41 protein-coding genes are annotated in these 53,173 nt (G+C 61.7%); 19 read left to right on the forward strand and 22 right to left on the reverse strand.

Going from position 1 to position 53,173, the window contains the following annotated elements:
• Positions 1–235 precede the first annotated feature (235 nt).
• From KGA89_RS18355 to KGA89_RS18380, 6 genes are all read right to left on the reverse strand, one after another.
• The gene (locus tag KGA89_RS18355; RefSeq protein ID WP_013693434.1) at positions 236–2,230 is read right to left on the reverse strand and encodes a methyl-accepting chemotaxis protein; all 1,995 of its coding nucleotides are present in this window, start codon (positions 2,228–2,230) and stop codon (positions 236–238) included.
• 109 nt (positions 2,231–2,339) lie between these two features.
• Positions 2,340–3,284, reverse strand: a complete 945-nt coding sequence (locus KGA89_RS18360) for a GNAT family N-acetyltransferase (protein ID WP_223472220.1) — start codon at positions 3,282–3,284, stop codon at positions 2,340–2,342.
• Positions 3,281–4,555, reverse strand: coding sequence for a phenylacetate--CoA ligase family protein (locus tag KGA89_RS18365; protein ID WP_223472221.1), 1,275 nt, complete (start codon positions 4,553–4,555; stop codon positions 3,281–3,283). Before KGA89_RS18365 ends, KGA89_RS18360 begins: the two co-directional genes overlap by 4 nt.
• Positions 4,556–4,603: 48 nt before the next feature.
• Positions 4,604–7,018, reverse strand: a complete 2,415-nt coding sequence (locus KGA89_RS18370; protein WP_223472222.1) for an acyl-CoA reductase — start codon at positions 7,016–7,018, stop codon at positions 4,604–4,606.
• Position 7,019: 1 nt separating this feature from the next.
• On the reverse strand, positions 7,020–8,147 hold the full coding sequence (locus KGA89_RS18375; RefSeq protein WP_043042917.1) for an acyl-protein synthase: 1,128 nt from the start codon (positions 8,145–8,147) through the stop codon (positions 7,020–7,022).
• A gap of 25 nt (positions 8,148–8,172) precedes the next feature.
• Positions 8,173–9,408 carry an MFS transporter gene (locus KGA89_RS18380; protein WP_013693429.1) on the reverse strand — a complete coding sequence of 412 codons (1,236 nt, stop codon included), beginning with the start codon at positions 9,406–9,408 and terminating at the stop codon, positions 8,173–8,175.
• A gap of 330 nt (positions 9,409–9,738) precedes the next feature.
• Here KGA89_RS18380 and KGA89_RS18385 point away from each other — a divergent pair, with 330 nt between their 5' ends.
• On the forward strand, positions 9,739–9,927 hold the full coding sequence (locus tag KGA89_RS18385; protein WP_223472223.1) for a hypothetical protein: 189 nt from the start codon (positions 9,739–9,741) through the stop codon (positions 9,925–9,927).
• 9 nt (positions 9,928–9,936) lie between these two features.
• Here the strand turns inward: KGA89_RS18385 and KGA89_RS18390 are convergent, their stop codons facing one another.
• Both KGA89_RS18390 and KGA89_RS18395 read right to left on the reverse strand, forming a co-directional pair.
• The gene (locus tag KGA89_RS18390; RefSeq protein WP_003202132.1) at positions 9,937–10,317 is read right to left on the reverse strand and encodes a hypothetical protein; all 381 of its coding nucleotides are present in this window, start codon (positions 10,315–10,317) and stop codon (positions 9,937–9,939) included.
• A gap of 114 nt (positions 10,318–10,431) precedes the next feature.
• Positions 10,432–10,596 carry a hypothetical protein gene (locus KGA89_RS18395; RefSeq protein ID WP_155252611.1) on the reverse strand — a complete coding sequence of 55 codons (165 nt, stop codon included), beginning with the start codon at positions 10,594–10,596 and terminating at the stop codon, positions 10,432–10,434.
• A gap of 17 nt (positions 10,597–10,613) precedes the next feature.
• Here KGA89_RS18395 and KGA89_RS18400 point away from each other — a divergent pair, with 17 nt between their 5' ends.
• On the forward strand, positions 10,614–12,962 hold the full coding sequence (locus KGA89_RS18400) for an acylase (protein ID WP_223472224.1): 2,349 nt from the start codon (positions 10,614–10,616) through the stop codon (positions 12,960–12,962).
• A gap of 362 nt (positions 12,963–13,324) precedes the next feature.
• On the opposite strand, the gene KGA89_RS18405 is transcribed toward KGA89_RS18400, so the two are convergent.
• Together KGA89_RS18405 and KGA89_RS18410 are read right to left on the reverse strand one after the other, a co-directional pair.
• A complete protein-coding gene (locus tag KGA89_RS18405; RefSeq protein WP_223472225.1) occupies positions 13,325–14,326 on the reverse strand; it encodes a FecR family protein in 1,002 nt (333 codons plus the stop codon).
• Between the two features lie 157 nt (positions 14,327–14,483).
• A complete protein-coding gene (locus KGA89_RS18410) occupies positions 14,484–19,316 on the reverse strand; it encodes a dermonecrotic toxin domain-containing protein (protein WP_223472226.1) in 4,833 nt (1,610 codons plus the stop codon).
• A 233-nt stretch (positions 19,317–19,549) separates the two neighbouring features.
• Here KGA89_RS18410 and KGA89_RS18415 point away from each other — a divergent pair, with 233 nt between their 5' ends.
• Together KGA89_RS18415 and KGA89_RS18420 are read left to right on the forward strand one after the other, a co-directional pair.
• Positions 19,550–20,581: an Ldh family oxidoreductase gene (locus KGA89_RS18415; RefSeq protein ID WP_003202125.1), complete on the forward strand. Its 1,032-nt coding sequence runs from the start codon at positions 19,550–19,552 to the stop codon at positions 20,579–20,581.
• Between the two features lie 100 nt (positions 20,582–20,681).
• A complete protein-coding gene (locus tag KGA89_RS18420; protein WP_003202123.1) occupies positions 20,682–21,395 on the forward strand; it encodes a GntR family transcriptional regulator in 714 nt (237 codons plus the stop codon).
• 150 nt (positions 21,396–21,545) lie between these two features.
• On the opposite strand, the gene KGA89_RS18425 is transcribed toward KGA89_RS18420, so the two are convergent.
• From KGA89_RS18425 to KGA89_RS18435, 3 genes are all read right to left on the reverse strand, one after another.
• Positions 21,546–22,496: a PDR/VanB family oxidoreductase gene (locus tag KGA89_RS18425; protein ID WP_223472227.1), complete on the reverse strand. Its 951-nt coding sequence runs from the start codon at positions 22,494–22,496 to the stop codon at positions 21,546–21,548.
• Positions 22,493–23,578, reverse strand: coding sequence for an aromatic ring-hydroxylating oxygenase subunit alpha (locus KGA89_RS18430; RefSeq protein WP_028236844.1), 1,086 nt, complete (start codon positions 23,576–23,578; stop codon positions 22,493–22,495). The genes KGA89_RS18425 and KGA89_RS18430 overlap by 4 nt, the downstream gene beginning before the upstream one ends.
• Positions 23,579–23,716: 138 nt before the next feature.
• Positions 23,717–24,622 carry a LysR substrate-binding domain-containing protein gene (locus KGA89_RS18435; protein WP_223472228.1) on the reverse strand — a complete coding sequence of 302 codons (906 nt, stop codon included), beginning with the start codon at positions 24,620–24,622 and terminating at the stop codon, positions 23,717–23,719.
• 157 nt (positions 24,623–24,779) lie between these two features.
• Here KGA89_RS18435 and KGA89_RS18440 point away from each other — a divergent pair, with 157 nt between their 5' ends.
• The 8 genes from KGA89_RS18440 (at position 24,780) to KGA89_RS18475 (ending at position 31,023) form a co-directional block, all read left to right on the forward strand.
• Positions 24,780–25,904, forward strand: a complete 1,125-nt coding sequence (locus KGA89_RS18440) for an NAD(P)/FAD-dependent oxidoreductase (RefSeq protein ID WP_013693424.1) — start codon at positions 24,780–24,782, stop codon at positions 25,902–25,904.
• Complete coding sequence (locus KGA89_RS18445; protein WP_003202113.1) at positions 25,894–26,223, forward strand: (2Fe-2S)-binding protein; 330 nt, start codon at positions 25,894–25,896, stop codon at positions 26,221–26,223. Before KGA89_RS18440 ends, KGA89_RS18445 begins: the two co-directional genes overlap by 11 nt.
• The gene (locus KGA89_RS18450; RefSeq protein ID WP_223472229.1) at positions 26,216–27,589 is read left to right on the forward strand and encodes an NAD(P)/FAD-dependent oxidoreductase; all 1,374 of its coding nucleotides are present in this window, start codon (positions 26,216–26,218) and stop codon (positions 27,587–27,589) included. The genes KGA89_RS18445 and KGA89_RS18450 overlap by 8 nt, the downstream gene beginning before the upstream one ends.
• Positions 27,586–27,936 carry a RidA family protein gene (locus KGA89_RS18455; protein ID WP_003202108.1) on the forward strand — a complete coding sequence of 117 codons (351 nt, stop codon included), beginning with the start codon at positions 27,586–27,588 and terminating at the stop codon, positions 27,934–27,936. Before KGA89_RS18450 ends, KGA89_RS18455 begins: the two co-directional genes overlap by 4 nt.
• A gap of 144 nt (positions 27,937–28,080) precedes the next feature.
• On the forward strand, positions 28,081–28,863 hold the full coding sequence (locus KGA89_RS18460; RefSeq protein WP_003202106.1) for an ABC transporter substrate-binding protein: 783 nt from the start codon (positions 28,081–28,083) through the stop codon (positions 28,861–28,863).
• A 57-nt stretch (positions 28,864–28,920) separates the two neighbouring features.
• Positions 28,921–29,346: a GlcG/HbpS family heme-binding protein gene (locus KGA89_RS18465; protein WP_003202104.1), complete on the forward strand. Its 426-nt coding sequence runs from the start codon at positions 28,921–28,923 to the stop codon at positions 29,344–29,346.
• A gap of 183 nt (positions 29,347–29,529) precedes the next feature.
• The gene (locus KGA89_RS18470) at positions 29,530–30,366 is read left to right on the forward strand and encodes an AraC family transcriptional regulator (protein ID WP_223472230.1); all 837 of its coding nucleotides are present in this window, start codon (positions 29,530–29,532) and stop codon (positions 30,364–30,366) included.
• Positions 30,367–30,420: 54 nt separating this feature from the next.
• On the forward strand, positions 30,421–31,023 hold the full coding sequence (locus KGA89_RS18475; RefSeq protein WP_003202101.1) for a LysE family translocator: 603 nt from the start codon (positions 30,421–30,423) through the stop codon (positions 31,021–31,023).
• Positions 31,024–31,081: 58 nt separating this feature from the next.
• On the opposite strand, the gene aldA is transcribed toward KGA89_RS18475, so the two are convergent.
• From aldA to KGA89_RS18495, 4 genes are read right to left on the reverse strand one after another with little or no spacing between them, the layout of a single operon-like run.
• A complete protein-coding gene (aldA, locus tag KGA89_RS18480) occupies positions 31,082–32,515 on the reverse strand; it encodes an aldehyde dehydrogenase (protein WP_013693422.1) in 1,434 nt (477 codons plus the stop codon).
• 11 nt (positions 32,516–32,526) lie between these two features.
• Positions 32,527–33,327, reverse strand: a complete 801-nt coding sequence (locus tag KGA89_RS18485) for an aldolase/citrate lyase family protein (RefSeq protein WP_223472231.1) — start codon at positions 33,325–33,327, stop codon at positions 32,527–32,529.
• Complete coding sequence (gene rhmD, locus KGA89_RS18490; RefSeq protein ID WP_003202093.1) at positions 33,324–34,523, reverse strand: L-rhamnonate dehydratase; 1,200 nt, start codon at positions 34,521–34,523, stop codon at positions 33,324–33,326. The genes KGA89_RS18485 and rhmD overlap by 4 nt, the downstream gene beginning before the upstream one ends.
• Before the next feature lie 17 nt (positions 34,524–34,540).
• Complete coding sequence (locus KGA89_RS18495; RefSeq protein WP_003202091.1) at positions 34,541–35,836, reverse strand: MFS transporter; 1,296 nt, start codon at positions 35,834–35,836, stop codon at positions 34,541–34,543.
• Between the two features lie 123 nt (positions 35,837–35,959).
• Here KGA89_RS18495 and KGA89_RS18500 point away from each other — a divergent pair, with 123 nt between their 5' ends.
• Both KGA89_RS18500 and KGA89_RS18505 read left to right on the forward strand, forming a co-directional pair.
• The gene (locus KGA89_RS18500; protein WP_223472232.1) at positions 35,960–36,910 is read left to right on the forward strand and encodes a LysR family transcriptional regulator; all 951 of its coding nucleotides are present in this window, start codon (positions 35,960–35,962) and stop codon (positions 36,908–36,910) included.
• Positions 36,911–37,042: 132 nt separating this feature from the next.
• Positions 37,043–42,145 carry a dermonecrotic toxin domain-containing protein gene (locus KGA89_RS18505; protein WP_223472233.1) on the forward strand — a complete coding sequence of 1,701 codons (5,103 nt, stop codon included), beginning with the start codon at positions 37,043–37,045 and terminating at the stop codon, positions 42,143–42,145.
• 134 nt (positions 42,146–42,279) lie between these two features.
• Here KGA89_RS18505 and KGA89_RS18510 read toward each other — a convergent pair whose 3' ends face one another.
• Together KGA89_RS18510 and KGA89_RS18515 are read right to left on the reverse strand one after the other, a co-directional pair.
• On the reverse strand, positions 42,280–43,227 hold the full coding sequence (locus tag KGA89_RS18510; RefSeq protein ID WP_223472234.1) for a class I SAM-dependent methyltransferase: 948 nt from the start codon (positions 43,225–43,227) through the stop codon (positions 42,280–42,282).
• 70 nt (positions 43,228–43,297) lie between these two features.
• On the reverse strand, positions 43,298–43,981 hold the full coding sequence (locus KGA89_RS18515; RefSeq protein ID WP_003202085.1) for a murein L,D-transpeptidase catalytic domain family protein: 684 nt from the start codon (positions 43,979–43,981) through the stop codon (positions 43,298–43,300).
• A 162-nt stretch (positions 43,982–44,143) separates the two neighbouring features.
• Between KGA89_RS18515 and KGA89_RS18520 the strand changes: the two genes are divergently transcribed.
• A complete protein-coding gene (locus tag KGA89_RS18520; RefSeq protein WP_223472235.1) occupies positions 44,144–45,706 on the forward strand; it encodes a murein L,D-transpeptidase in 1,563 nt (520 codons plus the stop codon).
• Between the two features lie 2 nt (positions 45,707–45,708).
• Here the strand turns inward: KGA89_RS18520 and KGA89_RS18525 are convergent, their stop codons facing one another.
• Positions 45,709–46,335 (reverse strand): NAD(P)H-dependent oxidoreductase, encoded by a 627-nt coding sequence (locus KGA89_RS18525; protein WP_013693418.1) that lies wholly within the window; start codon positions 46,333–46,335, stop codon positions 45,709–45,711.
• An 86-nt stretch (positions 46,336–46,421) separates the two neighbouring features.
• Here KGA89_RS18525 and KGA89_RS18530 point away from each other — a divergent pair, with 86 nt between their 5' ends.
• From KGA89_RS18530 to KGA89_RS18545, 4 genes are all read left to right on the forward strand, one after another.
• Complete coding sequence (locus tag KGA89_RS18530; protein WP_003202078.1) at positions 46,422–47,045, forward strand: TetR/AcrR family transcriptional regulator; 624 nt, start codon at positions 46,422–46,424, stop codon at positions 47,043–47,045.
• Between the two features lie 585 nt (positions 47,046–47,630).
• A complete protein-coding gene (nirB, locus tag KGA89_RS18535) occupies positions 47,631–50,192 on the forward strand; it encodes a nitrite reductase large subunit NirB (RefSeq protein ID WP_013693417.1) in 2,562 nt (853 codons plus the stop codon).
• A complete protein-coding gene (gene nirD, locus KGA89_RS18540; RefSeq protein WP_003202074.1) occupies positions 50,192–50,578 on the forward strand; it encodes a nitrite reductase small subunit NirD in 387 nt (128 codons plus the stop codon). Before nirB ends, nirD begins: the two co-directional genes overlap by 1 nt.
• A 73-nt stretch (positions 50,579–50,651) precedes the next feature.
• On the forward strand, positions 50,652–51,092 hold the full coding sequence (locus KGA89_RS18545) for a CBS domain-containing protein (protein WP_003202071.1): 441 nt from the start codon (positions 50,652–50,654) through the stop codon (positions 51,090–51,092).
• Positions 51,093–51,137: 45 nt separating this feature from the next.
• On the opposite strand, the gene KGA89_RS18550 is transcribed toward KGA89_RS18545, so the two are convergent.
• Both KGA89_RS18550 and KGA89_RS18555 read right to left on the reverse strand, forming a co-directional pair.
• Entirely contained in the window at positions 51,138–52,175 is a 1,038-nt protein-coding gene (locus KGA89_RS18550) for an AraC family transcriptional regulator (RefSeq protein ID WP_013693416.1), read from the reverse strand.
• Positions 52,172–53,086, reverse strand: coding sequence for a GGDEF domain-containing protein (locus tag KGA89_RS18555; protein WP_057450700.1), 915 nt, complete (start codon positions 53,084–53,086; stop codon positions 52,172–52,174). The genes KGA89_RS18550 and KGA89_RS18555 overlap by 4 nt, the downstream gene beginning before the upstream one ends.
• Positions 53,087–53,173 lie beyond the last annotated feature (87 nt).

A 53,173-nucleotide genomic window follows, 5' to 3' on the forward strand; every position in this document is an offset into this window, starting at 1 on the left:
GGATTACAGAATTGTCAGGTTGCAGGGGTGAATAAAGTCCTGTGGGCGCGAGCTTGCTCGCGAAGGCATCAGCCCATTCGACACCCATGGAGGCTGACCCACCGCCATCGCGAGCAAGCTTTGCTCCCACAGGTCCTGCTCAAACAGGTCTGATGGGGGTACGACCGCAAGAGCCAGGCCGGCTGTCAGGCCGCCATCGCGAGCAAGCCCGCTCCCACAGGAGAATGGAGACGCCTCAGCGCACCTTGAACCGCCCCATGATCGCATTCACACGCGTGTTGGCCTCCAGCAGTTGCCGGGTATTGGCCTCGCTGGCCAGGCCGCCCTCCACCAACTCCTCCACCATGTGACGGATTTGCACCATGCTGCGATTGATCTCCTCGGTCACCGCGCTCTGTTGCTCGGCGGCGGTGGCGATCTGGGTGCTCAGGCTGTTGATCTGACTGACGGAGCCGGCCATTTCGTCCAGGCCCGAGTTGACTCGAGAGGTGGCATCGGCGGCTGACTGGCAACTGGCCTGGGTATTTTCCATGGCTGCGACCGACGAACTCACGCCTTGGGTCAGGCGGGCCAGCATTTCGTTGATTTCCGATGTGCTGGCCTGGGTGCGGGCAGCGAGGGCGCGTACTTCGTCGGCCACCACGGCAAAACCACGGCCTTGCTCACCGGCCCGGGCGGCTTCAATGGCCGCGTTGAGGGCCAGCAGATTGGTCTGCCCGGCGATGGCGCCGATGACGCCGAGGATCTCGGTGATGCGCTGGGCATCCTGTTGCATGCTTTCGACCTTGCGGGTGGCGCTGGCCACTTCATCGATCAGAGCCACCACACTGTTGGACGCCTCACCAACCACCACGCGGGAGCGATCGGCATGCTCATTGGCGCGTTGGGTGAACGCCGCGGTCTCGGCCGCGTTTTGCGCGACGCTTTCAGCCGTGGAGCTCATCTGGGTAATGGCAGTCACGGTCTGGTCGGTTTCCGAGGCGTGGCGCATCAGGATTTCGCTGGTGTGGGCCGAGGTCCGCTGCAGATCGCCCAGGCTCGACGCCATGGCGCCCGTGGCCTGGGTGACTTCGCCGATCATGCTTTGCAGGTAAGCGATGAAGCGGTTGACCGAATGGCCGATCGCTCCCAGCTCGTCCTCGGCCCGGATGGTGATGCGTCGGGTCAGGTCGGCATCGCCAGTGGACAAGGCGTCGATGTTGCCTTTGAGGACCTTCATGCGGTGGGTCAACTGACGGATAGCGTAAAGCTGTATCAACACCAGCAGGATCACCATCGGGATCTGCAGCAGGCTAAGCGTGTTCAGTACATCGTCGCGCTGGGCCGTGATCAGGCGGGTTGGCAAGGCGGTCGCCAGGAACCACGGCGAACCTTCGATAGGGCGCATGAAGAACGTGCTGGCCTCGCCCTTGTTGTCGAACTCGACCCGTTGCAGGGGCTGGTCGCGCTTGGCCAGGCCCGCCTTGACCTGGGTGGCGAATGGCGAGGTGGTCGCCAGTTCGCTGATGTTCTTCAGTACGATCGGCCCACTGATGCGCGAACTGTTGCTGATGATTTTGCCGTCGCCCTCGACGATCAGCATCTCGGCGCCCAGGTCGGCTTCCTTGCGCGCTACCAGGTCATTGAAGAAGCCCAGGGTCACGTCAATGGTGGAAACACCGTAAGGCACGCCGTTTTTCTGGATGGCCATGGCGCAGTTGGTGCGTGGTTCGGCGCTGGCGTCATCTTTATAGGCCGCGGCCCAGGCACATTTGCCAGGAGGGGTGGCCATGCCGCCTTTGTGCCAGGGTTGTTCGTAATAGTTGGGCGCGGCGTCACTGTTCCAGAAGGTATTGACCGCCAGCTTGCCGGACGCGTCGCGGTGCCAGAACGTGCTGAATTTGTTGCGCCCCTCGGCCCGCTGGTTGGGCAACGGCCAGATCCCGCCGCCGAAGACTTTCAGCTCGCCATACTGATCCACCAGCCCCGGCAACACTTTGTCGATGGCATCGCTGTCGAGCAGCGGGATGGTCTGGGTGATGCTGCGTTGCTGGGCCTGGACTTTGTTCAGTTCGCCCTGGATCTGCTCGGCGACCTCGGCAATGCGGTTCAGCGCCACTTGCTCCTCGGTGTGACGCAATTTCGGTGCGACCAAGTAGCTGATGCCGACAACGGTCAGGATAGATAACACCAGGATGAACAGAACCAGGAACAGCGTGTAGCGGGCCTGAATGGTGCGCAGTGATGGCATGTTGGTGTGTTCCTTGCGCGAGGGCGACGTTCAGAAACAGTTGGGATGGGCGTACCAAGTTGTATCGGCGTCCATGCCGATAGCTTGAGCGAAGCGGGGGGACGTCGCGTCAGACGGCCGAGCTGGCTTGCGCGTCTTTCGAGGCTTGGGCGTGGACCTGCCATTCATCGTGGAGACGTTGCATGGAGGCGGACTCCAGATTGAGCTTGCGCGGCTGTGACACACGGTGGAACAACGCCTGCCAACCTTGCGCAGTGTCGCAGGGCATTATTCCTGTGAAGAAGAAGCCAGCGGAGCGCAGCAGGTGGTAGTCAGTGCAAAAGTGCCGACCGAGTCCGAGTCGGATTGAAAGCGGCCAATGGGCCGGCAGCTGTCGCAACTGCCCGACGAGGCCGACATCCATGCGTTCGGCAAAGATGTCGACTCGTCCGGGCAAATGATTTATCCGTAACGGTTGAATCCCCGGTGGCGTGTCGTCGTGGAGGGTCCCGAACTGCGAAGCCAGTGGAGTCATTAGCCATTGGCAGGGTGCGGGCCACTGGACACGCGGCAACGGTCGAAAGTCCCCGCCGATGGCCTGACAGCCGATCACGATGGTTTCGGCCTGGTCCGTGGCAAACGGCGAGGGCACGAAGTCGGGCAGCAGGCCGACATCATGAAAACCAAGCCGTTGGGACAGTCGTTGGCTGTAGGGATGGCTCGTAACCTGTTTGATCGACAGCCTGGCAATCCCGAGCGCCTGACAACGGTCCAGGAGTTGCTGCCCCAGCTGCGTGGCAATCTGTCCGCCCTGCGAGTCGGGATCCACCGCCACCAGCGCCAGCTCGGCATCTTGGGGCGCCAACAGTTGGCGGCACAGCGCAGCATGACCGACCACGCGGTCGTCGATCATGGCGACCAACGAGTGCCACCGCCCCTGCAGATTATGCTGGCAGATCATCTGCGGCATGTAGACGTCCGGCGAGACGTAGTGATCGCCATAGACTCGGCGGAACAGCTCGCAGGTGCCGGCACTGTCCGAGGGCCTGAACGGCCTGATGACCACGTGGCTCATCCGATGCTCCTTGCTGGCAGCGCACCGTAGACCCGACGATCAATGATCGACAGATGCTTGCCGGAGCGGGGATGACGTTCCAGGTCCTGCGCAGCACAAGCCTGGACACTCAGGTCGAGTTTATCGATGCCTGGGTATTGCTCGATCAAGGCGTCCTTCAGCGCTCGCGAGTGTGTTTGGTCAGCGTCAGCCTGTGCATCGGGCAGCCACTTGAGTAGCAGGCGATCATTATCCTGGACGTGCTCGATAATCAGCTGCCATTGAAGATTGCCGCCCACGCGCCGGACGATGCCGCTGATTTCTTCGGGGAATAGCGATAACACGCCAACCCGTACTCGACGGCTTTGTGCGCTGCGCCCTTGGAGGGCGAACTTGCGCTGTGGCGTACCGACAGGTTCGCACCAACTGGCCCGGTCTCCCACCGGGTACCTGACGATGGGCATCAGGGTCCGGGTGAAATTGGTCACCACCAGGTTTCCGGTTTGACCGCAGGCATCGATGACCTCACCGCTCAGGTCGTCGATAATCTCCACCCGTGTCTGTTCGTCGAACACGCGATGCTCGCCCAAGTCGCAATCGGTTGTGCTGGCGCCAACCAGGCCGGCATCCACGCTGGCGTATCCGATCGACGCAAAGCGTGCCCGCGGAAATGCCCGCTTCAAGGTCGGCATCTGGCTTTCGAACAGGTTCTCGCCGCCGAACAGGACGGTGGTGATCTGTGGCTGCGTTCGCCCCTGTCCATTGACATGGCTGGCGAATGCCAACAAGTGGGCAGGCACGCCGACCAGCACATTGATGCGGTGGTCGGCGATGGCCTCGGCCAAGGGATCAAGTTTTACCGACCCGGTGAAGGGGAACTCGGTGATAGGTACATTCAAGCTGCAAAGGGCGCCGTGAATAAACAGGAAACTGGCGTACAGGTCGCCGGAAAAAAACAGATTGGCGATTCGATCCCCTGCAACCAGTTGGGCTGACAGGCCGCGACCGAAGCAGTCGAGCATCATCTGCCATTCAGCGTGGGTATACACCGACATTTTGCCTTGGCTGGTCGTGCCGCCGGTTTTGAAAACCAGCGCATCCCTGACTTTATCGGTCAGTACTCGCCAGGTATCCAGGTCATGGCTGCCTTTCCAGTATTCATTTACATCGACAATCGGCCATTGTCCGAAGTCGCATCCCTGGACGGGCAAGTGGCTTAGCTGAGTGTTATAGAACGCTGAGTGCGTGCGGATATGGTTGAACCATTGCTCATAGGCTAATGAAGCGCTCATCAGGATTTTCTCAAGGCTTGAAGGTTTGCTTATCGAAAATGGGCGAGATCAACTGGCCAGGATTCGACGGTCAATCACCAGCGGGACTTTGCCGCTGTGTTTATTACGTTCGAAGTGCTCCACCGGACAGCAATGGACTTCCAGGACCAGCAGCGTGGCATCGACGGATAGGCGCAGCGGTGCTAGCTCCAGCACTTGGCGTCGAACCGTTTCGGCGTCGCCATCGGTGCGAATCAGCAAGCGTTCACAGCCGCCACTCCCATGGTCGAGCACGATTTGAATGGCGGCTTGCGCCCGTTCGGCCAGTTCCTGGGTGTTGATGAGCTCCGTGGCGATGCGTACCAGGCGACCGTGGCGCTCGCGTAACTCGAATCTCGGCGACTCCAGGCCACAAGCGCAGGGGCCGGGTAACCAGCGTCCCAGATCGCCGACTTCATATCGCAGGAGGGGGCGCGCCTGGCGTATGCGAGAGGTGAACAGCATGCGTCCGGTTTCCCCGGGAGCGACCGGCTTATCCTGTTCAAGATGGACGATTTCCAAGGACTGAATGCCGTCCATGAGGTGGAACACGCCATTGTCGCTGGCGATGCAGGCATGACCGAGGGGGCCTGCGTCGACGGTGCCGTAGATGGCTGAGCAAATGCGTGCGACGCCACACTGCTGCAATAACCTGTGGCTGTCTTGCCCAAGGTGCTCGCCACCCAGCATGACTTTGCGGACGCCGCCGTACGCTTGCAGCACCGGCTGCTGGCTGGAGAACAGGCGATGCAAGGTACTCGGCATGCCGACCACCGTGTTGATTCGCTGAGCGACAATCAGCTTCGCAATCTCGTCGAAGGTGTCATCCGATGGTGCGCTCATGGGGTAATGCACGACCTTCATCTGTTCCAGGATTTTCGTGAAACTGAGGAATCCGCCGTACAGGCTGCCGCCATAAAAAAGATTGATGACCCGATCCTGCGCAGGGTCCAGGCCCGCCGCGCGCAGTCCGTCGGCGGCGGCGCGCATGTGGTGTTCGAAATCCCGGTAACTGTAGGGGGACAGCACGGGGGCGCCGCTGCTGCCGCCGGAGCGGAAGAACAGTTGCGCTTGAGGGGCCGCAGGCAAGGCCATGAACGCGGTCTTGTCCAGGATCGGCGTCGAGGGGCAAAGCGATAACGCGCCAGGGGAAGCATCCAGCGTCACGCGGTGACTGGCAACTTCCGCTTCGAGGCCGACCGATACCCGGCGACTCAATCGTTGTAACGCATAGACGCCATCGTGGGGCTCACCGTCATAGCCCTGCTGGATCTGCGCGGTGGAGGTCACGCGAGTTACGCCGGCGGTTATCAGGCGGCGCGCCAGTGCGGGTACTCGTTCCGGTTCGCAGATGAGGGCACAGCTCTGCAGCACATTGCGCCATGGCAGTAAAGTTTCAGCGAGCATTCCTTCAGGCACTGGCCGTAGCAACAGCGTGCGAAACAGTGGTGAAGGTTGGAGTTCGCGGTGATGTTCCCAGAGGATGCGCCAGCCGTTACCTGCCCAGACCTGACCGGGTTGACCTGCGAAACTGTAATCCAGGCGGGCCAGTGCCGTTCGGGTGGTGATTTCACATGCTTCGGCCGCGGTGGTTTCCAGGGCGGGCCAGTGTCCGGCGCGCCGTTCGAAAGCGGCGGCCAGAGCGTCGCCCAATGCTTGTATCCGGGCAGGCTCGTCGTTGTCCACCAGCAGCCATTGCGGGCTGGAGCATGCCTGCTGATCGAGGCGGCAGATTTCGTCCACCAGGTTGTCCAGCGCCTGCGCGCTTGCCGCAAGAGGCGTGATATAGGCGAAGCTGATGCGATGTCCCCAATCAATCCAGCGACAGCCACTTGGAACCTGTTCGCGTAACGCTGTCAGGGCTGTTTCGCCGCCCCAGGCGCTCATGCCCTGTGCCAGAGCGAAAAGGCGACCGGTTTCGTGGGAGGGCACGGGCAATACAGCCAAGTAGTCGCGCAACCGGCCACTTGAGTCGCACCCCAGGAACGCAGCCAGCAGCCGCGCCGTGAGGTCGCCGTCACGAGTACTGGGGCGCAGCCAGTTCACGTTACCCGCCAACAGGCCTTCAAGCGCCGCGCAGAATCCCAACAAGGGTGAGTTGCCCGGCGTCACATGCACCACAAGCCCCAGGGGCTGCCAACTTTCGAACGGGCCATCGCCGTAATCGATCCGCCGCAACGAGCGTGGGGCCGAACCCAGTTCCCGCTCAAGCTTGAGGCCCAGGTGGGTGCGGCCACAGAAGGCAATCAGCGCCTGACGCTGTTCCTCGTCGAGCATTGGGTTTTGGTCGGACATCTGCAGCATTTGTACGAACGCGTCTGCGCAATCGAGCACCTCTTCGATGCGCGGCGGGCAGTCCAGGAGGGCGGGCAGTTGCGCCTGCAGGCGTTCAAGTGCTGCATCGAGCGTCAATTCGGCGCTCAGTTGACCGTTGATGAGATACATATCAGTTTTCCTTGATCAATTCGGCGGCGGCCATGGCGCAGCTTCGGCTGGCACTGGTGCCGGCGCGCCCGTGCAATTCGAACCACTCGGTTGGCAGGCCGCACTCGCAATCGGCCGGATGCAGCGTCGCCAGGTCGCTCATCACCACGGCGTGCGCCGGACTGGATGAGATGTAGGGCGAGACGAACGACAGCAACCCTGGCTCGCCCAGCGGCTGGACACTGAAGTCCTTGGGGTGGCGCACGAAGATTTTCGAGTAGACCGGTACGTGGAACCGATGCTGTTCACATTCGATGTAAGGCACCGCGTGCTCGACCGCGCCGTAGCCGTCGCGGCACCGATGGGCCTCGATGCCCAACTGCCGGGTGATGCGTGCGTAGACCTGATGGCGAGGGATTTCCTGGGCAGCCTGCTTCTTCCAACCGCCCCCCAGGAAGACGAGTGATCCTTGGGCAAGCTTCAGGTCCTGTACAGCGGTTTGCTGCATGCGTTCAAGTACGTGCCATAACAATGCCGGAAAACCGAAGATCCGCACCGGCAGGCCTTCTTCGGCGAAGGATTGCAGGGCGCTGATCACGCCGAACACATCGAATTCATGACCTTTTCCGGTGCGACGCAAGGCGTAGGCAACGCGATTGGCCGGCGCGAAGCGACACAGGAATTGATCGGTGTATGCCGTGCCGAGTTGGTTGGCCGCTTCGGGCTCGTGGCTGAAGAGAAGATAATTGCAGGGCGAATCAGGCGTGGACCAGCCGTAGTGTTCGAAGATTTTCGCCACCATGCCTTGGGCCGCCATCATGCTGCGCTCGTCATAGCGCATACGACTTTTCTGGCCGCTGGTGCCGGAGGAGGTGAGTTCGAGTGCGTTTTCAGCGGTAGGGCTGAGCAGCAATCTTTGCTTGAAATAGCTGGCGTAGATGGGCGGCAGTCGCGCCCAGTCAGTCAGATGCTCCAAGTCATTGACGCATAACCCGTTGGCGTTGAGCCAATGTTCATAACCGGGCGTGTGCTGACAATGAAACCGGCTGATTTCAGCCATGGCTTTATCGAACAGTCCCGGCGGCACCGAATCGTAGCCATAGGGCTGGGGCAATGCGCACAGCGCATCGGCATGGGGAAAGTGAGTCATCAGGTAGTCCTCAGGGCAGGCAAATTCAGACGTGAGCGGCGGGTTGTGCCGAAAACAGGCGCAATGCAATCAAGCAACCGAGGCCGGCGATGCCGACCATCAACGCGAAGGATTCCAGGCTCGCCCCGGCGCCCAGCAGCGCCAGCAGCGAGCTCGCCGCGCTCATCACCGCGATCGAAATCATTCCGACCATGGCCGAGACCAGCCCTTTACTGTCGTCGCTGGTGAACAGCGCCAGTCGGTAAAGCGCGGCGTTGCCCATGCCGAGCCCGATCGCGTACAGCGACAGGGCACTGACCAGTACGGCAAGCGATAGATCGAATTGACTGGCAACGACCAAAGCGATCAGGCCGGTACAGAAGGGCAGCAGGCTGTAGCCGACCACCCGACGCACGCCGACTCGCTCCACCAGGGCGTTGAGCAGCAGATTGCCGAGGATGACTGCCGAGAAAACCGGAATCTGCCAGATACCGTAGAGCAATGGAGAAAGGCCCTGGCCCTGGATCAACAGCAGCGGAGACAGGCCGATCCAGGCAATCAGCGGCAGGCTCATCAACCCTAGCGCGACGCTGGCCGACATGAACCCCACATGGCCCAGTAGCGCGCCGTATCGCCGGACCAGCGAACGCATGTCGAGTGGTTGGGTAGTCGGAGTGTTATCGGGGAGTCGAGCCGCGTCGCTATTTCTCGGCATGAACCACCACAAGGCTAGCCAGCTCAATATCCCGAGGCCGGTCAGCAACATGAACAGCTCACGCCAGGACAGCCATTGCAGCAGCATCCCCCCAGCCAACGGTCCCAAAAGGGGCGAGAGAAGGGCCAGGTTGCCCAACAACGCCATGACTTTCACCGCAGTAGACTCGCAAAAGACCTCTTGAATGGCCGGATAGCTGACCGCGATCACAAAACCCAACCCCATCCCCTGGATCAAGCGCAGCCCATTGAAACCTTGCATGCTGGTGACCTGGGTGATCGCCGCGCAAGCCAGCACGAATCCGGCGCACCCGACCAGCATGAATGGGCGCCGTCCATGGCGATCCGACAGTGGGCCGATCAGCCATGGCAACAGGATGCCGCCCAACAGGTACAAGTTGAATGCGTAGGGAATTTGATCGGCGGATGCATCCAGATCCCGGGTCACCATGAGCATGGCGGGCATGACCAGGTCGCTGGCCATATAGGTAAGGAGTTCAAAGACGGCGATTGCCAGGCAGAAGCCTGCCAGGCGAGTGGACGAAAAAATGATCGGCTGATTTTGCATGGGTTTCCAACGCTGGCTTTCGGAAAGAAGAAATCACTTCTTTTTCGAGATTACGTTGGTGACGTCCACGGTCGTAAGGCGACTTCCCCTGTATGAGCGAGGGAAAACGGAACTTTTTTTGTAGGATGAATCCTTCAGAAGGTATTTACGGCGGCTGCTTAATAATCCGGTGCCCGATGAAAGCAGGTCATCAATGCCTACGACTACAGTCGCGCGAAAATGCGCGAGGGCTGTACCATAGGGTCCTGCTTGCATCGCGCAACGAAAAAGGTGAAGCAGTGCCGAGATGCAAATGCGATGCAGAGGGGAATCACTTCAGGAAGCTGGCAAATGACTCATTCGCAACGTTTGAAATACTCGATTCTGATCGTCCTCGTCGTCCTGGCAATCATGCTTGGACTGTCGTGGATGCAGGGCAAGGGCATGATCAGCGAGCAGCTGTTTCAATACATCGCCATTGCCGTGGCGGTCATCGTGGTGGTGATCAACGGCATGATGCGGCGCAAGGTCAAGTCCTGAGCGACGGCTTCAATCCTCGGCCTGGAGCACGGCCATCGCACTGGGGTGCAGGCAGTAGCTTTTATCCGGATTGAGGGTGACGACGCCCTCGCTGCACAGGCGCTTCAACACCTCGCGCACGCTGAGAAAGGACAATGGAATGTCCAGCCCCAACAACTGGCTGTGCACCCCGCGCACGCCCAGGCTGCGGTTTTCGTGGGCGGCCTTGAGCAGCGCGTCGATGACTTTGAGACGAATCAGGCTGGTCCTGAGCCCGAAGCTCTTGAGCAAGCGCCTGATGTGGTCATTGCCGCCTCGTTCCGCCGGCCTGTCGAATACACGGTGGGGGGCGTTCAGCGAGACGCCGGTCGCCCTTGGCTTGCCCTCCATGGGCAGTTGCGCGTTACGCATGCAAAAACTCCTTACCAGCCTGATCAGAAAAGGTCACGGATACTCTCCTGTAATAGGACGAACGAGGACGCACAATCATGAGGGCCGTGATGTGAAAAAAATGCCCTTGCTGCGTCAAACCCTCGCTTTCAAAAGGCCGCCAGCCATTAATTTTTTTTCATCCGGTTCGTTTTCAAGGTAGGCACATTCCGGTTCAGCACGCGGCATGTGATTTCCCAGGCGGGCCGAGTGTTTGTCTTCTGTCGCACCGGTAGCCGTCCTGGTTTCTGAAGTTTTCATCAGGAGTGAACGTGAGAATGTCCGGGCAGTTATCGAGGGTTGGCCTCGCAGGCGCTTTTCTGGGGATCGCCCTCGGGCTCAGCCCCGTGGTCAATGCGCAGGACGATGGGCAGCAGGCCAGTGCCGAGATCCGTCGCACCCGTTTTGGCGTACCGCATATCCGGGCGCAGGATGAACGTGGGCTGGGTTATGGCATCGGCTACGCCTACGCCCAGGACAACCTGTGCCTGCTGGCCAATGAGATCGTCACGGTCAACGCCCAGCGCTCGCGCTATTTCGGGCCGGAGCAGGTCACGCTCGAGCAGCGGGAGAACCGCGTCAGCGATCTGTTCTTCAGTTGGCTCAACACGCCACAAGCGGTTTCCGGTTTCTGGCAGGCCCAGACGCCCCAGGTGCAACAACTGGTCGAAGGCTACGTGGCGGGTTACAACCGTGCGCTGGTCGAACGCAAGGCCAAAGGCCTGCCCGAACAATGTACCAGCGAATGGGTACGGCCGATCACGGCGCTGGACCTGGTCAAGTTGACCCGCCGGCTGTTGGTGGAAGGGGGCGTCGGCCAGTTCGCCGAGGCCCTGGCCGGCGCGCAACCGCCCCAGGCGACCGCACTCGCGGGCACCCCGGTCACCGGTTTCGCGGCCGCCGCAACCCGGCAGCAGCGTTTTGCCCTGGAGCGCGGCAGCAATGCGTTGGCCATCGGCAGCGAGCGCTCGTTCAATGGCCGTGGGATGTTGCTGGCGAACCCGCATTTTCCGTGGGTAGGCGGCATGCGTTTCTACCAGATGCACCTGACCATTCCCGGCAAGCTGGACGTCATGGGCGCGGCGCTGCCAGGTCTGCCGATGATCAACATCGGTTTCAGCCAGCACCTGGCCTGGACCCACACCGTCGACAGCTCAAAACACTTCACCCTGTACCGCCTGCAACTCGATCCGAAGGACCCGACCCGCTATCTGCTCGACGGCAAGTCTGTGCCGATGAGCCAGCAAACGGTCGTGGTAGACGTCAAGCAACCTGACGGCCAGGTGCAGACGGTCTCCCGAGTGGTCTATGGCTCACAGTTCGGCCCGATCGTGCAATGGCCTGGCCGGCTGGACTGGGATAACCGGTTCGCCTACAGCCTGCGGGACGCGAACCTGGAAAACGATCGCGTGCTGGCCCAGTGGTACGCCATGAACAAGGCGGTCACGCTCAAGGATCTGCAGGACGCCGTCCATAAGATCCAGGGCATTCCCTGGGTCAATACCCTGGCGGTGGACGACCAGGGGCAAAGCCTTTACATGAACGTGTCGGTGGTGCCGAACGTCGACGCCGACAAACTGGCCCGGTGCAGCGATCCCCGGGCCGGGTTGCGACTGATCGTGCTGGATGGCTCTCGCAGCGAGTGTGCCTGGGGCATCGATTCCAAAGCGGTGCAAAAAGGCACCTATGCCGCCGACAGGCTTCCGCAGTTGCTGCGCCGTGATTATGTGCAGAACTCCAACGATTCGGCCTGGATGGTCAACCCTGCGCAGCCGCTGTCCGGTTACTCCCCGTTGATCAGCCAGCAAGGTCAGCCGCTGGGACTGCGGGCGCGTTTTGCGCTGGACCGGATGGGCCAGTTGGCCAAGGACGGGCCGGTGAAGGTGGAGGATTTGCAGCGCATGGTCATGGACGACCAGGTTTACCTGGCTGACCAGGTGATGCCGGACCTGCTCGGCGTGTGCGCCGGTGACCTGGGGGCCGATGCTTCGGCATTGGTCGAGGCTTGTGCCAGCCTCAAGGCCTGGGATCGCAAGGCCGGCCTGAATAGCGGCCTGGGGTTCGTGCATTTCCAGCACATCATGGACCGGTTGCAGGCGGTGCCTGATTCATGGCGCGTCGCCTTCGATCCCAGAGATCCGCAACACACCCCGCGTGGCCTGGCGGTCGAGCGGCCGGCAGTACTCAAGGCCGTGCGCGATGCCATGCTGGCTTCGGTGGAGGCGGTGAAGGCTGCCGGGTTGTCGAAGAACAGCCAATGGCAAGCCGTCCAGGTGGCCAGCAGCGGCAGCCGCCAGACACCGATTCACGGCGGTCCCGGGGAGCTGGGCATCTACAACGCGATCCAGAGTGTGCCCGGGGCGAACGGCAAGCGGGAAGTGGTCAGCGGGACCAGCTATCTGCAAGTGGTGACGTTTGACGGCAAAGGTCCGCAGGCCCTGGGATTGTTGGCATTCTCCCTCTCCAGCGACCCGGCATCGCCGTATTCGACGGACCAGACCCAGGCCTTTTCGCAGAAGCAGTGGAGTGTGCTGCCATTCACTGAACAGCAGATCAAGGCCGATCCGCACTATCAGGCGCTGATTATCCGCGAGCGTGATGAGACGGGCAGGGTGGCGACGCAATAGCCGCTTGTGTGCGGTCACATTCAAACTGGATGTAGACTGATCCACCGCCTTCGCGAGCAAGCTTTGCTCCCACAGGGGATTTGTGTTGGCCGGGAAATCGCAGGCTGGCACCGATCAAAATTGTGGGAGCAAAGCTTGCTCGCGATGACGGCGGCACATTCAACATCAAGGCAGACTGACCCACCGCTATCGCGAGCAAGCTTTGCTCCCACAGGGGATTTGTGTTGGCCGGGAAATCGCAGGCTGGCACTGATCCAAATTGTGGGAGCGAGCCTGCTCGCGATGACGGCGGCACATTCAACATCGAGGCAAACTGTCCCTCTGCTATCGCGAGCAAGCTTTGCTCCCACAGAGAAAAGCTTTCAGTTCGTGGCCGGTCGTTGCCCGATGGAGTTGAGGACCGGGTTGCCGTCCTTGTTCCGGGTCAGATAGACCGGCAGGACTTTGGGCAGCGAAGGCACCAGGTTCTGCACTTCGCTGATGTTGTAGACACCACCGATACGCAAGCCACCGGTGCTGTTGTCGGCCAGCATGACGGGCCGGTCGAGGTAGCGGTTGATCAGCGGCAGTGCATCGCTCAGGGCGAGGTTATCCAACACCAGCTTGCCGTTGCGCCACGCCAGCGAACTGTCGTTGGGGTCTGTCTCACGAACTTGCGGTTGCTGGTCGCCGGCCTTGTAGCTTGCCTGCATGCCCGGGGAAAGCGGCAGGCCGTCACGGGGGTTCGCCTGGTTGCTGGTCACCCTCACCGAGCCCTCCAGTAGCGTGATCCGGACCTGGTCCTGGTACATCCATACGTTGAAGCGAGTACCGGTCACGCGCACCTGGCCTTGGCCGGCCCGAACGACAAACGGGTGCTGTTTGTCGTGGCTGACGTCAAAAAACGCCTCACCCTTTTTCAGCGTCACCCTGCGTTCGTTTTTGTAGTTGGCAAATACCAGCTCACTGCCCAGGTTGAGTTCGACCTGGCTGCCGTCACCCAGGGTGACATGGCGTACGCTTGCGCCGGCTTCGAAGCGCTGGTAGGAATTGGCAACCCAGCCCAGGTTCCAACCGGTGTAAACGGCCAGCGGCATGCCGACTACGAACACCGCAGCGGCGACCGCCAACCGACTCCAGCGCGACCGGCTGCGGCGTGCTGGGGCGGCTGGCGCCGACTCGACGCGCGGCAGATGATCGGCAACAGCCCAGATCTCCAGCATGGCTTCGTATTCGAAAGCATGCAGGGGATCGGCATCGTGCCATTGCTTGAACGCCTGCCGTTCGGCATCGGTGCAATCGACGGCATGCAAACGCATGCACCAATGGGCCGCGGCATCGGTAATGGCGTCGTATTCGGCTTCCGAGAGGGGATGTTCGGTCATTGACTCTTCCTGGTTTGCCGCATTCTAACCTTCGGCATGAGCTGCCGAGAACAGCCGTCATGGCGTTTACGCATCAATGAGCCTTTTTTTCTCAAACATTCGTCGTGGCCTACCGTCGCATACATTGCGTGAAAAAAAGATCAACCACTCAAACCCTTCACGGCACGGCAATTTGCCGTGATGGAGTGGAGTCGAGTTGGCGTCCCAATTCACAAATCAAGAGCGTGAGCGAGTCGGCGTTGCGAAGTATGACGTCGATGCGCTTGTCCGGCAAAATCGGATCGAGAAAATCATCACGCGCGTTATCCATGGTTCTGGCGCCGGTTATCTTCAGGATTTCCCGGGTGGTTTGCCGGTATCCAGGCAACAGCTCCAGCTTCTTGTAGGTGTTATCCGTGCTGTCCCATTGCGTGAACAGTTTTGACTTTGGCGTGGTCAATGAAAGCCCGTTGAGTTGCAGGTCCTTTTGCTTGTCGTATTGCAACTTTCCGGCGTAAGTCACTGTTGAAATCAAATCGAGAAATGGCAGTGCGGCGTCCAGGTAGATGATGTCGAACGTATTGAACAACTGATGGGAAATTTCGTGAATGAAGGTCGCTCCCTGGGCATGTGCATCGACATTGAAGAACTCGGGTACGACGGCCTTGTACCAGTCCAAGCCCATGTCGAAAAAAAACTGCGTGATATAGATTCTTCCGACGGCTGCCGGCTCGAGTACGAAGGCGGTTGCTCGATCTTCCAGGTGCTTGAGGTTGCCGATCACGATGCGGTCGGCATTCTGGAGCGCCCAGGATGGATCGGCCAACGCCCGGCATATAGGCGAGATCGCCGCCTCTATCTTGCCGATAAGACTCGCATCGACGCTGTTGACCCCAAAAAACAATCTCAGGAAATTATCCAGCCGAGAGCCCACAAGTGGTTGTCGCTTGAATTGATCAAAGTTGTGAAGGGCGTTGAATGAATAGAACCTCGCGGTCTCCAGTGCCTGCATAATTGCATTTGCACGATACGGATATTTCCTGCGTATCTCAGCCATGCCCCTTGCTTCGATATTCAGTGAACCCTTGGCCTTGAAGTCGCTGTAGGTGACGGCCATCTTCGAGCCGGCTTTACCGAAGCGGATGGTCTGGCGTTGTGGATCGAGTGCCCATGTCCGGCCGTCAGGCGACTTTCTCAATAACGGCCCCTCTGCGTGCTCATGCACGATTCGCCAGGTTTGGCCGGCTTTCGCTACTTGGAAGACTTTGCCGGCGAGGGGGATGTACAGCCTGCCGTTTTCCAGTGCCTTGTAGGTTCCGTCGATCAGGTCCAGTTGCAGGTCCGACAGGCTGATGCCCATGGCCTCGAAAACCCTCAAGTCGGTTCGGATCTGGGCGGTGGAAGCGATGTCCTTCCAGCGATAGGCCAACGTAGCGCCTTGGGAGAGAGGTTCAACGGGATCGAGCAGGCCGAATGTGTCTTCGCGGTTCATCAGGCCCAGCGACACCATCTCCGCGGCGCCAGCGATAAAGTCGTGCAGGCCTGTTCTCCAGTCATGTTGCTGCAAGGCTTCGGCTGAAGCCTTGAAGTCCTGGTAGCTTTCCCAAAGCGTTTCGATAAAAGTCAGTTTGCCCGACAACTGTCCCCCGACCAACTTGATGCCGGAGCTGAGCAGGTGCAGGACCGTTCCCCAGTCAAACTGTCGATTTTCATTGGTTTGTGCGGTCAGCATGTCCGATAACAATGCTGCGTTGTCGTCGAACAATGTGTCGAGCAGGTTGGTCTGGATAGGGTTCGAGGCCAGGGTGATTTCCGATCGCTGCCCGAGCGTGGCGGCGAACAGGTGCTTGAATGTGGACTGCTGGTGCTCGGGAAGCCGGCGAATCAGCAGGTCCTGAAGTATCCCTGGCGTATTGAATGCGGCAATGACGCTCTTTTCATCCTTGAATTCGGTGAGGTGATCCCCCTCATGGTAGGGCGAATACAGGACTTGAGGACTTGTCGCATCGACGCTCGAACCGATCAAGTAGAGCCCCTGCACTTTGACCGGTACGGCACCGTCGGTCTTGATCAACTCCAGCGGGCGAATAAACGCGTTGGCGCCGTCAACGGCTTTGCGAGCGACGGCATCGGGCATGTCCACCACCTGACGGATCAAATCAAAGGCCAGGGGGGAAAGGTGTTGTTGCAGATAGCGTGCGTGAGCGTATTGCAGCAACTGCCAGGGCATTTGTTGGCGGAAGGCCGCTTTCCTTTGCCGGGCCTGCGCAGTGGTGCCGGACAGTTTCTGCGCCACCTGATTTTTAAAGTCGGTGGAGATATCCAACGAAGACAGCATCTGCCGGACGGTGATCTCGTTCAGGCCGTCCGGCAGTTTCTGCGTGGACGTTGAAGAAACCTTGAATCCTTCCCGGGTCACTTCGATGTGATGCATGGCGAAGTCGGTTAGCGAACTGGCCGGCCCGACGATGGCAAGGTTCGGTGTGATCTGGATGGTGTCGGGGTCAAGGTTGTTTGCGGCGAAGCGTGCGCTCAGCAGCGCTTTCAGTTTATTACGCACATAGGTGCGCAGCGGCTCGATACCGTCCAGATAGTCCTTGCCATCGACCACGCTGTTTTTATATTGCTCAAGCAACTCGACGTGCAGGCGTTGATCGTCAAGTGCCGCTGTACCGAGCCAGGCGGGGAGTTGCTGTTGCTGCTTGTTGGCCTGGGCAATGTGTGAGGCGCGCTCGAGGTTGGTGGGCGCGCCTTTGTTCAGCAATGCCTGAAGGCTTCTCGACAGTGCCTTGCCGGTCAGTTGCCAGCTCCCGGCCTTCAAGGTGCTCAGATAAGCATGCTCGGCCTCAAAGTGTTTGATGAACGAATTCATCCGATTCACCAGCACGTTGCCCTCGATCAGCTCATACGCCTGGAGTTGATAATGCCCATGAGGTTGGCGTTGTGCCGGCGTGAGATTAGCGAGCAAACCAAAGCGTTTCCGGGAGTCGAGCAGGTGTCGATTCAATTGCTGGGTGGCAACTTCAACAGACGAAAACGCCTGCAAGCCATCGGCGGGCGTCCAGAGGATTGCCATGCCCGAATAGGGGGTGTCGAGGCCTCCGCGTTCAGTTAATAAAAAGCAGTTGGCAAGGGGTAGATAAACCGTTCGACCATCTTCGCTACAAGCCAGCGTCAATGAATAGACATCCGGCCGAAAGCCCCTGACGCCTATCCGTTGTGCGCGGTCCGGGTATTCTGAATCGTAGGCAAAAACCGCTCTGATCAGGTCATTCGCAATCGACGGCAGGCTCGCGTTAAGTTCCCTGAGTTCGGCCTCGGCACGTATCCCCAAGGAAAAAACATTGGTCAGTTCAGCCAGTAATTGCTTGAGCCCATTGCGCAGCGAAACGTTGTGGGAGGTCGGCAACCGGGTAAAGAGGTTATCGAAAGCCGCTTCGACATCGGTGTAACTCTTGACCTTTCTTTGCATCTGATCAGCCATGAAGTTGGACGGGCGCAGACTTCCATGAAAAGCGGGATGAGTGCCCCAGTGTCCGGCAGTAGGCTGGTCCAACAGGCTTTTGTTGATGAAGGTGCGTATATCCAACGCCTTGTCGATGAGCGGGTGGATATCGACATCGCCCTGGCGAGACATTTCCAGTGCGTAATGAAGATTATTCTTCTGTTTTTCGATGATGGTATTCGCCAGGGATTCGGCCACTGGCAAATCCAGTGGCTTGCCCGAAAGCTGTGGCTCGTCAAACCGCAGGAAACGGTTGCGCTCTTCCAGGCTCAGCAGGCTATAGAGCGCTTCCTTTTGTGCGATGCTTGCGGGGTTACCGAACAGCGCAGCCTTGAAACCGAGATGGTTGTCTATTTTCTGAAGACCATGCATGGGCGTGTAGAGATAGTTGCCTTTGGCGCTGATCATCATGGAGCCTGCAAGTTCTACGAAGTGCGGCTCATATTCCCAGAGGCGAATCGTTTCGATGAACAGCAGTGTCTCGTCTCGACGGGAAGGTCTGAACAGCCGGAGCAGCTCACGACTTTGTTCCTCCGTCAGTTGTCTTTTTTCCCGCTCGACCAGGATGGTTGCCCAGAGTCCATCGTGGATGACTTGGGAAAGCAGTTTGCGTCGAGACATATAGAAGTGAGTCGTCGTGTTCTCCCAAAAGGCATCGAGGCAGCCGATGAGCGTCGGAATCAGTTTCCTGGCAACGTCCTTTATGATGTTTTCCCATTGCTGCGGGCTGTAGGACGATGCAAGTGTCCCCGGATGAGTCAGATCGATGTCATGCCCGACAGGCCAGCCCTGATGATGGAAATAGCCCAGGATGGCATCGCTCAGTGGGATGCTTTCGGTCACCTGGATGGCCCTTGGATTTCCCGGGCGAGCCCCCTTGCCGAAGGCCACGCGGATCTGTCGATGATCCAGGTCCGGCAGCGCCTCGTTCAAGATCTGGTCAAGCATTGATCTCAAGGAGGGCAACTTGATCAGTTCATTCACCATGGCCAGGGCGTTGAGGCTCTGGGCGTACTCGATGGATTCGAGCTGGGTCTTGAAAACATCCTCTTCGATGAGTTGCCGGGTCAGCCTGATGTTGGTGGTGCTGTTCAGTTCGCTGCGCTGGGAAATCGACAAGAGGCGGAACAGGTCGTCGCGTTGCGCGGTGTTCCGGCGCATGTGGTCAATCTGTTCTTCGAGGGAGGCCAGGTTGTCGAACTTTTTTATGCCACCTCTTGGCGTGTAGAGGAACACCGGGTGGGTGCTGGTTTCGGCGCTGTTCGACGAGGTGCTGAGGACAAAGCAGCCGGCCAGTGCAATGGGCGGTTTTTCATCGGCTTGCAACAGAATGGTTTCGGCGAACATCGGGGGTGTCTGCGCTGCGCGCTGGGTGTGGTCGGGCAGGGCGATGTGCTGCAACCAGTCGAGGTCTGCCTGCGTCAGACCGTGGGTGGCGGTCAATTCGTCCAGGCGATGGGGGGGCAATACCTCGGGAAATAAAAGTGGCGTGGTTTCAGTGAGCATCGTTGCTTCTCGATCAGGGCGCCTCAGAGCGGCGCGAACATGGAGGAAGCCGCCAGACTAGGCAACGATGAATGAGCAAAGGTGGTACATAGTTACCGCACGCTGGTTTCGACCTGCCAGGCCGGGCAAATGCCGCGGACAAGGATTGACAGTGCGCGCCTGAAACGGTGTTTAATCACCCGGCGGGTCCCTTTACGCTGTTGCTACCTCCAACAATCATTCTGGAGCTTCAGATGTCTGCGCCATCCGATCATGCCGCTTCTTGCACCTTGTCTTTCGATGCTCTGGTGAGCTTGCTGGAGAAAATTTTCCTGCGTCATGGCACGTCGACCGAAGTCGCTCGGTGCCTGGCTGAAAACTGCGCCGGGGCCGAGCGCGACGGTGCCCACAGCCATGGGGTATTTCGCATTCCCGGTTATGTCTCGACACTCGACAGCGGTTGGGTCAACGGCAAGGCCGTGCCAGTGGTCGAGGACGTCGCGTCAGGGTTTGTCGCCGTGGACGCCGGCAACGGGTTTGCCCAGCCCGCCCTGGCCGCAGCGCGTCCATTGCTGGTGGCGAAGGCCCGCAGCGCCGGCATTGCCATCCTGGCCATTCGCAACTCCCATCACTTTGCCGCCCTCTGGCCGGATGTCGAGCCGTTCGCCTATGAAGGCCTGGTGGCGTTGAGTGTGGTCAACAGCATGACGTGTGTGGTGCCCCATGGCGCGGACCGCCCATTGTTCGGCACCAATCCCATTGCCTTCGCCGCACCACGGGCTGACGGTGAGCCGATTGTTTTCGACCTCGCCACCAGCGCCATTGCCCACGGCGACGTACAGATTGCTGCACGCAAGGGCGAGTTGTTGCCGCCAGGAATGGGCGTGGACAGCCTTGGCCAGCCGACCCGCGACCCCAAGGCGATTCTCGAAGGTGGCGCGCTCCTGCCTTTTGGTGGGCACAAGGGCTCGGCGCTGTCGATGATGGTCGAATTGCTGGCGGCAGCCCTGACTGGCGGCAATTTTTCCTTCGAATTCGACTGGCACGACCACCCGGGCGCCAAGACCCCGTGGACCGGACAGTTGCTGATCGTGATCGACCCGAGCAAGACCGCCGGGCAAAACTTCGCCGAGCGCAGCCAGGAGTTGGTCAGGCAGATGCATGGCGTTGGGTTGCGGCGCTTGCCGGGAGACCGTCGCCATCGCGAACGCAGCAAATCCAATGAGCATGGGATTAGCCTGGACGAGCAGACCCTGGCGCAATTGCGCGAGTTGGCAGGGATTTGAACAACCCGCTGTGGCGGCCAGCCTGGCTGCCACTGCCTTGCCGTGACACGCTGCGCCAAGCCTTCTACTATGACGGCTTCTTTTCTGTGGAATCGCCTGGATGAGTAAGCCCGGCCAAACGGTGCTGGTTGCGCTGCGCAAGATGATCGCCTCGGGCGAGTTGGCCGCTGGCGAGCGCTTGATGGAAATACCTACGGCCGAGCTGTTCGGCGTTTCGCGCATGCCGGTGCGCATGGCGTTCCGAACCCTGGAGCAGGAAGGGTTGCTGGTGCGCTTCGGCGGACGAGGTTTCCAGGTGCGTTCGGTCAGTGCCGAGCAGATCGCCGGGGCGGTGGAGGTGCGTGGCGTGCTGGAAGGCCTGGCGGCACGGCAGACAGCCGAGCACGGCTTGTCTGAAGAAGCCCGCGCGATACTCGAGCAATGCCTGGTGCAGGGCGATGAACTGTTCGCCAAGGGCTATGTGACCGAGGACGACCTGGAGGTCTATCACGACCTCAACATGCGTTTTCACCAAGTGATCGTCGAAGGCAGCCACAACCCGGCGATTGCCGATGCCCTGGCCCGCAACGATCATTTGCCATTCGCCTCAGTCACCGCCCTGGCGGTGGATCGCCAGAACATGGCCGGCGAATTTCGCCGCTTCAACTATGCCCATATGCAACACCACTCGGTGTTCGACGCCCTGATCAACCGCCAGAGCGGCCGCGCCGAGGCAATCATGCGCGAGCATGCCAACGCGACCCTGCGCTACGCCGAAGTGTTCGGCTCGACGCTGGCTGACGAGCGGATGACGGTGATTCTGCGCTCGGAGTAACCCGCCCGGTTGCAGGTAACAGCTGGATTGCCATTCACCACAAATCCCCCTGTGGGAGCGAGCTTGCTCGCGATAGCGGGTTTGTCAGTCACCATCAATGCTGCAGAACCGACGCCATCGCGAGCAGGCTCGCTCCCACAATGTCCGGTGTTAGAGGTCCAGTACTAAGACGGGTGTCTTGGACCTGGAGCAACACGGCGTGAACTGGTCGTTGCTGGCCTGTTCAGCCTCGGTCAGGAACATGTCCCGATGCTCCGGCACACCTTCCAGTACACGCGTCAGGCAGGTGCCACAGACACCTTGTTCGCACGAGATCGGAATCTCGATGCCATGGCTTTCCAACACCTGCACCACACTGCGGTCCGTCGGCACGTCGAACACTTGGCCGCTGCGGGCCAGTTTGACCGAAAAGCTGCCATCGGCGCGGGTGTCGGTAGGGGCGGCGGCGAAGTATTCGCGGTGCAGGCAGGCTTCCTGCCAGCCCTGGTTCTTGGCGGTGTCGAGGACGTGTTGCATGAATCCGCCAGGGCCGCAGACGTAGAGGTGCACGTCGTCACCGGGCGCGGCCAGCACCCTGGCGGCGTCCAGCAGGGTTTCAGGTTCTTCATCGAAATGCAGGAAGACCCGGTCGGCATAAGGAGACTGGCGCAGGCGCTCGACAAAGGCCGCGCGGTCGCGGGCGCGGGCGCAGTAATGCAGCTCGAACGCTGCACCGCTCTGGGCCAGGTGCTCGGCCATGCACAGGATCGGCGTAATGCCGATGCCGCCGGCAAACAGCAGGCTGCGGCGGGCTTGCGGGGCGAGAGCGAACAGGTTGCGCGGCTCGCTGATGTGCAAGCGCATACCTGGTTGGATCAGCTCATGCAGGCTGCGCGAACCACCGCGGGATGTCGGGTCCTTGAGCACGCCGATGAGATAGCGATGCCGCTCCTCGGGGTGGTTGCACAGCGAGTACTGGCGAATCAGCCCGCCGGGCAAGTGCACATCGATATGGGCGCCGGCGGTGAAGGCCGGCAGCGGCTCACCATCGACACGCGTCAATTCGTAGCTGCAGATATCGAGGGCTTCGTTGTGTCGCGCCGCGACCTGAACTTCGATCATGGCCGTTGCTCCGCCAGCTGTGGTTGATGGCTGCTGGCGATCAACCCGGCCTGTGCTTCCCGTTCCCGTGCAATCCAGCGCTCCAGTACCCGGCGAGACTGTACGCCGCCCGCGTCGATGTTGAGCTTGAGCAGGTTGCGTTGCGGATGGTCCAGCAGGTTTCGCTGTTGGCGTTCGAGCATTTCCAGGTCTTCGCTGAAAATCTTGCCTTGGCCTTCGCGAATGGACGCGGTAAGTGCTTCATCCTGTGGTTGGAAGTGCCGGGCCATGCCCCAGAAGTACCAGATCGACGTCTCGGTTTCGGGCGTGATGAAATCCACCACGATGCTCGACGCCTTGAATTGCGGCGCGGCGTGATAACCGCCGTTGCCGGCATGGGCCACGCCGACTTCGATCAGCACATGGCTGGGCGGGGTGAAACGGCAGATCTGCCAGCGATCCACCGGCACGTCATCGGCCAGGTTGTTGCCGCGCAAGGCCATGCGCCAGAATGGCGGGGCCATGATGTTTTCCATGTGCCGGGCGGTGACCACTTCATCGCCGTCGACCGTGGTCACCGGCGGCGCCTCGTCGATTTCCTTCTGGCCGATGCTCGAGGCGTGGACGTAGGTTTCGTGGGTCAGGTCCATCAGGTTGTCGATCATCAGGCGATAGTCGCACTGGATATGGAACAGGCCGCCACCGTAGGCCCATTCATCGCTTTCGGCCCATTCCAGATGATGGATCAGCGCCGGGTCGGCCAGCGCCTGGTCACCGGGCCAGACCCAGATGAACCCATGCCGTTCCTGTACCGCAAAGGTCTTGTTGCAGGGGAAGCCTCGTACCCGTTGCCCCGGCATCTCGACAGTCTTGCCGTCGCAGCCCATCACCAAGCCGTGATAGCCGCACACCAGGTTGCCGTTTTCGACATAACCCAAGGAGAGCGGGGCGCCGCGATGGGGGCAGAAGTCTTCCACCGCCGCGACCTTGCCTTCATGCCCCCGGTAAAAAACCATCTTCTCACCACAGATCTGGCGACCCAGGGGTTTGTCGGCGATTTCATCGGGGGTGCAGGCAACGTACCAGGCATTTTTGGGGTACATGAGGGATCTCCAGGCGGATGTTGTTCTTGTCTGTGGATCCATTAACTCTCTTAACTAATTTATTTGTCAACGGTATTGCCGGAAAAATGGCCGATTTATCTGATCAGTGGATCCATTGGTGGGCGATTGGCGGTCACATCAGAACCGATAGGCCGCCGGCACCTGTGCTTCGATGAACCGCTGCATGTGCTCCAGAAAGCTGGCGTGCAGCCTGGAAACCGGCCCTTGGATGGGCAGGAGCATGCTGAAATCCATTTCTATCGCCGGTTCGAAGGCCCGGAAGACGATGCCCTGGCCGCGGTACTCGACGGCACTGATGGCATCCACAAGTGCCACGCCCTGGGCCTGTTCGACAAACGCGCACATGGGCAGCGAGAGTTGGGTTTCCAGGCGCAGTTCGCGGTCCACACCATGGGCGGCGAAGATCGCATCGATGTGCTGGCGCGAGGCAATCGACTGCGGGTAGGAAATGAACGGTTCGCCCTGCAAGTCTTCCGGGCGGATCGTCGCCTGGTTCTGCAAGCGATGGCCGGCGGGAAGGGCGCAGAGCATGCGCGTGGCCAGCAATTTTTCCGCGCGAGGGCTGGGGTACGTATTGGGCAGCACGATCAGGCCCAGGTCGCAGCGCTGGCCCACCACCAGGTCCACGACTTCCCGGGACGAATGCACCACCAGCGATATCTGCACTTGATCGTGTTCGGCCATGAACGCGGCAATTGCCCGGGGCACGAACGACAAACCCATGGCCGGTGCGCAGGCAATGTGCAGTGAACCGCGCTTGAGCGTGCGGATGTCCTGGGCGGTACGCGCAATGCGCTCCACGCCCAACAACGAACGCTGCACTTCCTGATACAGGGTCATGGCCTCGGCAGTGGGTTGCAGTCGCCCCTTGACCCGGTCGAACAGGCTGAAGCCGATGTCCTCTTCCAGGCTGGCGATCAGCCGTGTCGCCGCCGGCTGCGAGATGTGCAGCATTTCGGCGGCCCGGGTCACGGTCTGGCCCAGGATCACGGCGCGAAAGGCTTCCAACTGACGGAGGTTCATAGGCCAATCCAATCCATAACAAAAAGACATGAGGTTGCCAAAATAAAGCATTTTTCAAGGCGTTGTCATGGCCCTAGGATCGAGCGCAACCACTTAATCCAGCCATGGGCCGGCTCTTGATTGAATGAGAAGCGCCGAAAACAGCGATAAGAAAGCCATGCAAAAAACTGATGTCATTGTCGTAGGAGGTGGCCTGGTGGGGATGTCCATCGCCTTTGGGCTGGCCTTGCTCGGGCGCCAGGTGAGCGTGCTCGACGAAGGCGACGACGCCATCCGCGCTGCCCGGGGCAACTTTGGGTTGCTTTGGGTCCAGGGCAAGGGCTACCGGATGAGCCCTTATGCGCAATGGACGCGGGAATCGGTGGCGCTCTGGCCTCGATTCGCTGCGGCGTTGCAAGCCGATACCGGCATCGACGTCCACCTGCGCCAACAGGGTGGCTTCCAGTTGTGCCTGAGCGACGTGGAAATGGCCGAGGAAAGTCATCGGCTGGGTTGGCTGCGTGACGCCTTTGCTGGCGACTACCCCTTTGAACTGCTGGACGCCACGCAACTGCGCGCCCGCTTGCCCGGCATTGGGCCTGATGTAGTGGGCGGCTGTTTTTCGCCCATGGACGGCCACGTCAACCCGCTCAAGCTGCTGCGCTCGCTCTACGCCGCCTGCCAGGCTCGCGGGGTCAAGCTCATCAACGGTCATCACGTCGAGGCTATCGACACGGGCACCAAGGGCTTCGAACTGCGGGCAGGAGAGCAGCGCTGGGCTGCCCGCCAGGTGGTCCTGGCCGCTGGCCTCGGCAATCGGACGCTGGGGGCCAGGGTAGGGTTGGACGTGCCGGTGCAGCCGAACCGTGGGCAGATTCTGGTCACCGAGCGGCTTGAGCCATTTCTGCAGTACCCCACTACGTATGTCCGCCAGACCGACGAGGGCACGCTGCAACTGGGTGATTCCCACGAGTCAACGGGCTTCGATGACGGCACCGGCAGCCAGGTCATGGCGGCTATTGCCCGGCGCGCGGTGCAGTGTTTTCCGCGGTTGGGCCAGGTACGACTGGTGCGGGCCTGGGGGGCGTTGCGGGTGATGAGCGCCGATGGCTTTCCGATCTACGAAATGCCCCAGGGCTGCCCGGGGCTGTCGATTGTCAGTTGCCACAGTGGTGTGACGCTGGCCGCCGCCCACGCCTTGCGCCTGGCGCCCTGGATCGCCGGCGAATTCGATGACCCGGCGGTGAAGCCATTCGGGCTGCACCGTTTCAACCTGCAAACAGAGGTGCGCCATGTCGGCTGACAGTCTGTTCCGGCCACTGGCTTCGGAAGATCACACCGTGCATATCGAATTCGAAGGCAGACTGCTCACGGTACCTGCCGAGGTATCCCTGGCGGCGGCGCTGTTGGCCTGTGGCATTCGCCACACCCGCGAAAGCGCGATCAACGGTCGCCCCGGTGCCCCTTATTGCATGATGGGCGCGTGCTTCGAATGCCTGGTCGAGGTGGACGGACAAGCCAATGCCCAGGCTTGCCTGGTGCCGGTGCGCTCCGGCATGCGCGTGCGTCGCCAACGCGGAGCCGCTTGCCTTGCACCGTGGCAGGAGGGCGGCGATGAGTAATGCAGTCATCGACCTGATCATCATCGGCGCGGGTCCGGCGGGAATGAGCGCTGCGCTCGAAGCCAGGGCCCACGGCCTGTCGGTCGTCGTGCTGGATGAACAGGCCAGCCCGGGTGGGCAGATTTATCGCCAGGTGCTCCAGGCTGACGCGCGCCTACGCGCCGTGTTGGGTGACGACTACGTGGCCGGGGCGAAATTGGCCGCCGACTTTTTGCAATGCGGTGCCCGCTATCTGCCCAACGCAGCCATCTGGCAGGTGACGCCGCAGCGTCAGGTGCACTACCTGTTCGAGGGGCGTGCCGAAGTCTTGCAAGGGCGCCATCTGTTGATTGCCACGGGGGCCTTCGAACGGCCGATGCCGATTCCCGGTTGGACCTTGCCGGGCGTCATGACCGCAGGGGCCGGGCAGATCCTGCTCAAGAGCGCTGCCATGGTGCCGGCCACTCCAGTGGTGCTGGCCGGGTGTGGTCCATTGCTCTACTTGCTGGCGGTGCAATACCTGCGCGCCGGGATCGCGCTTGAAGCCCTGGTGGATACGAGCCATCGAAGCGATCTGCTGCGGGCCTGGCGGCAAGTGCCCAGTGCGCTGCGCGGCTGGCGCGACCTGCTCAAAGGACTGGGGCTGCTGACGGAGCTCAAGCGTGCCGGCATCCAGCATTTTCGCGGTGCTTGCAACCTGCAGGTTGACGGCACGGATCGGGCCTGCGCCTTGAGCTTCGACAGTCAAGGCCGCTCGCAGCGCATTCGCGCCGATTTGATTCTGTTGCATCAAGGCGTGGTGCCGAACACCCAGGTCAGTTGGTCGTTGCGTCTGGAGCATGACTGGAATGAACAGCAACTGTGCTGGATTACGCGCCGCAATCAATGGGGTGAAAGCAGTGTGCCGGGCATTTTTATCGCCGGTGACGGTGGCGCCATCGGCGGGGCCCAGGTGGCGCAATTGGAGGGGCGCCTGGTCGCGTTGGCCATCGCCGGCCAGCCGGCGCACGCGCGCGCTCTGCAGCGGCTGTTACGCCGCGCCCGCGCCGCACGGCCTCTGCTCGACACCCTGTATCGCCCCCGGTCCCAGAATCGCATCCCCGCTGATGACGTCACGGTGTGCCGCTGCGAAGAGGTCAGTGCTGGCGACATTCGCCGTTACGTCGATTTGGGTTGCCTGGGTCCCAACCAGACCAAGGCCTTCGGCCGTTGCGGCATGGGCCCGTGCCAGGGGCGCCAATGCGGTCTGAGCGTCACTGAAATCATCGCCGAACGCCGCCACGTGCCACCAGCCGAGGTGGGCTATTACCGCATCCGTTCGCCCCTCAAACCCATCACGCTCGCCCAATTGGCCGGCGAGCGTCTTTTCGTCGAGGAACCTTCATGAGTATTCAACGCATCGAAAGCAACCCACGCCTGAGCCGCAGTGTCGTGCACAACGGCGTGGCCTGGCTCAGCGGCGTCGTGGCCACCGATTGCAGTCAGGACATCCAGGGCCAGACCCGTCAGGTGCTGCAGCGGATCGATGAGCTGCTGGCCGCGTCTGGCAGCGACAAGCACAGGCTGCTCAGTGTGCAGATCTGGATGAAGGACATGGGCCGGGATTTCGCCGCGATGAACGCGCTGTGGAGCGAGTGGGTCGATGTCTCGCAGACGCCAGCGCGGGCCACGGCCCAGGTGGCATTCGACGACCCGGAAATTTTGCTGGAGCTGATTGTCACGGCGGCGGTCTGAGGCCGTCGGCCGGATCACCGTTGTGCTGTCACCGGGCAGGCGACCACCAGAGTGACCGCTCGGGCTTGTTCACATTGCTGCTGCCATAACGGACGACTTCTGTGGAGCGTCCGAAATCAATAACATCGCATCTGGAGCAAATGAATGAACGTTAAACGCATCGCCTTGAAACTGGGCCTCGTCTCGCTGCTGGCTTTCGGTACGAGCCTGCAAGCCGCCGAGTCATCGTTGCGCATCGGCATTGAGGCGGCTTATCCGCCTTTTGCCTCGAAAACCCCGGACAACGCCATCGTCGGTTTCGACTACGACATCGGCCAGGCACTTTGTGCCGAGATGAAGGTCCGTTGTGTCTGGCAGGAACAGGAATTCGACGGTTTGATTCCAGCGCTCAAGGTGAAGAAGGTCGACGCGGTGATTTCCTCCATGTCCATCACCCCCGAGCGGTTGAAGTCGGTGGACTTCACCGATCGCTACTACCGCATCCCGGCGCGCCTGGTGTTTCGCAAGGGCAGTGGCATCAACGATATTCCGGCACAACTCAAAGGAAAGCGGATCGGGGTGCAGCGGGCGACCAACTTCGATCGCTATGTCACTGATCGCTTTGCCCCGGCGGGCGCCGAGGTAGTGCGCTATGGTTCGCAAAACGAAATATTCCTCGACCTGCTGGGCGGGCGCCTGGACGCGACCATGGCCAGTTCGGTAGTGATCGACGAGAGCCTGCTCAAGCGTCCAGAGGGCAAGGATTTCGAGTTTGTCGGTCCCAATTTCACCGAGGAACAATACTTCGGCACGGGCATCGGCATTGCGGTACGCAAGAACGATACGCTGGCGAGCCGCTTCAATCAGGCGCTGGCGACCATTCGCGCCAACGGCACTTACGACCGGATTCGCCAGAAGTACTTTGACTTCGATATCTACGGCGAATAATCCTCGGCCCGTGGGTTTTGTCTCGCGGGCTTGCTGTTGTACAACACGGAGTGATTCATGAAGACCAAAGCGGTACTCACTGAGCAGGACGTTGCGCAATTGCTAGTGGCGGCCAAGGAGCTGGCTCACCAGCGTCAATGGGCAGTGTCGGTCTGTGTGGTGGACGACGGTGGTCATCCCCTGGGGCTGCTGCGCCTGGACGATGCCTCGCCGTTGTCGGCCTACATCGCTACCGAAAAAGCCCGCACGGCCGCCATGGGGCGGCGTGATAGCAAGGTTTTCGAAGACATGATCAATGGTGGTCGTTACGCGTTTCTCAGCGCTCCGCACCTGCAGGGCATGCTTGAAGGAGGGGTGACCATTCGTCATGACGGCCAGTGCATTGGTGCCATCGGGGTGTCTGGGGTCAAGGCTGAGCAGGATGCTGAATTGGCTCGTTTGGCGGTGGAGACGGTGTTGCCAGCGATCACTCCGGATGCCTGAGGCGGCTATAAACCTGTGGGAGCGAGCTTGCTCGCGATGGCGGTGGATCAGTCACAGATGCATCTACATACCGAACGCCATCGCGAGCAGACCCAAACTCCACAAGGTGTGCACAAATCTTCCAGACACGCTCCTCATCGGCAGTTAATCTGCCAAGAGCACATTCACCAAGCGGGATAGGGCATGACAGCGCGCAACTGGATCGATCTCAAGCAGGACGCCACGTCCGGTATCGAGACCGTGCGCGCGCATTTCGAGGGGCATGCCTATGATCCCCACTGGCATGACACCTATCTGGTGGGCGTGACCGAGCAGGGCGTGCAGCAGTTTCATTGCCGCCGCCAGCAGCACAACAGCACGCCGGGCAAAGTGTTCTTGCTCGAGCCCGGCGAGCTGCATGACGGCAACGCCCCTCACGACCACGGGTTTACCTATCGCACGTTGTACCTGGAGCCTCAATGGCTGGAGCGCGAGTTGCGTTCCTTGTTCGACGTGGCGCCGGACAACGCCCAACTGGGGTTTGCCGCGACCCTGACTGACGATGCGCGGCTGGCGAGTGCCACGGCCATGGCCTTCCGGAGCCTGCACGAGCAGGAGATCCGCATCGTGCGCCAGACGGCCCTCGATACGCTGTTGGCCAACCTGACCCAACACCTGCACTGGCGGACGCGGATCAACCCGGATCCGCGGCTGCCATTGGTGGCGCAGCAGGCCCGGGATTATCTGCACAGTCACCTGAGCGAAGACATCGGGCTGGACGACTTGGCGCAGGTCACCGGCGTGGATCGTTTCCGCCTGACCCGTGCGTTCAAGGCGGCTTTCGGCCTGGCGCCCCATGCCTATCTGATCCAGTTGCGCCTGGCCCGCGCCCGGCGCTTGCTGGCCGGTGGCGAGAGCGTCGTGGCGGTGGCGGCCATGCTCGGTTTTGCCGATCAAAGCCACCTGGGCCGCTGGTTCCAGCGCGCCTATCGCCTGAGCCCGGCGGACTACCGCAAGCGCTGCTCAATTGTTCCAGACTGACCACGGTTTAGTGGGGATGATCAAGCCATCGATCATTCACCGAGATGTTGCTCCATGGACCAGTTACTGCCGTTTGCCTTGTTCGCGTTTGTCGCCTCCATCACCCCGGGCCCGACCAATATCCTGGTGCTGAGCCATAGCTCGCGCTTCGGCCTGGCAACCACCGTGCCGATCATCCTCGGTGCCTGCGCGGCGGCGGCCTTGCTGGTGCTTTTGGTCGGCACCGGGTTGGGAGACGTGCTGGCGCGCCATGCCACGATTCAGACCCTGCTCTCATGGGCGGGCATCGCCTGGTTGAGTTGGATGGCCTGGCAGATTTTCAGCGCACCGGCCCAGGCCATCGACCCGGACCGTCCCGTCGAAGGCCCGCGGCTGGGCTTGGCGGGGGCTGCCGGGTTGCAGTTGGTGAACCCGAAAACCTGGATGATGGCGTTGGCGGTGGTCAGCGTCTTCGCGGGGGCGGAGGCCGACCGCACCGTGCGGGTTCTCTGGCTGTCCCTGGCATTCTTCGCCATTTCGATCCCGTGCATGACCGCCTGGGCCTACCTGGGCCGCGGCGCCGCACGGTTCTGCCGCTCCGCCGTGGCGATGGGACGGTTCAATCGGGTCATGGCGGTGATGCTGCTGGTATCGGCGTGGTTGACCTTGGTGGTCTGAGTCTCGAGGGCGCTGGCTCCCGCAGGGGGCGAAGTTCCCCCTGAAGGGCAATCGCCGGTCAGCTTTGCAAGTACACCGCATGGGTATGGGTGTACTCATACAAGCCATGCTTGCCATCGGCCCCGCCAACCCCGGACTTGCGCACTCCGGCATGGAACCCCTGCATGGCTTCGAAGTTTTCGCGGTTGACGTAGGTCTCGCCAAAGTCCAGGCCCCGAATGGCGTGCATGGCGCGTCCCAGGTCCCGGGTATAGACCGAAGAGGTCAGGCCATAGTCGCAGTCGTTGGCCAGGGCGATCGCTTCGTCCAGGTCGTCGACGATCTGGATGGGCAGTACCGGACCGAAGATTTCCTCGCGCATGATGTCCATCGAGGCGTTGCAACCGGCGAGCACGGTGGGTTCGAAGTGGAAACCGTCGGGGCGGTCTGCCACGCGGCCTCCGCTGATCAGGCTGGCACCTTGCTGCAGGGCGATCCGCACTTTGCGCTCGACGCTGTCCAGGCCCTGGCGGTTGATCAAGGGGCCCATCTCGACATCGGGCTCGGCCAGCGGGTCGCCGTAACGGGTGGCGGACATGGCCGCGCTGATGCGTTCGATGAATTGATCGGCGACCTTGCGCTCCACGTAGACCCGCTCGGCACAGTTGCAGACCTGACCGGTGTTGATGATCCGTGAGTCGCGAATTGCCTTGACCGCCAACGCCAGGTCAGCGTCCGCCAAGACAATGGCCGGGGCCTTGCCGCCCAGCTCCAGGTTGAGTTTGGTAATGTTCGTCGCAGCCGCCGTCATGATCCGCGAGCCGGTATCAACGCTGCCGGTAAAGCTGATCATGTCCACGCCTTTGTGGCCGCTCAGGGCCGCGCCCACCTGGCCGTCGCCACACACCACGTTGAATACGCCGGGAGGCAAGTCGGTTTCGGCCACCAACCGGGCGAATTCGAAGCAGTTGTTCGGGGTTTCTTCGCTGGGCTTGATGACGATGGTGTTGCCGGTCAGCAGGGCCGGCGCCATCTTGCGGGCGATCAAAAAGAACGGGAAGTTCCACGGCAGGATGCCCGCGACCACGCCCAAGGGCTTGCGGAACAGGAAGATGTTTTCCCCGGGCCGGTCGCTGGTGATGATTTCGCCTTCGATGCGCCGGGCCCACTCGGCCATGTAGTCGAGGTAGTCGGCGGTGAAGTTCACCTCCACTTCGGCCAGGGCGCTGATCTTGCCTTGTTCCAGGGTGATGGTGCGCGCCAGGTGCGCAACGTTCTCCCGCAGTTTGCTGGCGATGCGCCGCAGGTAACCGGCGCGCTCGATGGCCGGTTTCGCCGACCAGGCTTTCTGCGCAGCGCGGGCGCCAGCCAAGGCCTGATCGACATCGGCGCAAGTGGAGGCCGGGACCCGGGACAGCAATGCGCCGGTGGCCGGGTTGTACACGTCCAGGTGCGCTTCGCTGTGGGTGAACTGGCCGTTGATGAAGTTCTGGAACACAGGAACGGATGACATGACAGGCTCCTTCAGTAAGTGCGCGACGGCACTTGGACGGTGGCAGGTTCGCGATAGCGGGCGAGGGTGGCCTGGGCGCTCTGGCGCAGCAGACTGATGTCGATGGCCACCGCAATGAACTGGCAGCCCCAAGCCTGATAGCGACGCGCATCGGCTTCGTTGGGCGCCAGGATGCCGCAGGCCTTGCCCGCTGCGAGGGTGGCGTCGACCGCGTGCCGGATGCGCTCCTGTACCTCGGGATGTCCCGGGTTGCCTGCATGGCCGAGTCCGATGGACAGGTCGGCGGGGCCGATGAACACCGCGTCCACGCCCTCGACGGCAGCGATCGCTTCGACGTTTTCCACGCCCGTGCGCGATTCCACCTGGACGATCAGGCACAGTTCTTCATGGGCGGTTGTGAGGTAGTTCGCCACACCGTCCCAACGAGTGGCGCGGGTCAGGCCGCCGCCCACACCACGAATACCATGGGGCGGATAACGCATGGCGCGCACCAGGGCCTGGACCTGCTCGGCGGTTTCGACCATGGGAACCATCAGGGTCTGGGCGCCGACATCCAGCAACTGCTTGATCAGGTTGGCGTCGCCAGTCACCGCGCGCACCACCGGCGCGGTGGCATAGGGCGCCACGGCCTGGAGCTGGCCGAGTACGCTGGGTACGGTGTTGGGCGCGTGTTCGCCATCGATCAGCATCCAGTCGTAACCGGTGCCGGCGATGATCTCGGCGGCATAGCCGGTGGCGAAACCGGCCCAGATACCGTACTGGGTTTGCGTTGAGCTGAGCGCGGCCTTGAAGGCGTTGCGGGGCATGTTCATGGCGTGCTCCTTTCGCGGTGATAAGGTCGGTGCAACTGGCAATCCGGATTGAGCGTCACGCCGAAGCCAGGCTGATCAAGGACCGACAGGCGCATGCGGCCTTCCACCGGCACCGGTTCGCCCAGCAGTTGCGGATGGAACATCGGCACCACTTCGTCGGCCTTGGGCGCCATCATCAGGAATTCGGCGAATGGGCTGTTATGCCGGGTGGCGACGAAGTGATAGCTGTAGACCGAGGAGCCGTGGGGAATCACCAGCGCGTTGTGGGCGTCGGCCAGGGCCGAGATCTTCACCAGTTCGGTGAGGCCGCCACACCAGCCAACGTCCGGCTGGATGATGTCGCAGCAACCCATCTCCAGCAGCATGCGAAAGCCCCAACGGGTGGCCTCATGCTCACCGGTGGTCACCAGCATGCCCTTGGGCACGTTGTTGCGCAGCGCGGCGTAGCCCCAATAGTCGTCGGGCGGCAACGCCTCTTCGATCCACTTCAAACCGTGCTCGTGGGCGCCGATCGCGAGCCGGGTGGCGTAGTTGAGGTCCAGGCTCATCCAGCAATCAAGCATCAGCCAGAAATCGGGGCCGACCCGCTCGCGCATGGTTGCCAGGGCTTCGAGATTCTTGCGCAGGCCTTCCTCGCCTTCGGCCGGGCCATGATGCAAAGGCATCTTGCCGCCGATGAAACCCATTTTCTGCGCCAGGTCCGGCCGTGCGCCGGTGGCATAGAACTGCAATTCATCACGCACCGCGCCGCCGAGCAGTTGATGCACCGGCTCCTGGCGGATCTTGCCGAGCAAGTCCCAGAGCGCCAGGTCCACGCCGGAAATCGTGTTGATCACCAGACCCTTGCGGCCGTAGTAGAGCGTCGACTGGTACATCTGGTCCCAGATCTTCTCGATGTCGGTCACCCGGGCGCCTTCGACGAATCGTGCCAAGTGCTTTTCAACGATGTACGCCGCGGGCTCGCCACCGGTGGTCACGGCGAACCCGACGGTGCCATCGCTGGCTTCGATTTCCACCACCAGGGTACCGAGCACATTGATGCCGAAACTGCGGCGGCTCTGGCGGTAGTCCGGGTACTTGCTCATGGGCGTGGCGATGTGATCGTCGATCCAGTGGCCATCGGCCTGATCGTGATAATCGGCGCCGCCGCCTCGAAGCACGAAGGCGCGAACGTGTTTGATTGTGGGAATACCCATGTGTGCAGCTCCTTGAGTTAAACAGTGGCGGGCGTCTTCGAAGCACGTTGGCCGGGCGAGTGGATACCCAGCACCAGCAACGCGGCGATAACGGTGGTAACAGAGAGCAGGTAGAGGCCCGCGGCGGGGGAGTGGAAGGCGCCTTCGGCCCAATTCTTCAGCACCGGGGCGATAAAGCCGCCGAGGGCGCCAAAGGAATTGATCAACGCGATACCCGCTGCTGCCGCGCTGCCGGCCAGGTAGCTGGACGGAAAGGTCCAGAACACCGGCTGCACGGCGATGAAGCCGGAAGCGGCGAAGCACAGGGCGATGATTCCCAGCAATGGGCTGGACACACTCACCGAGCAGGCGATCCCGACGGCCGCCATCAGCAGGGTCAGCGCGGCGGTACGGCGGCGCTGGCCGGTGCGGTCGCTGTAACCGGGAATCAGGTAGGCCGCGCACAGGGCGCAGATCCACGGAATTGCCGTGACCAGCCCCACCATCAGCCCGACCTTGCTGCCCAACAGACCGCCGACCTGGGTCGGCAGGTAAAACACCACGCCATAGACGCTGGCCTGGATGAGCAGGTAAATCAGGCACAGGTACAACACAGAAGGCTGGCACAGCACGCTGAGCAGGCTGCGGCCGTGGGATTGTTTGTGCTGGTCCTCGGCATCGAGCAACGCCTGGACCTGCCGGCGTTCTTCGACCGTCAGCCATTTCGCATCGGCGGGGCGGTTGTCCAGATACCAATAGGCCCAGATGCCCACAGCCGAAGCCATCAGGCCTTCAACGGCGAACAACCACTGCCAGCCGTGGACACCGACAAAACCGTCCAGCTCCAACAACAGGCCCGACAGCGGGCTGCCGAAGATGAACGCCAGCGGCGCGCCGAAGTAGAAGAAGCCCATGGCCTTGCCCCGGGCCGCCGAGGGGAACCAATAGGTGAGGTAGAGGATGACACCGGGAAAGAACCCGGCTTCGGCCACGCCCAGCAAGAAGCGCAGCACGTAGAAACTCGTTTCGTTGTGGGCAAAGACCATGGCCGCCGACACCAGGCCCCAGGTCACCATGATCCGGCACATCCACAACCGGGCACCGACGCGGTGCAGGATCAGGTTGCTCGGCACCTCCAACAAGGCGTAGCCGGCAAAGAACACCCCGGCGCCAAAGGCGAACGCTGCATCGCCGATACCGGTGTCGGCCTGGAAGGCTTGCTTGGCGAACCCGACGTTGGCGCGGTCGAGAAAGGCCATGATGTACATCAGCAACAGGAAGGGCAGCAGGCGCCAGGAAATCTTGGCCAGCACAGACGCAGGAAGAGTCTTCATCGCGGGGTTCCTTTAGCAGGTATTTGTTCTTATGGGCTGGACTGTACGGCCGGCTAACGATGCGTTACAAATCGAATCTCGCTAACAAGCGATACCCTCAAGGTATCGATAAAGAGGCCCTCGATGACCCATCCCGTGCTGTCCCGCAGCCTGTTCAACCGCCTGCGCTATAAACATCTGCACATGCTGGTGGCCCTGAGTGCCAGCCAGAACCTGCATCGCGCCTCCCAGAGCCTGAACATGTCGCAACCGGCGGCGACCCGGATGTTGCACGAGATCGAGGACATGTTCGGTTGCGACCTGTTCGAGCGCCTGCCCCGGGGCATGCGCCCGACTGCCTTGGGCCAGGAACTGATCCGCTTCGCCGAGTTGGCCCTCAGTGGCCTGGACCGCTGCGCCGAAGACCTGCTGGCGCGTCAGCAGGGCGGTTACGGCTATCTGTCGATCGGCACCATCATGGGCGCCGCACCGGACCTGGTGATGGACTCCATCGCCCGCATCAAGGCCCTCAACCCACAACTGCGGATCCGCATCATGGGCGACACCAGCGACCAGGTGATCCAGTTGTTGGAACAGGGCCGTATCGACCTGGCCATCGCCCGACGCAACGCGGCCACCGACAGCAAGCACTACGAGTTCGAACAGTTGGGCAACGAACGCTTGCTGGTAGTGGTTCACGCCGGGCATCCCCTGGCGCGACGCAAGAAACTGGCGCTGGCTGAACTGGTCAGCGACTGGCCGTGGATCCTGCAACCGGAAACCAGTCCGGCACGCATCGGCCTCGATCAGGCCCTGCAACGCCTGGCGCTGCCAACGCCAGCGGACATCATCGAGTGCAGCTCGGTGTATTCCATGCAGCAACTGATTCAACTGACCGACGCGATCATGGTGCTCTCGGAAACCGCCTTGCGCGATTACCTGAAGATGGGCCTGGTGGTGGCGTTGCCGGTGGCGCTCGACGTGCAACTGGCGCCGTTCGGGTTACTGCGCCGCAAGGGTGAACCGGTGAGCCGGGAGTTGGGACTGTTCATCGATTTGCTGCGCAGCAAGGCAAACGGGCGAGCGGGGGACTGATTGGGGTCGCAACCCCTTGCAACGGTTGGGCGGTTTCAAAAAGCGCTTGTTTTCGCGAGCATCGCAGGCACATCAATTCAGTTTGCCTCAGCATCTCGAATGCTCAATCGACCCCAAGGAAGGAGGTCCATCATGTCCACTCAAGATACCCATGTCGATTTTATCCAGGCCCGGTTGCCCACCTGGCTGAAACGCGCGTCACGGGCCGACCAGGAGCGTTTCAAGGTCCTTGCCCAGCAACTGCAGCGTGACAGTGATGCGCTCAATGCACTGCTTGTCGACCTGCCGGCGCCGGAGACCTTCACGCGCAACTTGCTGCAAGCCCAGCCGGAAATACAGGCCTGGCCAGCGGTGAATGGCACCGGCGGTGCTGCCGATGCCATACGCCGGGCAAGGGTCAGGCGCGGCGCCTTCCGCTATGAGCCCTCGCTGTCAGTGGTGGAAGCGGCCATGCGCAATTACGCGCCCACCGAGGCAGTCACCGGCAGCGATTTCGACAACACGGGCCAGCTGTTCATTCAGGGAAAGCCGCAAGAGTTCCGCCCATGGAACGTGCCGTCGGATACCGTCTTATTACCCATGACCCCGGCTGAATTCGCCCGCCTGTGTCGGCGCATGGATGCCGGTGGCGCCTACCGCACGGTGCTTGAACGGCGGTTGCCGCGCATCGGCGCCGAGGTGCCTGCCGTTGCCAGCGCCTACATGGCGTACGCACGCAGCCTGCTCACCCATGACGCCTACGAGGCAAAGTTGGACGGGCGCCTCGATGAAGCCGGTGAGCGCCTGCTGGCCTACGCCGGCATTCAACTCCAAGCCCGGTCCATTGCGCCTCTGGCCTGCGAGGTCAAGTCGCTGGAGTTGCTGTCCGTGCCGCTGTTCGGTGCGCGGGTGTATTGGGGCGTGCAAGGGGACGCCAGAGGTGTGCGCCCGATCGTTCTGCACATGCCCCATGATGCGGTGGCACCGCTCAAGCAATTCACCAGTTTGCAGGCCATGTCTGCGGAGTTGACCGAGCGGGTACGTAGACGCAGCTATCGAGAAAGCCTGATGCGCTACCTGCCGCTGCGTTTGCAGGCCTGGCTGGGGACGGCCCTGCATGATCAAGTGGAGTGGCGGCTGGAGACCCACCCAAATGTGCTACAGGAAATCCATGCCCGTATCACGGGGTGGCGCGAGGGCGAACGGGGCGAGGACGGCAGCCGGATTCGGATACCCCTGCCCAAGGTGGCCTGGGGCTTGAGTGATTTGCGTGAGCCACCTTGGCCAGCCGGCTATCACGAATGGCGTGGCCATGCCTTGGCCAACGCCGCGGCGCTGATGGTCCCGACCCGGGACCAGGACTGGCAGGCGCTGCAGGCTCGCTTCGCGTATTGGGAAAGCCTTGTCGAGCGCACGCTCATGCTCGCGGCGACCTTCTTCCCGTTCTGCGCGCCCCTCGGCATGACGGCGGCAGCGGTCGGGGGCGTGCGGCTGGTGTATGAAATCTTCGAAGGTATCCAGGCCTTCAACGAAGGTCACGCCCAGGAAGGCATCGAACATATCTTCAACGTGTTGTTCGGCGTTGCTCAAGGTGCCTACCTGGGTTTCGTCGGTGGGACGGTGGAACCCATGCCCGTGAGTGACGGCACCACGCGCCTGTGGAATGGCGATGTCAGGCCTTTTGAAGCGAGACACTTGCCGCCTGTGGAAGCGGAGCAGGACGCCTGGGGTGTCTGGCGCACGCCAAACGAGGCGTGGGTGCGAATCGAGGACCGCTACTTCCAAGTCCAAGGCACGGGCGATGCCTTGGACCTGCGCCTGCCTGCGGGACATAAAGGCGTGCGCCCACCCCTGGAGTGGAGTCGTGCCCGTGGCTGGCGATGGGCGCATCGCAACCCCTTGCAACGGGGCCGCCTGGAGCTGTTGCGCAACTTCGCCGAGACGCCGGCCGAGCTGGACGACAGGACGATCCTCGTTATGCAGCGACAGGTCGGCATCAGCGACGCGCATCTGCGCTACTTGCAAGTAGAGGGGCAGCCGATGCCGGCGATACTCGCCAATACCCTGGACGAGGTCAGGTGTTGGCAGCAGGTGCGGTACACCATTGAACGGTTGCTGCGTAATGAAACGCCGCAAAGCGGGCACTTTCGCATCGTCCAGACGATTGTGGAGTTGCCGGGTTGGCCAAGCGACCTGACGTTGCGCTACCACGACGGCGTGGCCCTTCATCCCATTGGTGACCTGGCCGACACGCGCTCGCTCTATCTGCGCAAAGCGGACCTGGAACACGACGCGTGGGCCGAGCGTGTCCTGGCCGGCCTGAGCACGGCTGAACAGACCTCGCTGCTGGGCCAAGGCAGTCTCGGCTTGCCGCCCGTGGAGCGCAGTCGGCTGTTGGCCGGGCACTGGGCCAGGCATCTGCAGCGCAATACACGGCGGGTGATCGACGCCATGCTCCGTACCATCGGGCTAGATTCCCTGGCCGTCCCGCTGGTCCGGGCTTTTCCGGGCTTGCCGCAATCCATGGCCAACGAGCTTGCCAGCCAGGCTATCGGCCAGGACCGCGTGCGCCTGACTGAGGGCCGGGTGGGAGAAGACTTGGGCAGTCAATGCGCCGAAGCCCTGCGCGAGCTGCGCCTGAGCCGTGCCTTGCGTGCCCTGGAACGCGGTGAGAGCAGCGTTGATCGGGATCGCATCATCATGGGGCTGGTGGGTAGCGCTCCCCAATTGCAAGGCCGGGTGCGCCTGCGCCTGTTTCTGCGCGAGCTTGCGAATCCGCTGGAGGTGGGGGAAACCGGGCCGTTGAAAATCATCCGCCAGGAAGGCGAACAGTACCGCTCCTTTGACGAAGAGGGGCATGAACTGGCCGATGCCCTGGATCTGGAAGCGGCGTTGCTCAGAGCGCTGCCGGACGACGCTCGCCGGGCGCTTGGCTTGAACATCTGGCAGGGCGACACCCTGCGGACCTGGTTGCTCGCACAAGCCCTTGACGATCGGCCAGGCCTGCGTCCCTATTTGCTGATAAAACCCTTGGGCACCCGTGGCGCCCGTCCGCAATGGCTGAACGGGCGCTTGGGTTATCCGTTCAGCGGGCGTGGACGGCTTCCCTTGCAGGTTTGGAGTGGAAGCCTGGAAGCGCGTCTTGAGCGACTCTATCCAAGCTATGCCGGGAGTGAACTGGCGCGGCTTCAAGAGACCCTGGCCAGACAAGCCAGTCGCCAGCGCCTGAGCCTGGAGAACCTGGTCGCCCAACTGGAAAACCAATGGACCGCACTGGATCATGAGCTGCGTCAGTGGGAGGTCCATGAGGGCGCTCATCATCCGGCCGAGAACAGCCTCGACACCGAGACACGGCTCTCGCTGCGCCGGGCCGTAGCCGCGGAAATTCGCCGCGCCTGGCGACGCGCACCGGATCCAGGTCAAGAGGGCAGTGAGCTGGCATTGCGGCTGGTGGGGTACAACATCGGTCGTCTGCCGCCGATCAGCACGAGTTTTGAACATATAGAAGAGTTGTTTCTGGTGAACATGGGCCTGAGCGAGGACCCTTCGACGTTCCTGCGGCTGTTCCCCAACATGGACACGCTGCACCTGCAAGGCAACAACCTCACCGCGGTGCCCATGGCCGCGGGCGAGCTGCCCGGGCTGATAGAGCTGTCACTGAGCAACAATCCGCTCATGATGGACGAGGATGTCTTTGCGCCCCTGCTCGGTGCCGGTTCTGCGCTTCATTTACGGACGCTGCACCTGTCTGGAATCAGCAGCGGCGGGGAGGCGGGGGCCAGTGCAGCCATGGTCGCCGCTATCGATCGCCTGGACGGATTGATCTCCCTGCGTGAGCTGGTATGGGCTGACAACTTGCATTTCACCCGCCAGGAGCTGCAGGCCATCACCGCGTTACCCGGGTTGCGTACATTGGACCTGGCGCGCTGTGGTCTGCGCCTGGATCAGCAGGGCAGTGCGTTCCTGCGCACGGCCGTCGGCCTGGAGGAACTGCGCCTGAGCGGTAACAACTGCCGGGACCTGCCGGATTTGTCGGAGCTTGTGAACCTGCAGGAACTGGAGCTTTCCAGTACCGGGCTTGATCGAGTGCCGGCACTGGTTTTGACGGTGTTATCGAGACCTTCATCCGACATGCTCATTCTCGACCTCAGGGAAAACCGTATCGCCAACATCCAGGATGACCTACTGCCTGCCCTGGTCCAGTGGCCGAGGGAAGATCCCGTTGGGCTGTGGCTGGAGGATAATCCGTTGCCAAGCGCACAAATCCAGGCCCTTCGCGCAATGGTGCCCGAGGCTTTTCGCTACACCATCGACGATTGGCTGTATATCTCCCCCAGCCTTCAGCGGGCCTTGGAAGTTGCCCGCGATAACGCCGGAAACCGACGGTTCATCGATTGGTTCTCCGGCGCTATGCAGGAAGCCGATGCCCGTTCGTCTCTCGGGCTGAGCTTTGGCGATCGCCAGAGGGCGGCGGCTATTTTGCAGCACTATATCGGCTACCAGAACGCTCATGCGCCCTTGCCGGACTTGATCGCGGATTTCGATCAGCAACTGGGGCAACTGCGCGTGCGGCTGCAAGCGCGCAGTCTGGACCGGCAACAGCCAGACCTTGCTGAGCTGGAACTGCATTTCACGATGTTCGAAGCACTCCAGCGTGCTCGCCTCGAACGGCAGGGCGTACCTTTTGGAGGCTTCCTTATCGAGCACTACGCCTTTTGGAACCACATGCTGGCGGAGCGTTATCCGAACATCGAGCTGCGCCAGGCGCATATGACGCGGGCGGCGTTCATCGACTGGCTCTGCGACGCGCAGGACACTTTCAACAACAATGATCAATCCCCCCGTACCGGAGAAATGACCTGGCGTCCCTACCTGGGGTTGATGTCTCGCGACTGGTCCGAAGGGTTGGCGGTCTGGGAAACGGTCGATGACGATTTGGTGGACGCGTTCAGTGAACCGGTGAATCCATCCCGTTGGCCCCGGGTGCTGCTGGATAACCTGGCGCGACCGGATGCCGACCTGCCCAGCCCACTGGAGTCCTTCACGCAGGGCGACCGTACTGTCTGGCGCCGCACAGGACTCGAGGCCGTCGCGGATGTGAATTGGACTGCGGGCCAGCCGGTGACGCTCACCGAAGATCAGTTGCGACGTACCATGGCGATCTATCGCTCGCTCAAGAGCCGGGAGGTCGAGGCGCTGGTGCGTCGGATAACGACTGAGCTGGTCAGCGCCTGGTGGACGTCGGGAACGTTGTAGGAGCTGCCGGAGGCTGTGATCTTTTGATCTTTCGCTTGGGACTCAGGTGTCTGGGGAAGGATCGCAGCCTCGTTTCACTCGACAGCTCCTACACAGCTCCTACACAGGTGCTGTGGGCATGGTGGCGTCGCAGGTCAGTGGCCAGGCGTCGTCTTGAAGATCAGGGCCTTGAGGCCACACTCCAGATCGATGTCGGGAAATTCCGGCGGATTTTCCAGGCGTTTCTCGAAGACCAGCCCCGGCGCTTGCTGGGTAACGCCGTCGATGAGGAAATCCGCGCCGGTGGCCGGGTCGTTGCTGCAGGCCAGGACTGTGCCGTGGGCCGTCAGCAGTTCCGGCAGACGGCGCAATACCCGTTGATAGTCCTTGGTCAGCAGGAAGCTGCCTTTCTGGAAGGTCGGCGGATCGATGATCACCAGGTCGTACGGGCCACTGTTGATCACCTTGCCCCAGGATTTGAACAAGTCGTGGCCGAGGAAACTCACCTGGCTCAGGTCGTGGCCGTTCAGTCGATGGTTGTCGCGACCTCGGCTCAGGGCCGCACGGGACATGTCCAGATTGACCACATGCCGGGCGCCGCCGGCGATGGCCGCCACCGAGAAGCCACAGGTGTAGGCGAACAGGTTCAGTACCCGTTTGCCCTCGGCGTTGGCCCGGACCCAGTCGCGGCCATAGCGCATGTCGAGGAACAGGCCGTTGTTCTGCTTCTTGCCCAGGTCGATCCGGTAACGCAGGCCACCTTCGGTCAGGGTCCATTCGTCAATGGGCTCGCCCACCAGCCATTGGGTGAGGCTTTGCGGCAGGTAGCGGTGCTGTACCGCCAGCGTATGGGCCTTGCTGTGTTGCCAGGCCGGCGACGCAGTGAGCGCCAGCAGTGTCGCGATCAAATCGTCCAGGTACGTGGGTTCCGGCTCCTTGAACAGCGAGACCAGCACCACCCCTTGCAACCAGTCGACAGTGATTTGCTCCAGGCCCGGCCAGCAGCGACCGCGGCCATGGAACAGGCGCCGGGTTTCTTCTGGCGTTGACTCCAGGGCTGTCAGCAAATGGGCGTGAAGGGTTTGAAGGGCTACGCAATTCATTCAGGCAACGCCAGGGATTTGAAAGGCCGGCATTTTAACCGCAGGCTACCCCGGCGCAATCCCTGCCACCTTAACTGCCACTGCTGCCAAGAATGCTGGCAACCTGTTGCGGCTGGCAGTTGAGGTACGCCGAACGCTTGAGCCAACTGGGGTCCGGGTACCAGGAAAACATGAATTGACCGCCCTTGAGCTTGTCGATCACCTGGCGCGCTACCTGGGGACGTACGGCAGGGCAGCCCTGGCTGCGCCCGATGCGTCCCTGGCGCACGCTCCACAACGGGTTCACGTAATCGGCGGCATGGATCACGATTGCCCGATCACGGGCCTGGTCATTGAAACCGGGCTCCAGGCCGTCCATGCGCAGCGAATAGCCGTGGGTGCCCTGGTAGCTTTCCTGGGTGCGAAACAGACCCAGGCTGGATTGGTAGCTGCCCAGGCGATTGGAGAATTGCGTCGCGAAGTTTTCCCCGGATTTTTGCCCGTGGGCCACCAGGTCGCGCAATACCAGCTTCTGCTGACGCAGGTCGAAGATCCACAGGCGACGGGCCGTGGAGGGTTGCGAGTAGTCGATGACCGCCAGGTGGCGGGCTTGGCTGGCGCCATTGGCGACTGCGCATTGCATGGCGCTCAAGGCACTTTTGAGCGCCAGGGGATTGAGTTCCGGCGCTGCGTGGGCGAGGCTGTTGTAGAGCGTTTGCGAATTCGTCTTCTTTTCGGCCAGTGCCGGGCTGCAAATCACGCCCAGGCCCAGCATGACCAGACAGAATCGGCGCAAAAAGCCCTGTACAGGCGAAGCGTTTCCAGCGTGGTGTTCGTTCGCGGCATCCCGTCCGATTTCGTTTGTTTGCATGATGGCGGGTCGTACCTGTCGCAAAATTTACCGTCAGCGAGACGGCCATGGAGTGGAGTAAAGCAGTTGTTCAAAAAGTCCGCATGTTACCTGAGCCTTTTATTGCTCACTGCGCCATTGGTCGCGACAGCCGAAGACAGCGATCCGGCGCTCGTGCAGACGACACTGGCGCAATTGGCGGTCGCGTGTCCAAAAGTAGCGGCAAGTGTCGACTTTCAGGCGTTGCTCGACTTGCAGGCGTTCTATCAGCAAAACGCAGGCCAGGAAGCCTGGGCGGACGACGAACGACGGAGGGCGTTGCAGGTCCAGTTGCAACAACTGGCCGACGACGGCCTGGATCCAACCCGCTATAACCTACCGGCCCAGGGGGCAGACCAGGGTGCTCATTGTGTCGACATCGCCATCAGCCAACGCTACCTGAAAGCCTTGCATGACCTGCGTTTCGGCTATTTGCCCCAAGAGCGTCTGGAACCGGTATGGAAGGCCAACCCGCCGCCACAGGATCACCAGGCCGTGGTTCTGGCCATCGCCGGGGTAGGCCTGCAGAACGTCGCCAGTGCCTTTGAACAGGCCCGGCCGAACCTTGACCTTTATCGCAACCTGCGCGGGCTTTATGCCCGGCTGCGGCAACAGCCTTTATCCGACTGGCAACCCGTGCCCGGCGGGCCGCTGCTGCAACCGGACAAGCAGGACGCTCGCGTACCCGCCCTGGCCCAGCGACTGTTCAACGAAGGTTACTTGAGTACACCACCGTTGGTGACAGACGAGCACTACAGTCCCACGCTGGTGGAGGCGATGAAGAGCTTCCAGCTCCAGCATTCGCTGCAGGCCGATGGGGTGGTGGGGCCGTGGACCGTGACCGAGCTGAACATCAGCCCGGCCATGCGTCGCGAGCAGTTGCGCATCAATCTGGAACGCATGCGCTGGCTGGCCCAGGACGTGGAGAACGACAGCGTCCTGGTCAACGTGGCGGCGGCCCAGTTGACGGTTTATCGAGGCGGCGAGCCAATCTGGCAAACCCGCACCCAGGTGGGCCGTGCGCAACGGCAGACACCGTTGCTCAAGTCCCACGTCACCCGACTGACGCTCAACCCGACCTGGACCATCCCCCCCACCATCATGCGCGAAGACAAACTGCCCGAGATCCGCCGTGATCCGGAGTTTCTCGCCCGTCATAACTTGCGGATCCTCGACAGTGAAGGCCTGCCGTTGCTGGCAGAGGATATCGACTGGGAGCACCCGGGCAGCCTCATGCTGCGCCAGGATCCAGGCCCGAAGAATCCGTTGGGCAAAATGGCGATCCGCTTTCCCAATCCGTTCTCGGTGTACCTGCATGACACCCCGAGCCAGGCGCTGTTCAGCAAAGGTCCGCGAGCCTTCAGTTCAGGCTGCGTGCGGATCGAGCAAGTGATGCACTTGCGCGACTTGCTGGTAAGCCCGGCCGAACGCGCACGCACCGATACACTGCTGGCCAGCGAGACGACCCATGAGTTCCGGTTGGCCCGGCCCGTGCCGATCCTGCTGGGGTACTGGACAGCACAAGCGGACAGCCAGGGCCAGCCGTTGTACATCCCGGATATCTATGCTCGTGACGCGACATTGTCTGCTGCCCAGGGGCGGGCACTCTGAGGTCAAGCGCAGGCGGTGGCGGCGTGTGTGGTCTCGTCGAGCGTCGTGAACAGCCGCTGGCCGATAACGCTAGCGGCCTGCAAATGCTGGTGCGGATCGGCGGTTTCCGATTCGAGCAAACGTTGGGAACTCACCACGCGGGCGCCGCAGTAATCGAAAATGCCATGGTCGATCTGCGTGGTCATCGCCTCGCCATAGCCGTGGCGCTGGAAGCTGTCGGCATCGGCGCCACCGACCGCCACCAGGTGCACCCGCAAGTGCTGCAGTTGTTGGACAAACGGCTTGTCGAGGCTGAAATCGAATGCCCAGCCGTTGGAAAACACCCGGTCGATCCAGCCCTTGAGCAGCGCCGGCATGGACCACCAGTAAATCGGATAGACCAGCACCAACGTATCGGCACGATCGATCCTGGCTTGTTCGGCCAGCACATCCGCGGGCGGCGAGGCTTCGCGGTGGTGGACGGCATGGTCGGCAAAGCTGAAGCGCGGATCGAAGCCTTCGGCGGCCAGGTCGGCGATCTCGAACGTATCGGCGGGGTTGGCGCGGGTGATGCCCTCGGCGATTTTTCCGGCCAGGCTGTGGGTGAGGGAACGAGGGTCGTGGTGAGCCACAACGATCAATGCATGCATGGCGAAACTCCTTCTGGTCACGCAGTCTGGAAGACAGGTATGCTGGGTTAAGTTACGGTTAGTAAGTTACGGTTGGTAAAGTTAGCATGTCAAGCACTGATGAAAATCCGCAGTCTTCACCTCGTCGTCGTTTATCCCGGCATGACCGGCAGCGACAATTGCTGGATGTCGCCTGGCGACTGGTGCGGGAGGAGGGCAGCGACGCCCTGACGCTGGCGCGGCTGGCAGATCAGGCGGGGGTGACCAAGCCCATCGTCTACGACCACTTCATCACCCGGTCCGGGTTGCTGGCGGCGCTGTACCAGGATTTCGACGCCCGCCAGACCGCGTTGATGGACGCGGCCCTGGACGCCAGCGACGCGACCCTGCAAAGCCGGGCGGCGGTAATTGCTTCTTCCTACGTCGAATGCGTGCTGTTGCAAGGCCGGGAGATTCCCGGGGTGATCGCGGCATTGACCAGCACGCCGGAGCTGGAACGCATCAAGCGCGAATACGAGGGGATTTTCCTCGACAAGTGCCGCGCCGTGCTGGAACCGTTCGCCGGCACGAAAGGCATCACCCAGGCCGGTTTACGAGCGATGCTGGGGGCTGCGGAGGCACTGTCCAATGCCGCTGCCACCGGGGAAATCAGCGCTGGCGAGGCGAAGGAAGAGCTGCTGGTCAGTATCGTTGCAATGGTGAACAGGACCGTCGACACCCCTTCAAGCTGAACTACCGCTATCGCGAGCAAGCTCGCTCCCACAGGAAATTTGTACCGCCCCCAACCCCACGACCACCACTTACCCCTGTGGGAGCGAGCTTGCTCGCGATGACGGCGGCATATTCAGCCTCTTTGCCAACTGACCGACGGATATCGAGAGCAAGCCCCTCTTGAGGGCTGGCTGCACTTTTATGAAGCCGCAGGCGAGGTGTTCGCACCATCGCAAGGCAGTTGGCGGTGCTTGCGCAGCGGCGGCGGACGCCACTCAGCTTGCGGTGACAGAGCTGGCGTCTTCGCGGGCAGGCCCGCTCTCACTGGGGATTAGCGGTGCATGCGCGACCGTGAATAGGGGCTGGACGAGGTTTGGCACGCTCGCTGCAAGAGGCTATCCAGGCCCACCGCGAATACAGTCGAGTGGGCAACCCCGTCGGTCAACGAAGATCGAGTGCCAGCAGGCCGGGGGACAACGGTAGGTCAGGGCGCAGTCGCCGGGCCGATACCGCACAGAACAGGCAAAGACGCCTGGAACCGCAAGGTTTCAGGCGTCTTTTTTTTTGCTTTCAAAATCGTGATGGGCTTTTGCCGGGTGCTTTTTATGAATTCCAACGTTGCTTCTCTGAACAAGCTGCAAACGCTGATCGTGATCGGCAATGGCATGGTCGGCCATCACTGCGTCGAGCAACTGATCGAGCGCGGTGCCCTCAATCATTACCGTGTGCATGTGTTCAGCGAAGAGCCGATGCGTGCCTACGACCGTGTGCACCTGTCCGAGTACTTCTCGGGCCGCGATGCCGAGTCCCTGGCCCTTGGCGAAGCGTCGTTGTACCAGACCCCCGGCGTCACGTTGCACCTGGGTGTGCCGGTACTGGAAATCGACCGTGACGCGCATCAAGTGGTGACCGCCCATGATCGCCTTCACTACGACAAGCTGGTGCTCGCCACCGGTTCCTACCCGTTCGTGCCACCGATTGAAGGTGCCGAAGGCGATTCGTGCCTGGTCTATCGCACCCTGGAGGACTTGGACGCGATCCGCGCCGCCGCCAGCAATGCCCGTCGGGGCGTGGTGGTCGGTGGCGGTCTGCTGGGCCTGGAAGCGGCCAACGCCCTCAAGACCCTGGGCCTGGAAGCCCACGTGGTGGAATTCGCCCCCCGACTGATGCCGGTGCAATTGGATCCCCAGGGCGGCTTGGCCCTCAAGGCCCGTATCGAGAAGCTGGGCGTCGGCGTGCACCTGTCCAAGGGCACCCAGTCCATCAGCGTCGGTGAGCAATACCGTTATCGGATGAACTTCGGCGACGACGATTTTCTGGAAACCGACCTCATCGTGTTTTCCGCCGGCATCCGTGCCCAGGATGCCCTGGCTCGCCAAAGCGACCTGCAGATCGGTCCGCGCGGTGGCGTGGTGATCGACGATCATTGCCAGAGCAGCGACCCGGACATCTACGCCATCGGCGAATGCGCGGCCTGGAACGGCAGCATTTTCGGCCTGGTCGCCCCGGGCTACCAGATGGCCCGCAACGTCGCGGCCCGGCTGTGCGGCGAAAGCGCGGAAGCCTTCACCGGGGCCGACATGTCGACCAAGCTCAAGTTGCTGGGTGTGGACGTTGGCTCCATCGGCGATGCCCATGGCAACACCCCGGGGTCGCGCAGCTTCCAATTCATCGACGAAACCAGCGCCAGCTACCGGCGACTGGTGGTGGCCGCCGACGGCAAGCGCGTGATCGGCGCGGTGCTGGTGGGCGATAACAGCTACTACGACACCTTGCTGCAATACATGCAGAACGGCATCGCCTTGCCCAAGGACGCTGCCAGCCTGATCCTGCCCTCGTCCGAAGGCGCCCCGACCCTGGGCCCTGCGGCGCTGCCCGAAACCGCCACCATCTGCTCGTGCCACAATGTCACCAAGGGCTCGATCTGCTCGGCCATCGATGGTGGCTGCACTGATCTGGGCCAGCTCAAATGTGACACCAAGGCCGGTACCGGGTGTGGTGGTTGTGCGGCCCTGGTCAAGCAAGTGTTCGAGCATGAGTTGACTGCCCGCGGCGTCAGCGTCGACAAGAGCCTGTGCGAACATTTCGCCTACACCCGCCAGGAGTTGTATGCGCTGGTGCGGGTGGAAGGCATCATCAGTTTCGACGAACTGCTGGCCAAGCACGGTCGTGGCCACACCGGCTGCGACCTGTGCAAGCCGGCGGTGGGCTCGATCCTGGCGTCGTGCTGGAACCAGCCGATCATGGACCCGTCTCTGGTGCCGTTGCAGGACACCAACGACACCTTCATGGCGAACATGCAGAAAAACGGCACCTACTCGGTGGTACCGCGTATCGCCGGTGGGGAAATCACCGCCGACAAGCTGATCGCCATCGGCGTGGTCGCCAAGAAATACGACCTCTACACCAAGATCACTGGCGGCCAGCGCATCGACCTGTTCGGCGCCCAGTTGCACCAGTTGCCGGACATCTGGGCCGAGCTGATCGAAGCCGGTTTCGAAACCGGGCATGCCTACGGCAAATCCACGCGCACAGTGAAATCCTGCGTGGGCAGCACCTGGTGCCGCTACGGCGTGCAGGACAGCGTGCAGATGGCCCTGACCATCGAGGATCGCTACAAAGGCCTGCGCTCGCCGCACAAGCTCAAGTTCGCGGTGTCGGGTTGCACCCGCGAGTGCGCCGAGGCCCAGAGCAAGGACGTCGGCGTGATCGCCACCGAGAAGGGCTGGAACCTCTACGTGGCTGGCAACGGCGGCATGCGCCCGCGTCACGCCGAGCTGTTCGCAACTGACCTGGATGACGCGACGCTGATCCGCTACATCGACCGCTTCCTGATGTTCTACATCCGTACTGCCGACAAGCTGCAACGGACCTCGGTCTGGCGCGAAAGCCTGGAAGGCGGCCTGGACTACCTCAAGGACGTGATCATCCACGACAGCCTGGGCCTGGGCGCCGAGCTCGAAGCGCAGATGCAACTGGTGGTCGACCGCTACGAATGCGAATGGGCCAATGCCCTCAAGGATCCGGAAAAACTCAAGCGTTTCCGCACCTTCGTCAACGACGGGCGCGGCGATCCGGATGTTCACTTCGTCAGGGAGCGCGGCCAGCGTCGGCCGGTCCACGCCCACGAACTCCACCTGATTCCCGTTACCGAGGAGGTGCTCTGATGAGCCAGTCAAACGTCGTTCGTATTCCTGTCCGTGATGTCGCTCAAGAACCCTTGCAATGGCGTGCCCTGTGCAGCCGCGAGGACCTGGTGCCCAACTCGGGTGTGGTCGCCTGGCACGACGGCAGCCAAGTGGCGTTGCTGTACCTGCCCGAGCATCAGGACAAGCCGCTGTACGCCATCGACAATCGCGACCCCAAGTCGGGTGCGAATGTTATCGGCCGCGGTTTGTTGGGCAGCATAAAGGGTGACCTGGTGATTGCCTCGCCGATGTACAAGCAGCATTTCCGCCTGGAAGACGGCCACTGCCTGGAGTACCCGGAGCAAAGCCTGCGGGTATGGCCGGTGCGGCTCAATGGCGATGTGGTGGAGATTGGCGAAGACTGACCAGCTTACCCATTTGTGGCGAGGGGGTGGTTTAGCTCGAATTATTGTTTGATTCGCAACCTGGGGATTAGTAATGAAAACCGCCGCCCAACTGGTAAGACTCAAGAGCGTGCAAAATCAGCAGGTCCACAGCATCGCACCGGAGCAGACGGTGCTCGAAGCGCTGCAGATCATGGCCGAAAAAAATGTCGGCGCGCTGCCGGTGATCGAGGACGGCCAGGTGGTGGGTGTGTTCAGCGAGCGGGACTACGCGCGCAAGATGGTGCTCAAGGGGCGCTCATCGGTGGGGACGACGGTGCGCACCATCATGAGCGCGCCAGTGGTCACCGCCGACAGCCAGCAGAGCATCGACCGCTGCATGGAAGTCATGACCGACAGCCACTTGCGGCACCTGCCAGTGCTGGATAACGGGCAGTTGATCGGCCTGCTGTCCATTGGTGACCTGGTGAAAGAGGCGATTGTCGAGCAGGCGGATTTGATCCGGCAGTTGGAGCATTACATCCGCGGGCACTGAGCCCGCAGGGAATTTATCTGTGGGAGCAAGGCTTGCTCCCACAGTTCAGCCCAACATCAGCAATTGCCGGATCAGATTCGGCGTGCTGCCGGTCCAGCGCTTGAATGAGCGCCGAAAGTTCGCCGTATCGTTGAAGCGCAAGTACTGCGCCACTTCCTCGTTGCTGAAGCCCTTGACCTGATACAAATACAACGCCACATGGGTGTGCACCCGGTCCACCTGTTGCTGGAACCCGGTGTGGTGCTTGTGCAACTTGCGCTTGAGGGTTGCCGGGCTCATGGCGAAGGCCTGGGCGGTCTGCTCCAGGCTGGGCGTCTGCTGCACATGAGTGTGCAGGTAGTCGTAGATACAATCCAGGAAGCTTGAAGCGAAACCCAGTTGATCGAGCTGTTCCCGGGCTTCGATCCGCGCCACCTGGCCGGCGGTGGCGGAAACGTTGGGCCAGGGCTTGGCGAGGCAGTGGCGGGGCAGGCGCATCAGGTCCAGGGGGCGGTCGAACTGGGTGTGCTCACCCAGATGCACCCAATATTGCTCGATGTAGCGCGGTTCGCTGTGGCGAAAGCTGCACTGCCAGGGCAGGCGTTCGCCGCTGAGCCAGGCGCTCATCGCCACCATCGAGGTCATGCTCGCCTCCAGTACGAAGCGCCATTGTTCATCGGCGCCGCAGCTGTCCAGCCAATGGACATAGGCATAGTGCTCGTCCAACAGCAGCCTCGGGGCGGCCAGCGGGCTGAGAAGCGCCTGTTGGTCGATCAGGGTCTGCAGGGCCTGATGCAGATTCTGCGCGTGGCGCAAGGCGTGGCTCGCGGGTCCGTAGTGGCCGGGCAATAGCCGCTGGCCAAACAGGAAACTGCTGTCGCTGGCATCCAGCAGGCGCCGGCTATTGTCGATCAGGCCGAGGAACTGCTGCGGACTGATACGGCTCTGTCCGGCGAGGATATCGTCGTGAAACAACCCGGTGCCGCGCAGCAGGCGATGGCTGTCGATGTCCCGCGACAGCGCCAGGTCGATCAGTGCGGCAGGTTGATAGTGCCCCGGAATGAAGCGGCTGTCGGTTTCGTACCAGCATGTCTTGAGCGTCATGCGCTTTTCGCCAACGTGGTCCGGGACTGGGCCAGCGCCAGGTTCAGGCGTTTGAGCAAGGCCTCGGGAGATTCGTCGAACGCCATCACCACCGCCGTGCTGGCGACCAATTGCAATCGTTCGCTGTGTAGCCGGGTCTTGTGGGCCAGGCTGCGCACCGCAATTTCCAGTTCCAGGGCCAGGCGCCGGGCCTGGCTCTCGCCGGTGTCGGGCAGCAGCACCACGAAGCGATCGCCGGCCAGGCGGCAGAGCAGATCCTGGCGTCGCAGGTTCAATACCAGCAACTGGCTGACGGCCTGGAGCACCGCATCGCCTTCGCCGTGGCCGAAACGCTGGTTGATGGCCGTGAAGTTGTCCAGGTCCAGGGCCAGCAACGACAAGGGTTGCTGGCGGCGTCGACTGTCTTCCAGGCTGGCGGACAGTTCGTGCTTGAGAAAGTCGGCGCCGCCCAACGGCGTGAGTTTGTCGAACAGGCGATGCTCGCGGAACAGCCGCTCACGTTTTTCCATCTGCCCGTTGATCGCCAGTTGCTCCCGGTGCCAGTGATAGATGCCGAGGGTCAGCAGGATCATGCCCACCGGCATCGGCCCGGATTCGAGCCAGTGGTCCCAGGTGATGCTGTCGGGCAGGCGGATGAATTCATCAAGGCTGTCGATCCACCAGGAAAAGAAGATGCAGCCCAGGCCCAGGATCAGGTAGTTGGTGACCCGTCCGGCCGGGCGGCTTTTCAGCACCAACCCCAGCCAGACCAGCGCCAGCAGCGCCGAGCCACCTTCGCCGAGGATGTCCAGCCAGACCCATTCGGCGACGGGTTTGAGTTCGCCGCTGGCCAAGTGCAGGATCAACCCGAGGTTGGCCGCCAGCAGGAGCAGGGCGAGTTTGAGGCGGTGCGGGCGCAGCACGGAGAACATGGCCGGAATCCTTTGCCTGAAGCGGAATGCGACCCAGCACAGCAGATGGATGTGACAGTGCGGTGACGGCGGGGGATGGGGTGGGGG

Origin of the sequence: Pseudomonas sp. A-RE-22, from assembly GCF_019956035.1 — a bacterium.
Classification (GTDB): domain Bacteria; phylum Pseudomonadota; class Gammaproteobacteria; order Pseudomonadales; family Pseudomonadaceae; genus Aquipseudomonas; species Aquipseudomonas brassicacearum.

What these genes read in the sequence shown, in the direction of transcription:
- KGA89_RS18355 (WP_013693434.1), bottom strand. Translation starts at nt 2,230, where the DNA reads ATGCCATCACTGCGCACCATTCAGGCCCGCTACACGCTGTTCCTGGTT.
- KGA89_RS18360 (WP_223472220.1), bottom strand. Translation starts at nt 3,284, where the DNA reads ATGAGCCACGTGGTCATCAGGCCGTTCAGGCCCTCGGACAGTGCCGGC.
- KGA89_RS18365 (WP_223472221.1), bottom strand. Translation starts at nt 4,555, where the DNA reads ATGAGCGCTTCATTAGCCTATGAGCAATGGTTCAACCATATCCGCACG.
- KGA89_RS18370 (WP_223472222.1), bottom strand. Translation starts at nt 7,018, where the DNA reads ATGTATCTCATCAACGGTCAACTGAGCGCCGAATTGACGCTCGATGCA.
- KGA89_RS18375 (WP_043042917.1), bottom strand. Translation starts at nt 8,147, where the DNA reads ATGACTCACTTTCCCCATGCCGATGCGCTGTGCGCATTGCCCCAGCCC.
- KGA89_RS18380 (WP_013693429.1), bottom strand. Translation starts at nt 9,408, where the DNA reads ATGCAAAATCAGCCGATCATTTTTTCGTCCACTCGCCTGGCAGGCTTC.
- KGA89_RS18385 (WP_223472223.1), top strand. Translation starts at nt 9,739, where the DNA reads ATGACTCATTCGCAACGTTTGAAATACTCGATTCTGATCGTCCTCGTC.
- KGA89_RS18390 (WP_003202132.1), bottom strand. Translation starts at nt 10,317, where the DNA reads ATGCGTAACGCGCAACTGCCCATGGAGGGCAAGCCAAGGGCGACCGGC.
- KGA89_RS18395 (WP_155252611.1), bottom strand. Translation starts at nt 10,596, where the DNA reads ATGAAAACTTCAGAAACCAGGACGGCTACCGGTGCGACAGAAGACAAA.
- KGA89_RS18400 (WP_223472224.1), top strand. Translation starts at nt 10,614, where the DNA reads ATGTCCGGGCAGTTATCGAGGGTTGGCCTCGCAGGCGCTTTTCTGGGG.
- KGA89_RS18405 (WP_223472225.1), bottom strand. Translation starts at nt 14,326, where the DNA reads ATGACCGAACATCCCCTCTCGGAAGCCGAATACGACGCCATTACCGAT.
- KGA89_RS18410 (WP_223472226.1), bottom strand. Translation starts at nt 19,316, where the DNA reads ATGCTCACTGAAACCACGCCACTTTTATTTCCCGAGGTATTGCCCCCC.
- KGA89_RS18415 (WP_003202125.1), top strand. Translation starts at nt 19,550, where the DNA reads ATGTCTGCGCCATCCGATCATGCCGCTTCTTGCACCTTGTCTTTCGAT.
- KGA89_RS18420 (WP_003202123.1), top strand. Translation starts at nt 20,682, where the DNA reads ATGAGTAAGCCCGGCCAAACGGTGCTGGTTGCGCTGCGCAAGATGATC.
- KGA89_RS18425 (WP_223472227.1), bottom strand. Translation starts at nt 22,496, where the DNA reads ATGATCGAAGTTCAGGTCGCGGCGCGACACAACGAAGCCCTCGATATC.
- KGA89_RS18430 (WP_028236844.1), bottom strand. Translation starts at nt 23,578, where the DNA reads ATGTACCCCAAAAATGCCTGGTACGTTGCCTGCACCCCCGATGAAATC.
- KGA89_RS18435 (WP_223472228.1), bottom strand. Translation starts at nt 24,622, where the DNA reads ATGAACCTCCGTCAGTTGGAAGCCTTTCGCGCCGTGATCCTGGGCCAG.
- KGA89_RS18440 (WP_013693424.1), top strand. Translation starts at nt 24,780, where the DNA reads ATGCAAAAAACTGATGTCATTGTCGTAGGAGGTGGCCTGGTGGGGATG.
- KGA89_RS18445 (WP_003202113.1), top strand. Translation starts at nt 25,894, where the DNA reads ATGTCGGCTGACAGTCTGTTCCGGCCACTGGCTTCGGAAGATCACACC.
- KGA89_RS18450 (WP_223472229.1), top strand. Translation starts at nt 26,216, where the DNA reads ATGAGTAATGCAGTCATCGACCTGATCATCATCGGCGCGGGTCCGGCG.
- KGA89_RS18455 (WP_003202108.1), top strand. Translation starts at nt 27,586, where the DNA reads ATGAGTATTCAACGCATCGAAAGCAACCCACGCCTGAGCCGCAGTGTC.
- KGA89_RS18460 (WP_003202106.1), top strand. Translation starts at nt 28,081, where the DNA reads ATGAACGTTAAACGCATCGCCTTGAAACTGGGCCTCGTCTCGCTGCTG.
- KGA89_RS18465 (WP_003202104.1), top strand. Translation starts at nt 28,921, where the DNA reads ATGAAGACCAAAGCGGTACTCACTGAGCAGGACGTTGCGCAATTGCTA.
- KGA89_RS18470 (WP_223472230.1), top strand. Translation starts at nt 29,530, where the DNA reads ATGACAGCGCGCAACTGGATCGATCTCAAGCAGGACGCCACGTCCGGT.
- KGA89_RS18475 (WP_003202101.1), top strand. Translation starts at nt 30,421, where the DNA reads ATGGACCAGTTACTGCCGTTTGCCTTGTTCGCGTTTGTCGCCTCCATC.
- aldA (WP_013693422.1), bottom strand. Translation starts at nt 32,515, where the DNA reads ATGTCATCCGTTCCTGTGTTCCAGAACTTCATCAACGGCCAGTTCACC.
- KGA89_RS18485 (WP_223472231.1), bottom strand. Translation starts at nt 33,327, where the DNA reads ATGAACATGCCCCGCAACGCCTTCAAGGCCGCGCTCAGCTCAACGCAA.
- rhmD (WP_003202093.1), bottom strand. Translation starts at nt 34,523, where the DNA reads ATGGGTATTCCCACAATCAAACACGTTCGCGCCTTCGTGCTTCGAGGC.
- KGA89_RS18495 (WP_003202091.1), bottom strand. Translation starts at nt 35,836, where the DNA reads ATGAAGACTCTTCCTGCGTCTGTGCTGGCCAAGATTTCCTGGCGCCTG.
- KGA89_RS18500 (WP_223472232.1), top strand. Translation starts at nt 35,960, where the DNA reads ATGACCCATCCCGTGCTGTCCCGCAGCCTGTTCAACCGCCTGCGCTAT.
- KGA89_RS18505 (WP_223472233.1), top strand. Translation starts at nt 37,043, where the DNA reads ATGTCCACTCAAGATACCCATGTCGATTTTATCCAGGCCCGGTTGCCC.
- KGA89_RS18510 (WP_223472234.1), bottom strand. Translation starts at nt 43,227, where the DNA reads ATGAATTGCGTAGCCCTTCAAACCCTTCACGCCCATTTGCTGACAGCC.
- KGA89_RS18515 (WP_003202085.1), bottom strand. Translation starts at nt 43,981, where the DNA reads ATGCTGGGCCTGGGCGTGATTTGCAGCCCGGCACTGGCCGAAAAGAAG.
- KGA89_RS18525 (WP_013693418.1), bottom strand. Translation starts at nt 46,335, where the DNA reads ATGCATGCATTGATCGTTGTGGCTCACCACGACCCTCGTTCCCTCACC.
- KGA89_RS18530 (WP_003202078.1), top strand. Translation starts at nt 46,422, where the DNA reads ATGTCAAGCACTGATGAAAATCCGCAGTCTTCACCTCGTCGTCGTTTA.
- nirB (WP_013693417.1), top strand. Translation starts at nt 47,631, where the DNA reads ATGAATTCCAACGTTGCTTCTCTGAACAAGCTGCAAACGCTGATCGTG.
- nirD (WP_003202074.1), top strand. Translation starts at nt 50,192, where the DNA reads ATGAGCCAGTCAAACGTCGTTCGTATTCCTGTCCGTGATGTCGCTCAA.
- KGA89_RS18545 (WP_003202071.1), top strand. Translation starts at nt 50,652, where the DNA reads ATGAAAACCGCCGCCCAACTGGTAAGACTCAAGAGCGTGCAAAATCAG.
- KGA89_RS18550 (WP_013693416.1), bottom strand. Translation starts at nt 52,175, where the DNA reads ATGACGCTCAAGACATGCTGGTACGAAACCGACAGCCGCTTCATTCCG.
- KGA89_RS18555 (WP_057450700.1), bottom strand. Translation starts at nt 53,086, where the DNA reads ATGTTCTCCGTGCTGCGCCCGCACCGCCTCAAACTCGCCCTGCTCCTG.